Origin of the sequence: Propioniciclava sp. (assembly GCF_036744435.1) — a bacterium.
Taxonomy (GTDB): domain Bacteria; phylum Actinomycetota; class Actinomycetes; order Propionibacteriales; family Propionibacteriaceae; genus Propioniciclava.
In genome coordinates, this window is the sequence record NZ_DAIOIA010000005.1 from 1 (window position 1) to 54982 (window position 54982).

Annotated in this window: 51 protein-coding genes and 1 riboswitch; of the genes, 20 read left to right on the forward strand and 31 right to left on the reverse strand. The window is 70.7% G+C overall.

All coding sequences use genetic code 11. From position 1 onward, the window contains the following. Positions 1 to 94 precede the first annotated feature (94 nt). From V7E09_RS01240 to V7E09_RS01320, 17 genes are all read right to left on the reverse strand, one after another. Positions 95 to 1369, reverse strand: a complete 1275-nt coding sequence (locus tag V7E09_RS01240) for a citrate synthase (RefSeq protein WP_324510233.1) — start codon at positions 1367 to 1369, stop codon at positions 95 to 97. Between the two features lie 82 nt (positions 1370 to 1451). Then, positions 1452 to 2336 carry a ribonuclease HI family protein gene (locus V7E09_RS01245; protein WP_324510234.1) on the reverse strand — a complete coding sequence of 295 codons (885 nt, stop codon included), beginning with the start codon at positions 2334 to 2336 and terminating at the stop codon, positions 1452 to 1454. Positions 2337 to 2361: 25 nt separating this feature from the next. Next, entirely contained in the window at positions 2362 to 3111 is a 750-nt protein-coding gene (locus V7E09_RS01250; protein ID WP_324522922.1) for an IucA/IucC family C-terminal-domain containing protein, read from the reverse strand. Continuing rightward, positions 3104 to 3748: an ABC transporter ATP-binding protein gene (locus V7E09_RS01255; protein WP_324510236.1), complete on the reverse strand. Its 645-nt coding sequence runs from the start codon at positions 3746 to 3748 to the stop codon at positions 3104 to 3106. The genes V7E09_RS01250 and V7E09_RS01255 overlap by 8 nt, the downstream gene beginning before the upstream one ends. Then, complete coding sequence (locus tag V7E09_RS01260) at positions 3745 to 4647, reverse strand: ABC transporter ATP-binding protein (RefSeq protein WP_324510237.1); 903 nt, start codon at positions 4645 to 4647, stop codon at positions 3745 to 3747. Before V7E09_RS01260 ends, V7E09_RS01255 begins: the two co-directional genes overlap by 4 nt. Continuing rightward, positions 4644 to 5489 (reverse strand): ABC transporter permease, encoded by an 846-nt coding sequence (locus tag V7E09_RS01265; RefSeq protein ID WP_324510238.1) that lies wholly within the window; start codon positions 5487 to 5489, stop codon positions 4644 to 4646. Before V7E09_RS01265 ends, V7E09_RS01260 begins: the two co-directional genes overlap by 4 nt. Positions 5490 to 5495: 6 nt before the next feature. Then, on the reverse strand, positions 5496 to 6467 hold the full coding sequence (locus V7E09_RS01270; protein WP_324510239.1) for an ABC transporter permease: 972 nt from the start codon (positions 6465 to 6467) through the stop codon (positions 5496 to 5498). After that, complete coding sequence (locus V7E09_RS01275; RefSeq protein WP_324510240.1) at positions 6449 to 8011, reverse strand: ABC transporter substrate-binding protein; 1563 nt, start codon at positions 8009 to 8011, stop codon at positions 6449 to 6451. The genes V7E09_RS01270 and V7E09_RS01275 overlap by 19 nt, the downstream gene beginning before the upstream one ends. 98 nt (positions 8012 to 8109) lie before the next feature. Beyond that, a riboswitch (cobalamin riboswitch) is annotated at positions 8110 to 8219 on the reverse strand. 63 nt (positions 8220 to 8282) lie between these two features. Next, a complete protein-coding gene (locus tag V7E09_RS01280) occupies positions 8283 to 10643 on the reverse strand; it encodes an ABC transporter permease (RefSeq protein ID WP_324510241.1) in 2361 nt (786 codons plus the stop codon). A gap of 5 nt (positions 10644 to 10648) precedes the next feature. After that, complete coding sequence (locus tag V7E09_RS01285; protein WP_324510242.1) at positions 10649 to 11335, reverse strand: ABC transporter ATP-binding protein; 687 nt, start codon at positions 11333 to 11335, stop codon at positions 10649 to 10651. Positions 11336 to 11488: 153 nt separating this feature from the next. Continuing rightward, complete coding sequence (locus V7E09_RS01290) at positions 11489 to 12166, reverse strand: response regulator transcription factor (RefSeq protein ID WP_324510243.1); 678 nt, start codon at positions 12164 to 12166, stop codon at positions 11489 to 11491. Next, positions 12163 to 13398, reverse strand: a complete 1236-nt coding sequence (locus V7E09_RS01295; RefSeq protein WP_324510244.1) for a sensor histidine kinase — start codon at positions 13396 to 13398, stop codon at positions 12163 to 12165. The genes V7E09_RS01290 and V7E09_RS01295 overlap by 4 nt, the downstream gene beginning before the upstream one ends. Positions 13399 to 13456: 58 nt before the next feature. Further along, positions 13457 to 13708: a hypothetical protein gene (locus V7E09_RS01300; protein ID WP_324522923.1), complete on the reverse strand. Its 252-nt coding sequence runs from the start codon at positions 13706 to 13708 to the stop codon at positions 13457 to 13459. Then, positions 13684 to 14283 carry a metal ABC transporter ATP-binding protein gene (locus V7E09_RS01305; RefSeq protein WP_324522924.1) on the reverse strand — a complete coding sequence of 200 codons (600 nt, stop codon included), beginning with the start codon at positions 14281 to 14283 and terminating at the stop codon, positions 13684 to 13686. The genes V7E09_RS01300 and V7E09_RS01305 overlap by 25 nt, the downstream gene beginning before the upstream one ends. Next, on the reverse strand, positions 14280 to 15128 hold the full coding sequence (locus V7E09_RS01310) for a metal ABC transporter permease (protein WP_324522925.1): 849 nt from the start codon (positions 15126 to 15128) through the stop codon (positions 14280 to 14282). Before V7E09_RS01310 ends, V7E09_RS01305 begins: the two co-directional genes overlap by 4 nt. 24 nt (positions 15129 to 15152) lie before the next feature. After that, positions 15153 to 16139, reverse strand: a complete 987-nt coding sequence (locus V7E09_RS01315; protein WP_324510247.1) for a metal ABC transporter substrate-binding protein — start codon at positions 16137 to 16139, stop codon at positions 15153 to 15155. Between the two features lie 153 nt (positions 16140 to 16292). Then, entirely contained in the window at positions 16293 to 16745 is a 453-nt protein-coding gene (locus V7E09_RS01320) for a MarR family winged helix-turn-helix transcriptional regulator (protein WP_324510248.1), read from the reverse strand. A 58-nt stretch (positions 16746 to 16803) separates the two neighbouring features. On the opposite strand from V7E09_RS01320, the gene V7E09_RS01325 reads away from it, so the two are divergent. Then, positions 16804 to 18600 carry an ABC transporter ATP-binding protein gene (locus V7E09_RS01325; protein WP_324522926.1) on the forward strand — a complete coding sequence of 599 codons (1797 nt, stop codon included), beginning with the start codon at positions 16804 to 16806 and terminating at the stop codon, positions 18598 to 18600. A 40-nt stretch (positions 18601 to 18640) separates the two neighbouring features. Continuing rightward, positions 18641 to 21289 (forward strand): pullulanase-type alpha-1,6-glucosidase, encoded by a 2649-nt coding sequence (pulA, locus tag V7E09_RS01330; protein ID WP_324522927.1) that lies wholly within the window; start codon positions 18641 to 18643, stop codon positions 21287 to 21289. A gap of 66 nt (positions 21290 to 21355) precedes the next feature. On the opposite strand, the gene V7E09_RS01335 is transcribed toward pulA, so the two are convergent. Next, positions 21356 to 22474 carry a GTP pyrophosphokinase gene (locus tag V7E09_RS01335; RefSeq protein ID WP_324510251.1) on the reverse strand — a complete coding sequence of 373 codons (1119 nt, stop codon included), beginning with the start codon at positions 22472 to 22474 and terminating at the stop codon, positions 21356 to 21358. A 78-nt stretch (positions 22475 to 22552) separates the two neighbouring features. Between V7E09_RS01335 and V7E09_RS01340 the strand changes: the two genes are divergently transcribed. Continuing rightward, positions 22553 to 23866: an MFS transporter gene (locus tag V7E09_RS01340; RefSeq protein WP_324510252.1), complete on the forward strand. Its 1314-nt coding sequence runs from the start codon at positions 22553 to 22555 to the stop codon at positions 23864 to 23866. Positions 23867 to 23984: 118 nt separating this feature from the next. Here V7E09_RS01340 and V7E09_RS01345 read toward each other — a convergent pair whose 3' ends face one another. After that, positions 23985 to 25295 (reverse strand): hypothetical protein, encoded by a 1311-nt coding sequence (locus V7E09_RS01345; RefSeq protein ID WP_324510253.1) that lies wholly within the window; start codon positions 25293 to 25295, stop codon positions 23985 to 23987. A gap of 143 nt (positions 25296 to 25438) precedes the next feature. On the opposite strand from V7E09_RS01345, the gene tkt reads away from it, so the two are divergent. Beyond that, positions 25439 to 27511, forward strand: a complete 2073-nt coding sequence (gene tkt, locus V7E09_RS01350) for a transketolase (protein ID WP_442956814.1) — start codon at positions 25439 to 25441, stop codon at positions 27509 to 27511. A 157-nt stretch (positions 27512 to 27668) separates the two neighbouring features. Continuing rightward, positions 27669 to 29432 carry a VanW family protein gene (locus V7E09_RS01355; protein ID WP_324510255.1) on the forward strand — a complete coding sequence of 588 codons (1764 nt, stop codon included), beginning with the start codon at positions 27669 to 27671 and terminating at the stop codon, positions 29430 to 29432. A 63-nt stretch (positions 29433 to 29495) separates the two neighbouring features. Here V7E09_RS01355 and V7E09_RS01360 read toward each other — a convergent pair whose 3' ends face one another. The 6 genes from V7E09_RS01360 to V7E09_RS01385 all read right to left on the reverse strand — a co-directional run bounded on the left by V7E09_RS01360 (position 29496) and on the right by V7E09_RS01385 (position 36362). Next, positions 29496 to 31529, reverse strand: a complete 2034-nt coding sequence (locus V7E09_RS01360; protein WP_324522928.1) for a biotin/lipoyl-binding protein — start codon at positions 31527 to 31529, stop codon at positions 29496 to 29498. Then, positions 31526 to 32350, reverse strand: coding sequence for a hypothetical protein (locus V7E09_RS01365; protein ID WP_324510257.1), 825 nt, complete (start codon positions 32348 to 32350; stop codon positions 31526 to 31528). The genes V7E09_RS01360 and V7E09_RS01365 overlap by 4 nt, the downstream gene beginning before the upstream one ends. 32 nt (positions 32351 to 32382) lie before the next feature. Beyond that, positions 32383 to 33612 (reverse strand): ABC transporter permease, encoded by a 1230-nt coding sequence (locus V7E09_RS01370; protein ID WP_324510258.1) that lies wholly within the window; start codon positions 33610 to 33612, stop codon positions 32383 to 32385. After that, positions 33609 to 34298, reverse strand: coding sequence for an ABC transporter ATP-binding protein (locus V7E09_RS01375; protein ID WP_324510259.1), 690 nt, complete (start codon positions 34296 to 34298; stop codon positions 33609 to 33611). The genes V7E09_RS01370 and V7E09_RS01375 overlap by 4 nt, the downstream gene beginning before the upstream one ends. After that, positions 34295 to 35635, reverse strand: coding sequence for an efflux RND transporter periplasmic adaptor subunit (locus tag V7E09_RS01380; RefSeq protein ID WP_324510260.1), 1341 nt, complete (start codon positions 35633 to 35635; stop codon positions 34295 to 34297). The genes V7E09_RS01375 and V7E09_RS01380 overlap by 4 nt, the downstream gene beginning before the upstream one ends. A 166-nt stretch (positions 35636 to 35801) precedes the next feature. After that, on the reverse strand, positions 35802 to 36362 hold the full coding sequence (locus V7E09_RS01385) for a hypothetical protein (RefSeq protein WP_324510261.1): 561 nt from the start codon (positions 36360 to 36362) through the stop codon (positions 35802 to 35804). A 78-nt stretch (positions 36363 to 36440) separates the two neighbouring features. Here V7E09_RS01385 and fdxA point away from each other — a divergent pair, with 78 nt between their 5' ends. Continuing rightward, positions 36441 to 36761, forward strand: coding sequence for a ferredoxin (gene fdxA / locus V7E09_RS01390; RefSeq protein WP_324510262.1), 321 nt, complete (start codon positions 36441 to 36443; stop codon positions 36759 to 36761). Further along, positions 36758 to 37858, forward strand: a complete 1101-nt coding sequence (gene dapC / locus V7E09_RS01395; RefSeq protein ID WP_324510263.1) for a succinyldiaminopimelate transaminase — start codon at positions 36758 to 36760, stop codon at positions 37856 to 37858. The genes fdxA and dapC overlap by 4 nt, the downstream gene beginning before the upstream one ends. A 53-nt stretch (positions 37859 to 37911) precedes the next feature. On the opposite strand, the gene V7E09_RS01400 is transcribed toward dapC, so the two are convergent. Genes V7E09_RS01400 through V7E09_RS01410 form a run of 3 tightly spaced genes read right to left on the reverse strand, consistent with a single transcriptional unit; the run spans position 37912 to position 41023 of the window. Further along, on the reverse strand, positions 37912 to 38778 hold the full coding sequence (locus V7E09_RS01400; RefSeq protein WP_324510264.1) for a hypothetical protein: 867 nt from the start codon (positions 38776 to 38778) through the stop codon (positions 37912 to 37914). 7 nt (positions 38779 to 38785) lie between these two features. Beyond that, on the reverse strand, positions 38786 to 39724 hold the full coding sequence (gene dapD / locus V7E09_RS01405) for a 2,3,4,5-tetrahydropyridine-2,6-dicarboxylate N-succinyltransferase (RefSeq protein WP_324522929.1): 939 nt from the start codon (positions 39722 to 39724) through the stop codon (positions 38786 to 38788). 21 nt (positions 39725 to 39745) lie between these two features. After that, positions 39746 to 41023: a hypothetical protein gene (locus V7E09_RS01410; RefSeq protein WP_324510266.1), complete on the reverse strand. Its 1278-nt coding sequence runs from the start codon at positions 41021 to 41023 to the stop codon at positions 39746 to 39748. A 63-nt stretch (positions 41024 to 41086) separates the two neighbouring features. Between V7E09_RS01410 and dapE the strand changes: the two genes are divergently transcribed. Genes dapE through V7E09_RS01430 form a run of 4 tightly spaced genes read left to right on the forward strand, consistent with a single transcriptional unit; the run spans position 41087 to position 43507 of the window. Then, positions 41087 to 42142, forward strand: coding sequence for a succinyl-diaminopimelate desuccinylase (gene dapE / locus V7E09_RS01415; RefSeq protein WP_324510267.1), 1056 nt, complete (start codon positions 41087 to 41089; stop codon positions 42140 to 42142). A 30-nt stretch (positions 42143 to 42172) separates the two neighbouring features. Further along, positions 42173 to 42940 carry a TIGR00730 family Rossman fold protein gene (locus tag V7E09_RS01420; RefSeq protein WP_324510268.1) on the forward strand — a complete coding sequence of 256 codons (768 nt, stop codon included), beginning with the start codon at positions 42173 to 42175 and terminating at the stop codon, positions 42938 to 42940. 2 nt (positions 42941 to 42942) lie between these two features. Then, the gene (locus V7E09_RS01425) at positions 42943 to 43368 is read left to right on the forward strand and encodes a DivIVA domain-containing protein (protein WP_324510269.1); all 426 of its coding nucleotides are present in this window, start codon (positions 42943 to 42945) and stop codon (positions 43366 to 43368) included. Further along, entirely contained in the window at positions 43340 to 43507 is a 168-nt protein-coding gene (locus V7E09_RS01430) for a DUF3117 domain-containing protein (protein ID WP_129458471.1), read from the forward strand. Before V7E09_RS01425 ends, V7E09_RS01430 begins: the two co-directional genes overlap by 29 nt. A gap of 68 nt (positions 43508 to 43575) precedes the next feature. Here the strand turns inward: V7E09_RS01430 and V7E09_RS01435 are convergent, their stop codons facing one another. After that, positions 43576 to 44283 carry a FadR/GntR family transcriptional regulator gene (locus V7E09_RS01435; RefSeq protein WP_324510270.1) on the reverse strand — a complete coding sequence of 236 codons (708 nt, stop codon included), beginning with the start codon at positions 44281 to 44283 and terminating at the stop codon, positions 43576 to 43578. A 146-nt stretch (positions 44284 to 44429) separates the two neighbouring features. Between V7E09_RS01435 and manD the strand changes: the two genes are divergently transcribed. From manD to V7E09_RS01455, 4 genes are all read left to right on the forward strand, one after another. After that, on the forward strand, positions 44430 to 45644 hold the full coding sequence (gene manD, locus V7E09_RS01440) for a D-mannonate dehydratase ManD (protein ID WP_324510271.1): 1215 nt from the start codon (positions 44430 to 44432) through the stop codon (positions 45642 to 45644). A gap of 75 nt (positions 45645 to 45719) precedes the next feature. Further along, a complete protein-coding gene (locus tag V7E09_RS01445; RefSeq protein WP_324522930.1) occupies positions 45720 to 46133 on the forward strand; it encodes an alcohol dehydrogenase catalytic domain-containing protein in 414 nt (137 codons plus the stop codon). Between the two features lie 24 nt (positions 46134 to 46157). Next, complete coding sequence (locus V7E09_RS01450; RefSeq protein ID WP_442956815.1) at positions 46158 to 46739, forward strand: zinc-binding dehydrogenase; 582 nt, start codon at positions 46158 to 46160, stop codon at positions 46737 to 46739. 29 nt (positions 46740 to 46768) lie between these two features. Further along, positions 46769 to 48241, forward strand: coding sequence for an MFS transporter (locus V7E09_RS01455; RefSeq protein WP_324510274.1), 1473 nt, complete (start codon positions 46769 to 46771; stop codon positions 48239 to 48241). 71 nt (positions 48242 to 48312) lie between these two features. On the opposite strand, the gene glgA is transcribed toward V7E09_RS01455, so the two are convergent. Continuing rightward, positions 48313 to 49512, reverse strand: coding sequence for a glycogen synthase (glgA, locus tag V7E09_RS01460; RefSeq protein WP_324522931.1), 1200 nt, complete (start codon positions 49510 to 49512; stop codon positions 48313 to 48315). A 164-nt stretch (positions 49513 to 49676) separates the two neighbouring features. On the opposite strand from glgA, the gene glgC reads away from it, so the two are divergent. Further along, entirely contained in the window at positions 49677 to 50903 is a 1227-nt protein-coding gene (gene glgC, locus V7E09_RS01465) for a glucose-1-phosphate adenylyltransferase (protein ID WP_324522932.1), read from the forward strand. A gap of 81 nt (positions 50904 to 50984) precedes the next feature. Here glgC and V7E09_RS01470 read toward each other — a convergent pair whose 3' ends face one another. Further along, on the reverse strand, positions 50985 to 51632 hold the full coding sequence (locus V7E09_RS01470; protein ID WP_324510277.1) for an O-methyltransferase: 648 nt from the start codon (positions 51630 to 51632) through the stop codon (positions 50985 to 50987). A gap of 59 nt (positions 51633 to 51691) precedes the next feature. Here V7E09_RS01470 and dapA point away from each other — a divergent pair, with 59 nt between their 5' ends. From dapA to V7E09_RS01490, 4 genes are all read left to right on the forward strand, one after another. Continuing rightward, positions 51692 to 52573, forward strand: coding sequence for a 4-hydroxy-tetrahydrodipicolinate synthase (dapA, locus tag V7E09_RS01475; RefSeq protein ID WP_324510278.1), 882 nt, complete (start codon positions 51692 to 51694; stop codon positions 52571 to 52573). 25 nt (positions 52574 to 52598) lie between these two features. Continuing rightward, entirely contained in the window at positions 52599 to 53003 is a 405-nt protein-coding gene (locus V7E09_RS01480; protein WP_324510279.1) for a sec-independent translocase, read from the forward strand. Positions 53004 to 53073: 70 nt separating this feature from the next. Next, positions 53074 to 54333, forward strand: coding sequence for a magnesium transporter MgtE N-terminal domain-containing protein (locus V7E09_RS01485; protein WP_324510280.1), 1260 nt, complete (start codon positions 53074 to 53076; stop codon positions 54331 to 54333). Continuing rightward, the gene (locus tag V7E09_RS01490) at positions 54320 to 54892 is read left to right on the forward strand and encodes a DUF1003 domain-containing protein (RefSeq protein ID WP_324510281.1); all 573 of its coding nucleotides are present in this window, start codon (positions 54320 to 54322) and stop codon (positions 54890 to 54892) included. The genes V7E09_RS01485 and V7E09_RS01490 overlap by 14 nt, the downstream gene beginning before the upstream one ends. Positions 54893 to 54982 lie beyond the last annotated feature (90 nt).

Sequence of the window (54982 nt, forward strand, 5' to 3'; positions counted from 1 at the left end):
CCGCCGAGGACTGAGCCTCAACCCGCCGAGGACTGAGGCTGGAGACGCCGAGGACCGAGACGGTGCCCGCCCCGATCCTCGGCGTCCCAGGCCTTTAGCCCCGCTCCTCGCGCGGGATGAAGGTGCGCTCGCGGTATCCGGTGTAGATCTGCTTGGGACGCATGATCTTCTGCTCCGGGTCGGTCATGTTCTCCAGCCACTGGGCGCACCAGCCGGCGGTACGCGGGACCGCGAACAAGACGGTGAACATCTCTGGCGGGAACCGCAGCGCCTCATAGATCAGCCCGGAGTAGAAGTCGACGTTGGGATACAGCCTCCGCGAGACGAAGTACTCGTCTTCCAGGGCGATCTTCTCCAGTTCCAAGGCGATGGACAGCAGCGGATTGACGCCGGTGACCTCGAACACGTCGTCGCAGGAGCGCTTGATGATCTTGGCGCGGGGATCGTAGTTCTTGTAGACGCGATGCCCGAATCCCATCAGCCGGGCGCGGCCCTCCTTGACGCCGGCGATGAACTCCGGGACGCGGTCGATGGTGCCGATCTCGCGCAGCATGCCCAGCACTGCCTCGTTGGCACCGCCGTGGAGCGGCCCGAACAGGGCGCCGATCCCGGCACCGACGGAGGTGAACAGGTCGTTTCCAGCGGACGCGACAGAGCGGACGGCGTTGGTGGAGCAGTTCTGCTCGTGGTCGGCGTGGAGGATGAACAAGACCTCCAGGGCCCGGGAGACGCGCGGGTCGGCGCGGTAGACGCGCTGCTGGCTTTGGAACAGCATGGCGAGGAAGTTGTCGACGTAGCCGAGTTCGTCGTTGGGGTAGACGAAGTGCCGGCCGATGGAGTGCCGGTAGGACCAGGCGGCCATCGTCGGGATCTTGCCGAGCAGCCGGATGATGTTGATCTCGCGGGCCTCGGGGTCGTCGATGCGCCGCGAGCTGGGGTAGAACGTCTGCATCGACGCCACCCCGGACATCAGCTTGGCCATCGGGTGGGCGTCGTAGCGGAAGGCGTCGATCAGGTCGCGGACGTTCTCGTGCACGATGCGGTGGGTGTTGATCTGCTTCTCCCAGGACGCCAACTGGTCGGGGGTCGGGAGTTCGCCGTAGAGCAGCAGGTAGGCGACCTCCAAGTGCGTCGCCCCTGCGGCGAGTTGGTCCACCGGGTAGCCGCGATACTCCAGGATCCCGGCGTCCCCGTCGATGTAGGTGATGGAGCTGCGACAGGACGCCGTGTTCATGAAGCCGGGGTCGTAGGTGGCCAACGGACCGTCGGCCGTGGGGACCTGCTTGAGGTCCGTGGCGCGGATGGTGCCGTCGGTGATCGGCAGCTCGTAGGACACGTCGGGCGTACTCACCTGCAGGTTCTCGGACATGAGCACACACTAAGGAGGTCCCCGCCCGCGTGGGCGGGTGTTCAGCGTGCGGGCGCCCGGCATCGCGCGTGCGGGTGTGCTATCAGCGGGTGGTGGGGGTGGCCTGCTCGAAGCGCAGCCGCCAGGTCTCACCTTGCTTGACCCAGATCGAGGAGCGGGCGCTGACGGCGGACCGGCTCCGGGCGTGCCAGCGCAGCAGCACCACCCAGGGCGCCAGGTCGTCGACGCCGTCGACCTCGACGCTGACGGGTTCGGGCAGGGGCGCCAGGGACGCCAGGGTCCGGCCTTTGCCGGAGGGCACACCGCGGGCGTCGATGCCCGTGAACCGTGGGTGCAGGAGGGCTGCGGCGGCCTCAGGGTCGGCGCGAAGGGCCTCGGAAAGCCACCGCCGCTGCTGGGCCACCACGGGATGCTCGGCGGAATCCTCCGTGTCGGAGAACAGGTCGGGTTCGGGGACGGGACCGGCCGGGGTGGGCTCCGGGGGTGTGGCCGCGGCGTCGATGGACGCACCGCGGAAGCCCGGCCCGGCGTCGACGGGCTGCCGCTTCTGGTAGGCGGTCGCCGCGGCGCGGGCGCGCACGTCGGCGGCCTCGTTGAGTTCGTGTCCGGCGTGTCCCTTGACCCATTCGAACGTGACCCGGCGTCCGGGGAGGGCCGCGTCGATGGCCTGGAGGAGGTCCACGTTCTGCACGGGCTTGCCGTCGGCCTTCTTCCAGCCCTTGCGCTTCCAGCCGGGCATCCACTTGGTGACCGAGTTGATGACGTACTGGGAGTCGCACAGGATGAGGAGGTCGTCCTGCGCGTCGGCGGTCTGCTCCAGCAGGTCGAGGACGGCCTTGAGCTCGCCCATGTTGTTGGTGCCGTGCGGCCACCCTCCGGCGTGCCAGCTCTCGCCGTCGACGAACCATGCCCAGCCCGCGGGTCCGGGATTGGACAGGGAAGAACCGTCGGCGGCAGCGATGATCATGGGCCCTATTGTGCCGGGATCCGGGTCAGGGCAGCAGCGCCTCAGCGTCCATTGCGTCCGTGAAGCGCCGGGTCCTCTCGTCGGCGCTGAGCCGCGAGCAGTAGGAGCAGTAGGCGCCGTCCGGGATCTCGAACCAGCGGCAGCACGTGGCCCGGTCGTAGAACAGCCGCGGCCCGTTGGGCCCCTCCAGGATCCGGAACGAGCCCAGCCGCGCCAGGGCCGCCCGACTCTCCAGCAGCGGAGCGACGGCCTCCAGGACCTGGTCGGCGGGGCGGAGGCGAGAGACCGCCCGGGCCGCCATGCCGATGGCCGCAGCGATGTTGCCGAAGGCCTGCGCCTGCGACAGCCGCGACGTCTCGCGCAGGTGCGCCGCCAGGGGCAGGAGGTGGCCCTCCAGCAGGCCGGCAGCGAACTCCTCCACTGACGGCGTGGGGCGCAGGGCCCCCGTCAGATGCATCCCGACGGGGCTGCCCTCGCGCACCTGCACCGTCGCCTGCTCGGCCGCAGCGTCGAGGGGGAGACCGGTCAGGATCCAGGTCCCGACGACCGCCGAGCACAGCCGGTGAGAATAGCGCTGGAAGAACAAGGACGCGGCATGCCGCTCCACCGTGATGGATCGGACGCGCGCGTGGTCGGCCACCAGGTCGGCGACCGCCTGCCGGTCGGCCAGGAGGTCCGCGGCGGGGATCCAGCGTCCCCCCACGCTGAGGTTCGCCGTGGGCATCAGTCGATGCAGGGCGGTCTCTGCCTCGGCGAGGTCGAGGGGGTCAGTCATCGTGCTCCTTGGTGAGTGCGCCGTGACGCAGGGTGAGGATGGTGGAGGCCAGGACGCCCAGAACGGCGGCGTCGTGGCTGACGAGAACGACCGCGGTGCGCTCGCTCGCCAGGTCGTGCAGGATGCGGATGATGCCCGCGCCCACGGAGGCGTCCAGGGCGCTGGTGGGTTCGTCTGCCAGGAGAAGCTCCGGTGGCCGGGCCCGGACGCGGGCGATGGCCACCCGTTGGCATTGGCCGCCGGAGAGCTGGGTGGGGAGCGTCCGGGGGTCGACGTCACCCAGCCCGACCTCGGCCAGCGCCTCGACGACGCGGGCGCGTCGCTCGGCACGCGGGACGCCGATGAGGACTTCCCCGACGCTGCGTCCGATGGGCCAGCGCGGATTGAGGCTGCCGGCGGCGTCTTGGAAGATCATGGCCACGGTGCCGGGCCGGGGGCGCGGACGCCCCGCCCAGGCGATGCTGCCCTGGGTGGGGCTGAGGAAGCCCGCGAGCAGGTTCAGCAGCGTCGACTTGCCGCTGCCCGACCCGCCGCGCACCCCGATGATCTGGCCCGGCGTGACGTCGAGGCGGACGTCGCGCAGCAGGGGTTTGCCGCCCGGGTAGTGGAAGCCGACCCCGTCCAGGCGCACGGTCATGCGAGCACCACCGGGCAGGCCAGACCCTCGGCGAGGGCGGGCGTCGTGGTGTGGCACGGAGGCAGGGCGCGAGTGCAGCGGGGAGCGAACGGGCAGCCGGGGGCGTCATCGCGCAGGTCCGGTGGGAAGCCGTCGAGCGGGGTCGGCAGGCCATGGCCAGGGCGCGGGATCGCCGCCAGCAGGCCGACGGTGTAAGGGTGCCGGGGGACGCGCAGGACGTCGCGCCCCGCCTCGACCACCCTCCCGCCGTACATCACCAGGACGCGGTCGGCGTGCCGGGACACGAGGGCGAGGTCGTGGCTGATCAGGAGCACCGAGGCCGCGCTGGTGCGCAGCCGCTCCATGATCGCGTCGGCGAGGTCGGCGTCCAGCGCCGCGGTCGGCTCGTCGGCGACCAGCAGTTGCGGCGCCCAGGCACCCGCCGCCGCTATCTCGGCTCGCTGCAGCATCCCGCCCGACCACTCGTGCGGGAACTGCCGCATCCGCTCCGCGGCCTCCTCGATCCCGACGGCCTCCAGCGACGCGGTGACCTGTCCCGGAGCGGGGGAGGCGTGCTTGACCCGCCACGCCTCGCCGACGTTCGAGCCGATGCGCCACAGCGGGTCCATGGCCGCGAACGGGTCTTGGCTGACGTAGCCGACCTCACGTCCCCGGACGTCGCGCCAGTCGCCGGGGGAGGCGCCGGAGAGGTCCCGTCCGCCCAGCCGGACCGAACCGGTGACGGTGCTCCCGGCGGGCAGGACGCCCAGCAGCGTCTTGGCCAGCGTCGACTTGCCGCAGCCGGACTCTCCGACGACGGCGACGAGTTCGCCCTCAGCCACGCTCATGGACACATCGCGCACGGCGTGCGTGCCGTCGGGATAGGTCACATTCAGGGAGTCGAGGCTCACGGTCGTCATGAACGGTCGCCCCCGTTCGCGGCGTCGCTGATCGCTTCACCGATCAGGTTGGCGGCCAGGGTGAGGGCGATGATGGTCACCGTCGGGACGATGAACAGCCACGGGGCGTTCGTCAGGTAGGCGCGAGACTCGCCGAGCATCGCGCCGAGTTCGGCCGCGGGCGGCATGGGGCCCAGGCCGAGAAACGACAACCCGGCCAGCCGGACGATGACGCCGCCCAGGTCGAGGGTCGCGACGATCAGCATGCGCGGCGCGACCGCCCCGGCCAGGTGGGTGGTGAGGATGCGCATCCGGCCGACGCCGGCCAGTCGCGCCGCCCGCACGTAGGGGCGTCCGGCGACCGTGAGGGCGTAGGCGCGGGCGAGCCGGGCGTTGCCGGCCCATGAGGAGATGATCAGCGCGATCAGCAGGTGCGTGAATCCTGGGCCGAGCAGCCCGACGATGGCCAGCGCCAGGATGAGTCCGGGGACCGCAAGGACGACGTCGACCAGGCGCATCAGGGGCGCATCGAGGGCGGGAAACGTCGCAGCGCTCACCCCGACGACGATGCTGATCGTCAAGGAGCCGACCAGGACGAGGGCTGCCGCGAGCGTGGAGCGGACCGCCGCCTCGACGGTGCGGGCGAGGACGTCGCGCCCCAGTTGGTCGGCTCCCAGCCAGTGGGTAGGACTGGGCGGTGCGAGCTTGGCGGAGAGGTCCTGGTCGACCGAGCCCGGCAGGCCCAGGAACGGGCTCACGAGGAGCACCAGGGCGATCACCACGGCCAGCGTGAGGCCGGTGCGTCCCAGCGGGGAGGACAGCCCGCGACGCAGGACGCCCGTTCGGGCGGGGGAGGAAGGCATGAGGGTCTATCGCCGCTCTCGAAGTCGTGGGTCGATCGCGACCGTGACGAGGTCGGCCGCCAGGCTCGCCAGCACGTAGGTCAGCGTGGCCATGACGGTGTACGCCTGGACGACGGGGAGGTCGCGGGCCAGGACGGAGGACACCACGTAGGCGCCCACCCCGGGCCAGGTGAAGACGGTCTCGATGATGGCGGCACCGCCCAGCAAGCCGCCCGCGGAGACCGCCACGATGCCGATCAGGGGCGCGGACGCGTTGGGGACGGCGTGACGCAGCAGGATGCGCCGGGGCTGTGCCCCCCGCGCGGTGAGGACGGCCGCGTTCCCAGAATGTAGCCCCGCCACCAGGCCACCCCGCCACACCCGTGACCAGGCGTCGAACATGCCGAAGCACAGGCACGCGGCGGGGAGCCACACCTGGTTCCACTCCCCGTTCAGGACGACGCTCTTCCAGCCCAGCGGCACGACGACGTAGGAAATCAGGAGCAACCCGACCAGGAAGGACGGCGTGGACGCCGATCCGATGGCCAGCAGCCGCGAGGCTTGATCGGGCCAGCCGCCCTCCCAGCGGGCGGCGATCAGCCCGACCGGGAGAGCGCAGCACAAGGCGAGCAGAAGGGCGGTCAGCGCCAGCCTGATCGTGGGCGCCAGCCTGCTGACGAGTTCCCCCGTCACGGGCAGCCCGGACTGCCAGGAATACCCCAGGTCGCCGGTCAGTGCGCGCCCCAGCCACGACAGATATTGCAGCGGCAGCGGCTGGTCCAGGCCGAAGGCGTCACGCAGTTCGGCCACCTGGTCCGGGGTCGGCTCGCTGACGCCCCGGGCGAGCAGGGTGAGGCGGGCGGGGTCGCCGTCCATGAGGGGAACGAGCGCCCAGATGAACAGGCTTGCCCCCAACACGACGAGCACGGCGGTGAGGGTGCGGCCCACGAGGAGCCGCACCCACCACCGGCCCGGCCCGATCAGGGCGCGGTGTTCCATCGCAGGTGGGCGCGGACGTTGGAGACCCGGTAGTCCTTCCACGTGGGGGACGCGATCACGAGGAACCGCTTGTAGGTGGCGGCGATCACGTACGCCTTCTCGTCGGCGATGATGTGCTGCGCCTCCTTCAGCAGGTCGTTGCGGGCGGACTCGTCGAACGTCACCTTGAGCTGCGCGCCCAGGGCATCGACGGCCGGATCGGAGAGCCCTTGCGCGTTGGCCGAGCCGCCGGTGGTCCAGCGGGAAAGGAACGGCTGCAGCGGGTCGGCCGTGCCGGACAGCGATCCGTTGAGGCCGATCGAGGCGTCCCAGGCGGACATGTCCTTCTTCACGGCCGCGGAGTCCTCGGCGTTGTTGATCTGCAGGTCGAACCCGGCCTTCTTGACCTGGGCCTGCATCGCGGTGGCCAGCGCCAGCGTCTCCGGGCCCTGGGCCTGGGTGACGAACCGCACGACGAGGCGCGAGCCGTCCTTGCTGCGGATGCCGTCGGCGCCCGTCGTCCAGCCTGCCTGATCCAGGAGTGCCTGGGCGGCAGGAACGTCGGTGCTCTGGTTGGCGACCGCGTAGGGCATCGAGGCGGGGTACAGGCCGGTGGCCACGTCGAAGACGCCGTTGGCGACCTGATCGGCGAGCGCGGCGTAGTCGATGGAGCGGGCGAACGCCTGCCGGACGGCGACGTCGTTGAAAGGCGCCGCCGAGAGGTTCATGTCGATGAGCAGGGCTTGGAGGGCCTGCTCGGAGGCGAGGAAGGTGGCGTCACTGCTGCCGTGGAGGGCGAGCTTCGCGTCGGGGGAGGGGTAGAACGCGAGGTCGGCTTGGCCGCTCTGGACGCCGGCGATGCGCGCCTGCTCGTCGGCGACGACCTTCACGGTGACGTTGGCCAGGGCGGGACGTCCGGCCCAGTAGCCGTCGTAGCGGGCGGTCTCCAGGTTTTCAGGCGTCCACGCCGTGATGGCGTAGGGGCCGGTGAAGGCGCCCTGCCCGACGATCTTCGTCGAGTCGCCGGCGGCGGCCTCGATGGCGGCCACGTCGTACACCTGGAAGGCGTTGTCGCGGGACGCGAGCGCCGCGGGCACCATCGCGTTCGGCTTGGGCGTGGTCAGCGTGAGGTGGAGGTCGTCCACCGCGGTGAAGACCGACCCTTCCTCGAGGTACACCCGGGTGGCCTTCGCCTTCGCGACCTGGCGGTTGAGCGCGGCAACGGCGGCCGTGGCGTCCAACGGTTTGCCGTTTTGGAAAGTGAGGTTCGGACGCAACGCGATCGTCCAGTGGGTGTCGTCGGTGCGGGTGACGGACGCGGCGAGCCACGGCTGGATGACGCCCTGCTCGTCGACCTGGAGGAGGTTCTCGGCGATCCCCCAGTCGAAGAGCCAGTTCGTTCCCGACTCGCTCGGATCAAGGCTGGCGATCTTGTAGGAGTTGAAGATCGTCAGGCGGTCGACGGGGGCTGTGCTCGTCGCGGGCGGCGTGCCGGTGGCGCAGCCGGTGAGCGCGAGGGCGAGGAGGAGGCCGATGGTGGCAACCATGCGGCGAAGGAGCGACATCTGGTGAGTCCCTTTCGCTGGCTGGACGCGAGCGAAGAGCTGCCGAGACGGCGCCCCATGCGGATGACGCGTCCACGAGATGAGCTGGTGAACCACGAGGGGAGTGTCTGACTCACCCGGCGTCGACGACGCTGGGCTCACAGTGGCGCGACCGTGCCGGACTCTCACCGGCTTCCTCGTCCCCGAAGCGTTCGCAGGCTATCAGCCCAGCACGGGGCACGGCCCCGCGTTCCTGCGAACGCGGGGCCGTGGCTCTCCGAGGGCGGGTGAGCTACTCCTGCGCCAACGCGGCGGCGGGCGAGACGGAGGCCGCTCGTCCGGCGGGCAGCACCGACGCGACCCAGGCAAGACCCAGGCTGAGGCCGACGAGCAGGAGGAGTTGGGCGACGGGCACGCTGATCAGCACCGGGGTCTGCTCACCGAGCAGAGCCTGGATCCCGGCGATGCCGTACCCGATTCCCAGCAGCACTCCGGCCACCCCGGCGACTCCGCCCAACAGCAGGGCCTCGCCCCCGAGGAGGCGTCGCACGGCCGAGGCGTCGAGTCCGAGGGCCCGCAGCAGCGCCGTCTCGCGGCGTCGCTCCAGCACGGACAGCCCCAGCGTGTTACCGACCCCGACCAGGGAGATCAGCACCGAGACGGCCAACAGGCCCAGCACGACGATCAGCACCGTCGAGAACGCCTGCGCGATGGAGTCCCGCTCCATGTGAGACGACATCAGTGACAGTTCGGGGTTGTCGCCGAGTGCGGCGCCGATGTCGCCCAGCACCGTGGTGGGGTCGGCCTGGGAGGTCAGCTTGACCAGGAGCACCTGCTCCGCGTCGGGCGCCAGCGTGGCGATCACCTCGGGCCGCACTGCGGACAGCGACGCCTGGGGCACGATGCGGGCGCGCATCCGCAGGGACGCTCCACCCGCCGAGACGGTGACCGGTGATCCGTGACTGATCGTCGAGGAGCCCAGGGTGATCTCGTCCGGGGCCAGGTTCTGAGCCGATGACCAGCCGAAGGTAGCGGCGGTGGCGTCGGTCAATCCCAGCACCGTCGACTCGCTCTTGCGGCCGTTCGCCTCCACCTCGACCGAGGCGATCTGGGTCTGGGCGGTGGCCTGCACGCCGTTCACGGCGCCGACGCGCTGGGCGATCTGTGGGGTGACCGGACCGTAGACCATGATCTCGGCGGGGTAGCGCCGCACGATGGTGTCCTCGATCGTCGCGCTCGCGATGGCCGCGCCGGTCAGCACCATGGAGACCAACGTGGTGCCGATCAGCAACGCCCCCGCTGTGGTGGCGGCGCGCCGGGGCGTGCGCCGGGTGTTCTCCCCGGCGAGTTGCCCCACGATGTGGGCCCGGAAAGGTCGGCCGAGGGCTGCGGCCGCGGCGGGAATCCACCAGGGGCCCAGCAGCAGGACTCCGGCGAAGTTCAGCACACCCCCGGCCAGGCCGATCACCAGATCATGCTGCAGCGCGGCGGTCACCAGCGCGCCGACGCCGAGGACGAACAGGGCCAGTCCGGCCACGGTGCGAACCCATCCGATGGGGCGTCCGTTGGACGAGGTCAGGTCGGGACGCAGCGCCGCCAGCGGGGGGACGCGCGTCGCGGCCAGAGCCGGAAGGGCGGCCGCGCCGACGGTCACCGCGATGCCTGCCAGCCACGGGGTGATGAGGGCGACCGCGTCCGGGGTGACGCTGTTCAGGTCGAACAGGTCGGGCGCAAACCGGGGCAGGAGGGAGACGAGGCCCCACCCTGCGCCCAGGCCCACCACGCCCGCGATGGCGGCCGTGATGACGGCTTCGCCGAGCACCTGCCGAAACGTCTGTGCACGGGAGGCACCCAGGCACCGCAGGAGCGCCAGACGGCGGGTGTTCTGCGCGACCAGGATCGAGAACGTGTTGCTGATGACGAGGGCAGCCACGAAGAAGGCGATGACACCGAAAGTGAGGAGGATGCCGGTGGTGATGGCCGTGTTGCCGGTGAAGGCTTCGATCTTTTTGGCCGTCCAAGCGGCGGCCTCCGCCACGGTCGCCTTGTCCCCCGACAGGGCGGGGAGCGCCTTGATCGTGGCGGCGAGCGCAGCACCGTCGGGCCCGGAGACCATCACGAAGGCGTACGTGTTGTCGGCGAGCCGCAGCGCGGTCTTGTCCGGTGCGAGGACGGCGGGCTGACTCGGGTAGGCGGAGGCGTCGGATCCGGGCTTCACGATGCCGACGATGGTGTCGGTGGAATCGGGCCACGGGGCCCGGTCGCCGACCTTGAGGTGGCCGGCTTGGGCCATGGCCTCGTTGATGACGATCTCGGAGTCGCCGGTGGGGAGGCGGCCTTGGAGAACAGTCGTCGAACCACCCTGGGGCAGCGTCAGGATCTGGACGTAGTAGGCGGGGGAGCCCGCGGAACGGCCCGACTCGACGAGCGGCCGGGTTCCGGTCACGCCGGGAAGTGCGTTGATCTGGGCAACCGTCTCGGGGGTGATGGCGGCGGCGTTCACGACGACGGAGGCGTCCTTGACGCGGCCGGCGACCTGGTCGGCATAGGAGCGGGACAGCGACGAGCCGAGGATCAAGGTGGCGCAGGTGAAGGCGACACCCAAAACGATGGCGAGGGCGGAGGAGAGAAGACGGCGTGGTTCGCGCAGCACCGTTCTCACCGCTCGTCGGCGACGATGCGGCCGTCGGCCAGGCGGACGATCCGGTCGCAGGCGCGCGCCGCGGAGGGGTCGTGCGTGACCATGACGACGGTCTGGCCGTACATGTCGACGGCCCGGCGCAGCACACCCAGCACGTCGGCGCTGGCGGCCGAGTCGAGCGAGCCGGTGGGTTCGTCGGCGAAGATCACCGTGGGGCGCATGACGAGCGCGCGGGCGACGGCCACGCGCTGCTGCTGGCCGCCGGAGAGCTCTGAGGGGCGGTGGGTGAGGCGTTCGGTGAGCCCGAGGGTGGAGACCACCTCGTCGAACCATTCCTGGTCGGGGCGGCGGCCCGCGAGCCGCTGCGGCAACACGATGTTCTCGCGGGCGTCCAAGGTGGGAACCAGGTTGAACGACTGGAACACGAACCCGATGTGGTCGCGTCGCACGCGGGTGAGGCGCTTGTCGTCCAGTCCGGTGATCTCGACGTCACCCACCCAGGAGCGCCCGTAGCTGGCCTGGTCGAGTCCAGCCAGGAGGTGGAGGAGCGTCGACTTCCCGCTGCCCGAGGGGCCCATGATCGCGGTGAACTCCCCCGATTCGAGCTGGGTGTTGACGGCGTCCAGTGCGGTCACGGCGGTCTCGCCGGAGCCGTACACCTTCGTGAGTGCCTCGGCGCGGACGGCGGGTGGTGCGATGGGCATAGGGGATGCTCCTCCTTGTTGGGCTACCCACCCAGCCTGTCGGAGGCGCCAGCGCGCGTCATCGGCCTGCCGCCGCGTCCAGGCTGCATCCTGCGCAGGGGTGCCCCTCGCCCTCCGGGCGCACCCGGTCAACCCACGGGATGAGGACCTACGTCAGGCCTGCGGCGAGACCAGTCCGGCGTCGTAGGCCAAGACGACCAGGCCGACCCGATCCCGGACGGTCAGCTTGGCGAGGATGTGGCCGATGTGGGTCTTCACCGTCGCCTCGGCGAGGTACAACGAGGAGGCGATCTCGCCGTTGGTCATGCCCTGGGCGACCAAGGTGAGGACCTCCCGCTCCCGTTCGGTGAGCTCCTCGATCCGAGTGACGGCGCGGGTGGCGGCGCCCGCCCCCGGCAGCAGCGGGACGAAACGCTCCAGCAGCCGACGGGTGGCGGTCGGGGCGACGACCGCTTCGCCGCTGTGCACCGCCCGGATGCCAGCCAGCAGTTCGGCGGGGCCCGCGTCCTTGAGGAGGAAGCCCGACGCCCCCGCCTGCAAGGCGGCGAACACGTACTCGTCGAGGTCGAAGGTGGTGAGCACCAGGACCTTCGCGGAGGCTCCCGCCTCCACGATGCGTCGGGTGGCCTCCACCCCGTCCATGATCGGCATGCGGATGTCCATCAGCACGACATCGCAGCCCGCCGGACCGGTGGCGGCACGCACGGCGTCCGCGCCGTTGCCGACCTCGCTGATCACGGTCATGTCGGATTGGGCGTCCAGCACCATGCGGAATCCCAGGCGCACCAACTCCTGGTCGTCGGCCAGGATCAGGCGGATGGGTTCGGTCATGCTGCGGCTCCAGGGCTGGTCGGGATGAAGGCCTCGATCACGAAGCCTCCGGTGATGTGGTTACGTGCCGCCATCGTGCCACCAAAGGCGGCGACACGCTCGCGCATCCCGACCAGGCCGTGCCCCAGCCCGTCGGTGACGCCCGCCCCCTTGCCGTTATCGCGGATCTGCAGCGACACTCCGGCAGGGGAGTGGTGGATCCGGACGCGGACGGCGGCGTCCGGGCCCGCATGTTTGACGGCGTTGGTGAGCGCTTCCTGGACGATCCGCACGATGGCCAGTTCCATGGCGGGGCTGAGCAGCCTGCGCAGCGACACGTCGCCGGTCACCTCGAGGCGGACGTCGCGGCCGGCGTCCGCCAGGCCTTGGACGATCCCCTGCAGGTCGCCCAGGTTGGCCGCCGGGGCCAGTTCGGGTGCCTGCCCGTCGCGCAGGACGCCGACGAGCCGCCGGGTCTCCGCCAGCGATTCCTGGGCGGTCGCGCGAATCGTGGTCAGCGCCCGCTCGGCCGTGGCCAGACGCTTCTCAGGATCGCCGTCCATGCCTGCGGCGTACGCCCCGCCGTCGGCTTGGACGACGATCACCGCCAGGCTGTGGGCGACGACGTCGTGCATTTCCCGCGCGAGCCGCTGGCGCTCCTGGGCGGCGGTCAGCACCACGGCCTGCTGGTACTGCTGCTGTTGGGCCAGCAGGGCGTGGAGGGAAGCGTCTCGGGCGACGGTGCGCGACCGGACTGCGCTCCCGATCGCCCAGGAGGCGGCCACCAGGGAGGCGAGGGCCGTGAACGAGGCGGCCACGGCGAACATGTCGCTCGTCGCCGGATACCAGGAGACCTGCGACCAGGAGACCGCGGCGAGCAAGGCGGCGGTGAACCCGACGATGAGCCAGGTGTTGCGCCAGCGTTCGTGACCGTAGGCGGCGACCGTGTAAAGCATGACCGGCACGGCGACGTTGGTGAGCGAGGGACCCGCGACCACGGCGACCTGCAGCAGATGAGCGGGGATGATGGCCAGCGCCACCAGGTCGGGGTACTTCAGGCGCCACAGCAACGGAACGGCGACGCCCGCGACCAGGACGAGGAACCAGGCGCCACCGCGCACGCTGCCCTGGTCGATGGCGAGGAACATGACGAGCGCGCTGAGCATTGCGTCCGTCGGTCGCGGGATCCAGAACTTCGAGTCGCGCCAGACCGGCCTGATCGGCCGCTCGGGCGCGGAGAGGGATGTGGTCACCCGTTCAGCCTAAGCAGCCCGCCGGGGGCGGGCATCAGTCCCCGGGATGGGCTGCGTCTCATCCCGGGGACAGGCCTGCGGCGTCTCCCTGCTGGCGTGCGGTGAGGTCTGGAGCGTCCGCGGGCGGGCGCGCCGGGTCGTCGAGGACCCCGGGACCCGGCTGATGGGGGGAACCCCAGCCGTAGGCGGCCTCCAGGTGCGGGCGGGTCAGGACCTGCTCCGGGGGGCCGGCGGCCTGGACGCGCCCGGCGGTGAGCAGCACCCAGTCGGCAGCCCGCGCCTCGCTCAGGTTGTGGGTGGTGAGCACCACCCGTGTCCATGGTCGCGTTCGGTGTGGATGATCGCGTCGATGGTGCGCATCGAGACCAGATCGAGGCCGGTCAGCGGTTCGTCCAGCAGCAGCACCTCATGGCGCTGCACGATGCCCTGGGCCACGTAGACCCGCTGCCGCTGCCCACCGGAGAGCTCGTCCAGGTGCCGGCCGCTCAGGCTCGTCACCCCCAGCCGCTCCATCGCCTCCTGGACCCGGACCCGATCGGTAGCTCGGGGACGCCGGAACCAGCCCAGTTCGGGGTACAGACCCATCGCGACGGCCTCGCGGACCGTGATCGGGGTGCCGGTCGGGAATGCCGGGGACTGCATGACGTAGGAGGTGGAGCCGCGGCGGCCGGGGCGTCCGCCCAGGACGCTCAGCGTCCCCGCCAGCGGGGCGATGACCCCCGCCAGGGCATGTAGCAACGTCGACTTGCCCGAGCCGTTCGGCCCGATGATCGCGGTGACGCCCTGATGGGGGATCGTGAAGTCGGACGCCCCGAGCGCGATCTGGTGACCGTACCCCAGCGTCAGGCCCGAGGCTCGGGCGAACTCTGCCGTTGGCCCGCTCATGCGTGGGCCGCTGTCGCGGTCGAGGGCTTCATCGCGGCGCGGATGCGGGTCGCCGCGAGGGTGAGGAAGAAGACGGCGATCGACACCAGGGCCATCGCCGCCGACCCGGCCGTGCCCCAGTGGTAGCTGAGCGTCAACCCGATCCAGACGGCGATGGCGGCCAGTGCCACCGACAGGGCGAACATCCGGGGAACGGTGCGGGCCAGCAGCGCAGCGGTGGCCGGCGGTCCCACGAGCAGGCCGAACACCAGGAGTGTGCCGACCGCCTGGAAGCTGCCGATCACCGCGGTGGCGATCAGCACCAGGAGCGCGGCATGGGTGAAGCGAGGGTTCATGCCCAGTGTCTGAGCCTTCGCCGAGGAGAACGCCAGCGCCAGCAGCGGCCGGTACAGGGCCAGCGATCCGACGACCACCGCCGTACCGAGGACCGCCATGGAGACCAGCGTCGGCTCGTCGACGCCGAAGATGTCGCCGAACAGGATCGAGGTGAGTGACCCCGTGTAGGAGCGCGACTTGCTGATCACCGCGACACCGAGCGCCATCATGCCGACGAACAGCAGCCCGATGGCGGTGTCCTCCTTCAGGGAGGTCTGGCGGTGAATCAGCTCGATGCCTCCCACCATGACCAGCGCCGCCACGGCGGCTCCCAGGTAGGGGCTGAAGCCGACGATGACCCCGGCGGCGATCCCGGGGAGCACGCCGTGCACGAAGGCATCACCGAAGAAGCTCATGCCGCGCAGGACGAGCCACACCCCGACGATCGAGCACGTGGCGGCGGCCACCAGGCCGCCGACCAGTGCGCGTTGTTGGAAGCCCAGCAGGAAGGGCTCGATCCACCAGTCCACCGTGATCCTCGTCGCGTCGAGACGTCACGCCAGCGCGTCGGCGATGCGGCGCGCGTCGGTGAGCATCATCCCTTGATAGGTCTCGGCCCCCGAGCCTGCGGGGCCGACTGATCCCTCGTAGAGCTCGATCACCCGCAGGTCGCCACCCGCCTCCCTGGCCACGGCCTCGACCAGTCGCGGGTTGACGGTGTTGTTGGAGAAGATCGCCCGGACGCCGCTGCTCGTGACGACATCGACCAGCGCGGCGAGTTCGGCCGAGCTGGGCTCGGCGTCGGTGCCGCCCCCGGGGATGACGACGCCCGCGACGGTGAAGCCGTAGGCCTGGGCGAAGTAGTTGTACGCCTCGTGGTCGGTGAGCAGGACGCGGTGCTGTTGTGGGACGACGGACAGAATCTGCCGGACCTCCGCGTCGGTGCCCATGATCGACTCCTTCACCTGGGAGCCGCAGGCGGCGAACTGGGGGTCGCCGGTCACCTCGGTCAGCTTGGCGCCGATCAGCCCCGCGCCGGTGGCGACGCGGGCGGCGTCCATGTGCACGTGCGGGTCAGCCGATCCGTGGTCGTGCGCGTCGTGGGTCGCATGGTCGTGCCCGTCGCCCTCGACGTGGTCGTGGGTGGCCGAGCCGAAGGGGATCGGATCCAGCTGGGGGGCCATGTCGAACAAGGTGGCGCCGTCCCGCGCGGCGTTGGACAACGTGGTGGTCAGGCCGCCTTCCAGGCCGAGCCCGTTGGTGACGACGAGCCTGGCCTTGACCAGGGTGGCGACCTCGGCGGAGGACGTGGAGAACTCGTGCGGGTCATCCCCGGGCCCCATCAGGGTCGCGGAGGTGGCGTGGGCGCACCCGGTGATGTCGGCCAGCACGGATCCCCAGTGGGTGGTGGTGGCGACGGCGAGGGCCGGTGGGGCGGAGGTTGCGGGATCGGGGGTGGGCGCGGGACCGGTGGAGCAGGCCGTGACGATCAGGGCCAGGGAGGCGAGGAGGCCGGGCAGGGCCACGCGGGAAGCACGCACGGGAGAGCTCCATTCGATAGTGAGAATGGTTCTCAACATAACCGGGGAAGAGAACTCCCGCAAAGGCAGACGGGATCGGTTGCCCCCGTCCGTCGTCCAAGGCGCCTCCCGGGCGGTGAGGTCGTGGGGTGCCCTGAGGTCTGGGTGGGTCGCTCAGCGAGGCGGGGGGCTCTCGTGCACCGAGTCCAGCCGAGGGGCGACCAGGCTGAGGGTGGCGGCCAGCGCGCTCCGCTCATCGTCAGGCAGGCCCCCCAGGATGAGCTCGGCCCCCTGATTGCGGGCCAGGGTCACCTGGTCCAGCAGGGCACGCCCCTCGTCGGTGAGGGTGAGCAGCGTCGCCCGCCCGTCCGACGGGTCCGGGGTGCGCGCCACCCAGTCGCCCGCGACCAGGGTGTCGATCACCTCGGTGGCAGACCCGCGAGCGACCCGCAGGCGTCCCGCGATCTGTGAGGGGCGTGCTGGTTCCAGGCGGGCGATCGCTCGCAGCGCGTGTGCCTGATGGGGGTTGACCGGGAGCCCTTCCAGGGCGTCGGCGTGAGCGGAGCGCAGGCGGCGGGCGGTGCGCAGGATGAGATCGGCGAGCTCGGGTGAGCTGGGAATAGGCACGACGCCTCCGCGGTTGTTAGTGAGGTAACCTCAGTATATCGACAGAAAGGGGAACCGCATGGAGATGGGACCCCCAGAACTCCGCGGACCAGCCCGCATCGACCCGGCCGACCGCGCCCAGCTCGCCGAATCACCGGTCGGCTGGGACCGCGTCGTCCGCCTCTTCCGCCCCCACCTCGGCTCGCTGACCATCGTGATCCTCACCGTGGTCGCCGCCTCGCTGGTGGGCCTCGCGCAGCCCTTCCTGCTGCGCGCCATCATCGACGACGCGCTGCCGCACGGCGACACCAGGCTGCTGGCGTGGACCGTGCTCGGCATGATCGGCGTCGCCGTGGCCACCGCCGTCCTCGGCGTCGTGCAGACCTGGCTGGCCACCACCATGGGCCAAAAGGTCATGAGCCGACTGCGCTCCGACGTCTTCGCCCACCTGCAACGCCAGTCGATGGCGTTCTTCAAGCGCACCCGCGGCGGCGAGATCCAGTCCCGCCTCATCAACGACATCGCCGGGCTGCAGTCCGTCATCACCACCACCGCCACGTCGGTGGCCTCCAACATCACCACCGCCGTCGGCACCGCCGCGGCCATGATCATCCTCGATTGGCGCCTCAGCCTGCTCAGCCTCATCGTGCTGCCGCCCGCCGTCATCCTGACGCGGCGGGTCGCCCTCATCCGCCGCGACATCACCGCGCAACGCCAGGCCACCCTGGCCGACCTCCACTCCCAGGTCGACGAGGCCCTCAGCGTCAACGGGGCCATGCTGACCAAGACGCTGGGCGCTGGGCAGGCGCGCGTCGACTCCTTCGACCGCACCTCCGCGACGCTGGTCGACCTGGAGATCCGCAGCCAGCTCGCCGGCAAGTGGCGCATGGCCACCATGCAGATCATCTTCGCCGTCATTCCTGCGCTCATCTACCTCGCCGCCGGGTTCCCCGCGCTGACCGGCACCATCACCATCGGCACCCTGGTCGCGTTCACCGCGCTGCAGGCGCAGATCTTTCGACCCATCCTCGGGCTGCTCAGCATGGGAGCCCAGTGGATCGCGTCCATGGCCCTGCTGAGCCGCATCTTCGGCTACCTCGACCTGCCCATCGAGGTGCCCGAGCCCGCCCGGCCCACACCGCTGCCCACGGCGTCGGTCCGCGGCGAGGTCGTCTTCGACGACGTGTCCTACCGCTACCCCGACGGAGAGAGCGACGTTCTCTCCCACATCGACCTCACCCTCGCGCCCGGCCGCTCGGTTGCGGTGGTGGGGGAGACCGGATCGGGCAAGTCGACGCTGGCCGCCCTCCTGGTGCGGCTCGCCGACCCGACCCAGGGACGCATCACGGTCGACGGCATCGACCTGCGCGACCTGTCCGCGCAGGATCTGGCCCACGTGATCGGCGTCGTCAGCCAGGAGACCTACCTGGCGCACGCGAGCGTCCGCGACAACCTCCTCCAGGCCAAGCCGGACGCCGACGACGCCGAACTGTGGCGCGCCCTGGAGGTCGCCCAGGTGAGTCACACCATCGCCGCCCTGCCCGACGGGCTCGACACCCTCGTCGGGGCTCGCGGTCACCGGTTCTCCGGCGGCGAGCGGCAGCGCGTCGCCGTCGCGCGCACCCTGCTGGCCGACCCCCGCGTCCTGGTCCTGGATGAGGCCACCAGCGCGCTGGACACCGAGACGGAACGCGAGTTCCAGGCTGCTCTGGACGCCCTCGCGCGAGGCCGCACCACGCTCACCATCGCGCATCGGCTCAGCACGGTCCGCGACGCCGACGAGATCGTCGTCCTGGATCAGGGCCGCATCATCGAGCGCGGCACCCACGAGGACCTGATGGCCGTCGGCGGCCGGTACGCGGCGCTGGCCGCGTGACCCCGGCGTCGATACGGAACCGGGTGCGTAGGCTGGTGTCGTGCTGGCACCCGACCTCGATCGCCTCCCCGCGGTCTGGGTGAGCCCCGGCCTCCTCCTGGTGCCGCGAGCCCCTTCTGGCGCCACGGCCTGGATGCTGCACGCCGCGGCCGAGGGGGGCATCGACGTGCGGCGCCGCGAACCCGTCCCGTGGACGCAGGTGCCGCTCGCCCCGCTCCCCGACGGCGTCCCCATGGCCGTGCGGGAGGCGTATCCCCACGTGTCCGACGCCCTCGCGTTGACCGTCCCCGACGGTCTCGACCTGCAGGCAGCCGTCCGGGGGCAGATCCTCCTCATCGGACGGGCCGACTCCGGCGCCGCGGTCGCGGCCCTCGGGGTTCAGACGGCCCCGCTGCTGGACGCGCTCTACCCCGGGGCGGCGTCGGCGCCGCTGGGCGTCCGCTGGCGCCGCGGGACCCCGACGCTGCGGCTGTGGGCGCCGACCGCCCGCGCGGTCGAGGCGCTGGTGTGGGGCGGGGACACCGAGGACGCGCCCGTCGAACGTCACCCGCTCACCGTCGACCCGGACGGAATCTGGCAGGTGACCGGCACCCCGGCGTGGGCCGATCGCCGCTACCTGTACAGCGTCACCGTGTACGTGCCCGCCTTCGACCGGGTCGTGGAGAACCGGGTCACCGACCCGTACGCCGTCGCCCTCACCACCGACTCACGCCACGGGGTCCTGACCGACCTCACCGACCCGCGCTGGGCCGAGCCCCGCTGGCTGGCCGCCCACAGCCCGCCCCTGCGTCACCGCGTCGACCAGGTCGCCTACGAACTCCACGTCCGCGATCACAGCCGCGACGACGCCAGCGTCCCGGCCGACCTGCGCGGCACCTATGCCGCCTTCGGCGTCGAGAGCGACGGCCGCGCCCATCTGCGGCGTCTCGCCGAGGCGGGCCTCACCAGCGTGCAGCTCCTTCCCGTGCTCGACTTCGCCTCCGTCGTCGAGGACCGCACCGCCCAGCGCCACCCCGACATCGTCGAGCTGTCCGCGGCCAGCCCCGCCGGGGCCCTCCAGCAGGAGCGGGCCGCGCACCAGGCCGGGACGCCCTTCAACTGGGGCTACGACCCCTGGCACTGGTTCGCGCCCGAGGGCAGCTACGCCACCGCCGGGAACCAGGACGGCGGAGCCCGCGTCGCGGAACTGCGCGGCGCCGTCGGGGCGCTGCACGAACTCGGCCTGCGGGTCGTCCTCGACGTCGTGTTCAACCACACGTTCGCGGCCGGGCAGGAGCCCAGCTCGGTGCTCGACAAGATCGTCCCCGGCTACTACTACCGGCGCGAACTCGACGGCACCATCGCCACCTCCCCGGCAGGCCCCGCCGTCGCCACCGAGACTGCGATGGCGTCCAGGATCGTGGTCGACGCCTGCGTCCACTGGGCGCGGCACTACCGCGTCGACGGGTTCCGGTTCGACCTGATGGGCCACCACAGCGTCGAGGTGATGCGTGACGTCCGGGCGGCCCTGGACGCCCTGACCCTCGATGGCGACGGGGTCGACGGTCCGGCCGTCACCCTGCACGGCGAAGGCTGGGACTTCGGTGAGGTCGTCGGGAACGCCCGGTTCGTGCAGGCCACCCAGGGGCAACTCGACGGCACCGGGATCGCCACGTTCTCCGACCGGCTGCGCGACGCCGTCCGGGGTGCCGCCCCGTTCGACGCCGATCCCGGCAGGCAGGGATTCGTCAGCGGGCTCGCCGGGGCGCCCAACGGCGCCGCCCACAACGGCACTTCGGCCGCCCAGCACGATCGGCTCCTGGCCCTCACCGACGTCATCCAGGTCGGTCTGGCCGGGACGCTGCGCACCGTCGCCTTCCGCTCGGCCCGGACGCGGCGGCCGGTCACCGGCGCGCAGGTGGAGTTCTGGCCCGGCGTGTCGGCCGGCTATGCCGCCGAGCCCGATGAGGCGCTCAACTACGTGGACGCCCACGACAACGAGACGCTGTATGACGCCCTGGCGGCCGCGCTGCCGGTCGCCACCGACCCCGGACAGCGGGCCCGCGCGACCCTGGTCGCCCTCGCGCTGGCGACGCTCGGCCAGAACCCGGTGCTGTGGCATGCGGGAGTCGACCTGCTGCGCAGCAAGTCGTTGGATCGCAACAGCTACGACTCCGGGGATTGGTTCAATCGGCTCGACTACACGGGCCGCGACAACGGCTTCGGGCGGGGGCTGCCGCCGGCCCGAGACAACGAAACCCACTGGCGGTGGGTGGCGCCGCTGCTCGCCAACCCGGCGTTGCGTCCGGACGCGGGGTTGGTCGGTGCCACCCATGCGCGCGCCCTCGACCTGCTGCGGCTGCGGTCCTCCAGCAGGCTGTTTCGCCTCGGCAGCGCCGCCCAGATCGAGGCCAAGCTGACTTTTCCCGCCTCGGGCACCTGGGCGCAGCGCCCCGGGGTGGTGGTCATGTTCCTCGACGATGAGCGCGGCACGCGGGTCGACTCCCGGCTCGCGGGGGTTCTGGTCGTCGCGAACGCGCTGCCCTGGCCTGCCGAGCAGCCGCTTCCCGCCGAGGTCGGCACGTCGTGGACGCTGCACCCGGTGCAGGCGCATGGCGCCGACGACGTGGTGCGCCGGGCGCGCGTCGAGGACGGCATCGCCCGTGTGCCCTCCCGCACGGTGGCGGTCTTCGTTCGTCTCCGCCCGTAGGGGGCGCCCCCCGAGACGGGGTGTGTCCCAGGTTGCTCTGTCGCGGGGGTCGGTGGACCTGGCCGGTCAGTCGCGGGAGCGCGGCACCTTGTTGCGGATCAGACGCCAGCGCCACCGCAACTGGTCGAGTCGGGCCTCCATGGACGGGTCGGAGCCCGTGTGCTGGGTGGCGTGGAGGTAACGCTCGCCGTAGGACGCCAGCAGTTCGTCGTCGAGGGCGCGCACCCTCGTGACGGTGGTGCTCTCGCGGCGCAGGTTGCGGGCCACCAGCCCGGCAGGCAGCCGGTCGAGTCGGCGCTTGATCTGATCGAGGGGATCCCCGATGGAGCGCAGCAACTCCACCGCGAACCGCAGCCCCTGCTCCGAGGGCTCCTCGGCGTCCGGGTAGCGGGCTGCGATCCAGGCACGCACCGCCGCGATGTCGATCTCGTCGGGCGTCATGACGGGAACCGGGGTCTGCACCAGGGCGGCTGCGGGCAGGTTCGCGTCACCGGCGGGGGAGTCCTCCACAGCGGTGGACGCCGCTGCCTGGCCGGGCAGGTCCCGGAGTCGGTCGGCGATGTTGAGGAAGGAGTCGTCCAACCGCTGGCGCAGCGTGTGCGCCTCCAGGAAGAGCGCGTCGATCTCCGCGCGCCCCTGCGGGGAGAGTTCCTCGTACTGCTTGCTCTTGTAGCGCAGTTCGTGCTCGTACTCGGCCCACGCGTGCGCCGCGACCGTGCGGACCTGGATCTCCAGGCCGTTGAAGGCATGGAAGTAGTGGTCGAGGTCCCCGCCCCGCCGGATCCACTGGGAGTCGAACCGCTCGCCGGTCGCGATGAAATGCCAGCAGTCGTACCCCTTCTTGTCGGGGTCGCGCTCGTCGCCGGGATTGCGATCCTCGGTGAGGGAGAACCGGTCGCGGATCGCAGCCATCGCACGCTCCCGCTCGGCCGAGGTGTAGACGATGACGCGGGCCGCCACCAGGTCGGTGACTTCAGTGCGCGGGTCGTCGTAGCCCTTGGAGCGACACTTGCGCAGGAACGAGCCGATCGACTTCGACCGCGCCGTGATCAGGTGGGCATTGATGGGCTCCTCCGCCATCAGCCGCCGCAGGTACTCCTCCAACTCGATCGCCGCACCCGGGAGCCAGTCCCACTCCTGGGCGAGCTGCTCGTCGAAGCCGTGCGGTGGCGAAGCGGTCGTCATGGCGTCCATTGTTCCTCGTCGTGCCGTGCCTCGGACGTCCTGCGTCGCGACGCCGCGTGGGGCATAGTCTGCGCGGACATGGAGGAGAAGCTGACCCGGGCGCAACGCCTGGATCGCCTGCCGTTCACGCGGCAGCACACCCGACTGCTGGTCGGATCGGGGATCGGGTGGGCGCTGGACGCCATGGATGTGGGCCTGATCTCGTTCGTCATGGCTGCCTTGGCGGTCTCCTGGAAGCTCGATGCGACGACGCTCAGCGTCATCGGCTCGATCGGCTTCGTCGGCATGGCGCTCGGTGCCAGCCTGGGCGGCCTGCTCGCTGACCGGTTCGGCCGCCGCCAGGTCTTCGCGCTCACCCTGCTCGTGTACGGCATCGCCACCGGGACCTCGGCCCTGGTCGGCTCGGTAGCCGCGTTGATCGTGCTGCGCTTCCTCGTCGGGCTGGGCCTCGGCGCGGAACTGCCGGTCGCGTCGACCCTGGTCAGCGAGTACGCGCCCCGGCGTATCCGCGGCCGGGTCGTGGTGGCGTTGGAGGCCTTCTGGGCGCTCGGCTGGATCGGCGCCGCACTGCTGGGGTATCTGCTGGTCCCGGCGAGCGAGAACGGCTGGCGGTGGGCGCTGGCCGTGGGCATCGTCCCGACCTTGTATGCGCTGGTCGTCCGCTACGGGCTGCCCGAGTCGGTGCGGTTCTCCGAGAGCAAGGGTCGCTTCGACGAGGCGGAGGCGTCGGTGCGCCGCTTCGAGGATGCGGCAGGCGTCGCGCCTGTGCCCAGTCCCAACGTGGCTCCGGTGCAGTCCCGGGGGACCGTCTCGATCTGGAGCCCCGAGTTGCGGGGGCGCACCGCCGCCTTGTGGATCGTCTGGTTCTGCATCAACCTGTCCTACTACGGCGCCTTCATCTGGATCCCGAGTCTGCTGGTGGCGCGCGGCTTCCCGCTGGTGAAGAGCTTCGAGTTCACGCTCATCATCACCCTCGCGCAGATCCCCGGCTACGCGGTGGCCGCGTGGCTGATCGAGAAGTGGGGGCGGCGGCCCACCCTGGCGACGTTCCTGGCCGGCTCGGCGCTGGCCGCCGTCGGCTTCGGACTGGCCACCACCGAGTGGTCGATCCTGCTGACGGGTTGCCTGCTGTCGTTCTTCAACCTAGGCGCCTGGGGTGCCCTGTACGCCGTGGGGCCTGAGCTGTACCCCACGACGATCCGCGGCACCGGTGCGGGAGCTGCGGCGGCCTTCGGGCGGATCGCGTCGATCATCGCGCCCCTGCTGGTCCCGATCATGCTGGGGGCGGGCGGTTCGGTGCTGGTGTTCGGGGTGTTCGGGGCCGCCTTCGCGCTCGCCGCGATCGCGGCCACCCGGCTGCCGGAACTGCGCGGCACGGCGCTGGACTCCTGATCGCGCCGGACCTCGGGTCCAGCACGGGGAAGGCCCTCTCTCCACCGCCGGGGAGAGGGCCAGGTCCGGGCGTTCGCAGCGGGTCGAACGCCCGGGGGCAGGCGTCAGCGCCGCGCGATCACCCGTGGGAGTGGTCGTGCTGGGCCGCCTCTTCCTCGGCGGTCATGCCGTTGACCACGGCCACCTCGGTCGGCGTGGCTCCCAGCTTCAGCGTGCGAGCGACGCTGCGCTCCTCGAGATCGATGACCGTCACGGACTGGGCCGCGGCGTCCGTCACGTAGGCGGTGTGTCCCGCCACCGTGATCGAGGGGCCGGCGTCTTGCCAGTCGTCCTTCTCGGTCCAGGCGCCGATCGCAGGAATGGACGCCTCCACGGTCGCCGTCTCGGGGTTGATCACCTGCACGGCGCCGTCGGCGGTGAGCACGAGCGCCTCGCCCTCGGGTCCGCGGGCCAGCGAGCGGAACCAGTACGAGGAGCCCAGTTCCACCAGCTTCAACGTGGCGGTGCGGGTGTCCACGAGGGCGACGCGGGTCGGGCGTTCCTTCGTGGCGTTCGCGTCGGACTTGTAGTCGGTCAGGACGATGGGGGACAGGGGGGATCCCGACGAGTTCCCGGTGCGGGCGTAGGCGTCGGGGGCCTCGACCTTGTGGAAGGCGCCGTCGCGCCACACCACGGGACCGTTGGTGCACCCCACGACGACGGTGTCGCCGGAGTCGGTGGACTGGGCGGTGGCTTCCCCGTGGACGCCGGGGCAGTCGTCGGTCTGCGCCACCACGTGCCCGTTGCGACGAACCTGGACGGTGGAGCGGGACTCCTCGGTGCCCTGGGTCAGCAGCACGCCGTCGTCGACCAGGGGAACGGCGACCCCGTGGTGCGGCGCGTCGGTCTTCAGGGCCGTGACGGGGGCGTCCGGATCGCCGATCCATGCGGAGTCGACGATCTGGATGTCTCCCGAGCCGTCGGCGAACAAGGCGGTGCGGTCCTGGTGGGCGACGACGTGCCCAGCCTTGGGCGCCGTGTACTCCCGGGCGGTCAGGCCGGGGACGTAGGTGTAGTGGTGGGAGTGGTCCCCGTGGGGACGCGACTGCACTCCGGCGTCGTAGACCAGGAAGCGGTCGCCATCGGTGACGACGACGTGGCGGCCGTCGCCGGCGGCGTTGAGCCGGAGGAAGCCGGGGTGTGTGGTCTCCTGCACCACGTCGCCGGTCTGCGCGTCGATCAGGGTGAGGCCGTTGTCGTGGGAGAACAGCAGGCGGGTCGTCTGGGTGCGCACTTCGTGTGCGTCTCCGCCGACCTGCGAACTGGGCTCGGCCGAGGCCGAGGGCGTGCCTGCGGGGAGGGTCGGTGTGGCGCACGCGGTCAGCAGGAGGGCGGCCGTGGCGAGTCCGACGGCGGGGCGTAGGAAGGCGGGGGATCGGCGTGGAGTCATGGCGACAGTCCAACACAGACTGAGAATCATTATCAAATAGAAAGAGCGGTTGCCGACGCCGGGCAACAGGCCGCCCCGTTCGGGGAGGTGCTCTAACCTGACTTCGTACCCTGTCCGCACCCATGTGCAACGAACGAGGAGTGTTGATGACCGCATTCACCTGGACCCAGCAGGACCACCGCGCGGTAGATACCGCGCGGGTGCTCGCCGCCGACGCGGTCGAGAAGGTCGGCAACGGTCACCCCGGGACGGCGATCTCGCTGGCCCCGCTGGCCTACCTGCTGTATCAGAAGGTGATGAACGTCGATCCCGCCGAGCCCCGCTGGCTCGGCCGTGACCGCTTCGTCCTGTCGGCCGGCCACGCGTCGATCCTGCAGTACAACCAGCTCTTCCTGGCCGGCTTCGGCCTGGAACTGTCCGACATCGAGGCGCTGCGCACGTGGGGCTCGAAGACTCCCGGCCACCCCGAGTTCGGGCACACCGCAGGCATCGAGGCCACCACCGGTCCGCTCGGGGCGGGCGTCGCCAACGCCGTCGGGTTCGCCATGTCGGCGCGCCACAGCCGCGAGCTGTACGACCCCACCGCAGCCCCTGGCACCTCGGTCTTCGACCACTACGTGTACGCCATCGCCGGTGACGGCTGCATGCAGGAAGGCGTCTCCGGTGAGGCCTCCTCGCTGGCCGCGACGCAGGAGCTGGGCAACCTGATCCTGTTCTACGACGACAACCGCATCTCGATCGAGGGCGACACCAAGATCGCCTTCTCCGAAGACGTCGAGGCCCGCTACGCCGCCTACGGCTGGCATGTCCAGCACGTCGACTTCACCAACGGGTTCACCACCTACGAAGAGAAGGTCGCTGAGCTCTACGACGCCGTCGAGGCCGCCAAGGCCGTCACGGACCGGCCGTCCTTTATCAAGGTGACCACGGTGATCGGCTGGCCGTTGCCGAACAAGGCCGGTGACCACAGCGTCCACGGCGCGAAGCTCGGCGGCGCCGAGATCAGCGCGCTGAAGCAGGAACTCGGCTTCGCCGATGCCCCCTTCGCCATCGACGACGACATCGTCGCCTACACCCGGGCCAACGCCGCGGAGCGCGCTCAGGCGGCCCACGCCGCGTGGGATCCCCGGTTCGAGGCGTGGCGGGCGGCCAACCCCGAGCGCGCGGCGCTGCTGGACCGCGTCCTGGGCAAGCAGGCCCCGGCCGACCTCATCGGTCAGCTCCCCGTCTTCGAGCCCGGATCGATGGCGACCCGCGCCGCGTCCGGCAAGGTGCTGGGCGCGCTGGCCACCGCCGTGCCCGAGCTGTGGGGCGGCTCGGCTGACCTGGCCGGCTCGAACAACACGACGATGGCCGGGGTGCCCTCGTTCCTGCCCGCCGACCGGTCGAGCGAGACCTTCGCGGGCGCGCCCGGCGGCCGGACCCTGCACTTCGGCATCCGCGAGCACGCCATGGGCAACATCATGAACGCCATCTCCATGGACGGGCTCAGCCGCGTCTACGGTGGCACCTTCCTGGTGTTCTCCGACTACATGCGCACCACGCCGCGCCTGGCCGCGCTGTCGCACGTGCCGACGACGTTCGTGTGGACCCACGACTCCATCGGCGTCGGCGAGGACGGCCCCACCCACCAGCCCGTCGAACACGTCATGAGCCTGCGGCTGATGCCTGGCCTCGACGTCGTGCGCCCCGGCGACGCGAACGAAGTCACGCAGGCGTGGGTGCGGATCCTCAACGACTGGGATCGGCCGGCAGCCCTCATCCTGTCCCGGCAGAACATGACCACCTACGACCGTTCCCCCGGGTCCGGATTCGCGTCGGCTGAGGGCGTGGCCCGCGGCGGCTACATCCTCAAGGAGGCCTCCGCGGCTCCGCAGGTCGTCTTGGTGGGCACCGGTTCCGAGGTGGAGATCGCGGTCGCCGCAGCCGCCAAGCTCGAGGCCGAGGGCGTCCCGGCGCGCGTCGTGTCGCTGCCGTGCGTCGAGTGGTTCCAGGCGGAGACCGAGGACTACCGCGACGAGGTGCTGCCCGCCGGGCTGCCCAAGGTCGTGGTCGAGGCCGGGGTCACGGTCGGCTGGAAGGACCTTCTGGGTGCCAACACGGAGGCCGTCGGCGTCGACCAGTACGGCGCCTCCGCCGCGGGCCCGACGATCTTCGAGAAGTACGGCGTCACCACCGATGCGGTGGTCGCCACGGCCAAGGCTGCGCTGGCCTGAGTCCGTCACCGGTGCCCCGTCCGTCCGCGGGCGGGGCACCGTCGCGTCTGCTCACAGCCTGGTCACAGTGTCCTGGACGCGCGTGAGCGGGCGTGTCCGCGTCTCCGGGCAGCACCTACCATGGAGCGACCGCAGTGACGCCGACGCAGGAGTATCGATGGCCGAAACCAAGAGCGCGCGACCCGAAGGTGGCGGGCGTCCCCGCCGCGGCCTGATCCTGGGTGGGGTGGCGGCCGGTGTCGTGGTGCTTGCCGGTGTCGCCTACGGCGTCGGCTACGCCCTGTCGGGCAACACGCTGGCACCCAAAACGACCATCGCGGGCGTCGACGTGGGCGGCCTGGCCCCGGCCGAGGCGGAAGCGAAGCTCACCGCCGAGCTCGCGCAGCGATCCTCCGATCCCATCACGCTGACCGCGGCCGATCAGAGCACGACCCGGACGCCGCAGGAACTCGGCCTCGCCGTCGACTACGCGGCCTCGGTGCGGGCCGCAGGCGGTGGCAAGTCGTTCGATCCCCGCGTCATCTGGGAGAACCTGACCGGTGGCGGGGAGCAGTCGGCCGTGGTGGGCGTCGACCGGGCGGCCGCCGAGTCGGCGCTCGGGGATCTGAGCAGCGCCACCCACGTCGACCCCGCCAACGCGGAGCTCGCCATCGTCGAGGGCACACCGACCGTGACCGACGCGAGTGCCGGCCGCGCTCTCGACCTGGACGCCACCATCGTCACGCTGCAACGCGACTACCTGACCTCGACCCAGGTCGAGGCGGCCCTGCGCGCCGTCGACCCCGACGTCTCCACCCAGGAGGCCAACGACGCCCGCACGCAGGTCGCCGACCCGGCGCTGTCGGGGCCCATCACCCTCTCCCTCGGCGACAAGACCCTCGAGGTCTCTGCGCAGACCATCGGGTCAGCCCTCACCTTTGAGGCGGCTGACGGCGCGCTGGTGCCCCGCCTCAACTCGGCCACGTTGCTGCAGGCCTCCGAGGCGCGGCTCACCGAACTGGGCATGACCGAGCCCAAGGACGCCAGCTTCACCTTCACCGACGGGCGCCCCACCGTGGTCCCCTCCACGGACGGCAACGGCGTTTCCGCCGACAGCCTGGCCACGGCGGTGTCGGCGACGATGACCAAGACCGCCGACCGGGTGGCCTCGGTGGAGACCGGCCCGCTGCAGGCGTCCTTCACGACGCAGGACGCCGAGAAGCTCGGCATCAAGGAGGTCACCGGCGAGTTCACGACGAGCTTCCCCGCGACGGCGTACCGGGTCAACAACATCGGCAAGTCCGCGGGCCTCGTCAACGGCGTGCTGGTCAAGCCGGGGGAGACCTTCTCGATGAACAAGGTGCTCGGCCCCCGGACGCTCGCCCTGGGCTGGATGGCCGGTGGCGCCATCGACGGCGGCAAGGTCGTCGAGCGGATGGGCGGCGGCATCTCGCAGACGACCACCACGACCTTCAACGCGATCTTCTTCGCGGGTCTCGAAGACGTGTACCACAAACCGCATTCGCTGTACTTCAGCCGCTACCCGATGGGGCGTGAGGCGACCTTGGACTACGTCTCGGTCGACATGAAGTTCAAGAACAACAGCCAGTACGGCGTCCTGCTGCAGGCCTACACCAACAACCCGAAGGTGGGCGGCCAGGGCACCGTGACGGTGAAGGTGTGGTCCACCAAGACCTACGACGAGGTCAAGGCCTCCGACCCGGTGCAGAGCGAGTTCCGCTCGCCGGGGGCCGCGATCCAAAGCGATGCCGCAGTGTGCAGCCCGCAGAGCTCCATGCAGGGCTTCCGCGTCGACTACAACCGGTTGTTCTATCAGGGTGGTCAGCTCGTCAAGACCGAGCCGTTCACCTGGACGTACAACACGTTGCAGGCTGTGACATGCACCAACCCGGCCGCCCGGGCCGACCGCATCGAGCGCTAGCCGCGGGTCGCGTCGCGCCCGGCCTGCGCGCAGAGGAGAGTGCGCGCGGCCGGGCGCGAGGCGTCAGCGGGGTGGGGTGCCGCCGGGCATCTGCCCTCCAGCGGACCCGGACAGCCCGCTCAACCCGCTGGTCTGGGAACCTCCGGTGCGCGTGCTCGAGGTGGACGACGAGGTCGGGAGGGCGACGCCCAGGTCGGCCAGTTTCACCTTTTGCCCGACGCTGAGGCCGTCCGTGATCTGGAGGTGCGTCGCACCCCTGATGCCCAAGGTGACGTCCTTCGTGGTCGTCGACCCGCCGTCGATGACGGTGACGGTGCCCCGCGTGGTGCTCGTCAGCGTCACCGCCGAGACGGGCACCAGCGTCGCTTGGGACGCCTCGGCGACGGTGATGACGACGCCCGCGGTGGTCCCGCTGGCCAGGCTTCCATCGGGGGAGGCGACCGTGATGCTCACCGGCCAGGTGGCCGTCCCCGAGGTGGAGGAGGCCAGCAGCCCGACCCGGGACACGACCCCGACGCTGTGACTGCCGGTCGCGGACGTGACGGCCACCTCTTGACCGGCCTTGACCGAGGCAATCGTTGCTTGGGCGATGTCCACGGAGATGGCCTTGGCGTCCAGCGTCCGCACGGTGGCGACGTCGTCGGTCGAGGCCTGCTCGCCGGCCACGAACGGGAACGCGGTCAGCGTTCCGCTCGCCGGGGCGAGCATGGTCGCCTGCTCCAGGGCCAGGGCGGCGTTCGTGCGCGCCAACTGCGCTTCCTCCACCGAGACTTCGGCCTGCGCGACCGTGGTCTGCGTCCGGGCGCCCGAGGCGCTCCCGGTGCTGCCGCCCGTCTGAGCCGACCCGTTCGACGATGACGCGGCGGTGCCTGCGGGACTCGTGGCGGAGGCCTGCTGGGTTGCGCTGCTGGTTCCGGTCGTCGCACCGCCCGTGGCCGCGCCGCCCGATCCGGCGGTAACGGAGGAGGCGTGGCCCGAGGCGGCGTCGTCTGCCCAGGCGACGAGCGCGTCCACGGCGGCGCTGAGGAGCTCCCGCGAGGATGACACCGCGTCCTCCATGCCGGCCAGGCCCTCGAGTGCCGATACGCAGGATGCGGATCCCGCCCCCTGCGAGCCGGTGGAGGTGGGGGAGGCGCTGGCCGTGGCCGACGCGACGGCGGCCGGCGTCGTCGTGGCGCTGGGGGTGGCCGTGGCGCTGGCGGTCGTGGTGGGCGTGGGCGTGGTGGCGGTGCCGCTGGGGTCCGGTGAGGCGCTCGCGGATGCCTCCTCGCTGGCCGAGGGGCTGGGGCTGGCGGAGGCGCTAGGACCAGCCGAGGTGCTGCTGGGCGTGGCCGACGCGGTGGCGGTTCCGGTCGATGTGGCGGTCGCCGACGGAGTCGCCGAGGTGCTGGCCGACGGGGTTGCCGAGACGCTGGCCGACGCAGAGGCGGTCGGGCTAGGCGTCGCGGCGTCGTCTGCGGGGACCGAGCACGTCGTGGTGGTGGACGCGAGCGCCGCGCCGAAGTTGCTCCACGCGGTCTCATAGGAGGCCTGCGCGGTGGCGAGCTTCTCCTTGGCCTTCGCCAGGCCCGCGACGTCCAGCGTGCCGCTGCTGGGGCTCGCGCCGGCAGCGGAGTCGGCGCCCGTGGTGGCGCTCGTCGAGGAGGGAGACCCCGAGGAGGACGCGGCCGACCCGCTGGATGCGGTCCCGGCTGCGGACCCCGACGAGGTGCTCGACCCGGTGCTCGCGGTCGTCGTGGAGGAGTCCTGCGCTTGGGTCAGCGATTCCTTCGCCTCCGCGAGGGTGAGGTCGGCCTCATCGAGGGCGGACTGCAGCGCCGTGGTGTCGAGCGTGGCGAGCACCTGCCCCGCGGTGACCTGATCCCCGACCGCGACCTGCACTGCCGTCACGGTGGCCGCGGTGGGGAACGAGACAGAGGCCGTCCCCTGGTCGCTGACGGTCCCGGTGGCGGACACGGTCTGGGTCAGATCGCCGGAGGTCACCGCGCCGGTGACGAGTTGGCTGGCGGCGCTCGGCTGGGCCCACAGCCATACCCCGCCGCTGGCCAGCACCAGGGCGGCGAGCCCTGTCACGGCGAATCGCGTGCGGCGGTTCACCGGCGGCCCCCGCTCGTGGTGCACGAGCCGTCGGTCGCCTCGCTGAGCCGGATCGACGTCGCGGCGACGGCCCCCGTGGAGTCGGTCTCGCCTTGGGCGAGGGCGCACAACCCGACCTTCGCGTCGGACGCGCTGGCGTCCTGGGTCACGGTGACGGTCGCGTCGGCGGCCAGCGTCACCGTCAGCGGGCTGGTGGTGCCGTCGCGCTCGGTTTGGGTGAGCGTCACGGTCGAGCCATCGACGGCGGTCACCGTCCCGTTGATCATCGTTCCGGAGCCGCCTGCGGGGCCGGCGGAGGCGTCTGCGGAAGGCGCACCGGACGGCATCGCGGGGCGATCGCCGCTTTGGCCGTCGGCCGGTGGGGTCGCGCCCGCGGGCGGGGTTGCTCCAGCGGACGGCTGCCCGCCCCCGCCACCGGTGAAGCCCTGACCGCATGCACCGTCGACCGGCTGGGTCACGGTGAGCCGGGTGACCGTCACGGTCGCATTGCCGTCGGCTTGCTCACCCATGCCGGACACGCACAGGCCCGTCGTGATGCTGGCGGCCGACCCGGAGACCTGCTGGGTGAACGTGGTGGCGTCGGACCAGGTGACGGCCGTCTGCCCTGAGGTTCCCTGGACTTGGAAGGTGGTTCCGGAGACCTGCGCGATCAGTCCGGAGGTGCCGGGCTCACGCTGCTGTCCGCCGCCTGACGGGCTGCCGGACGCCGGGACGCCAGCAGCCGAGGACGCGGTGGTTGAGGCCGTCGAGCAGCCGGTGAGCAGGGCGAGTCCCGCGGTGACTGCCAGCACGGCGGCCACGGGGCGGTGAAGCTTGGGCATGTCTGATTCCTTGTCGAAGTCGGGGTTGAGAGTCACTCGCGACGCAGGGCGTCGATGGGGGCCAGCCGGGCGGCGCGGCTGGCCGGGTACACCCCGGCGATCAGGCCGACGCCGACGGCGATGACCAACGATCCGGCGATCGCCCACCAGGCCAGGACGACCGGCTGATCGAGCACCAGCGGCAGCACCGCGGCACCGATGGCAGCGATGCCGAGCCCCACCAGCCCGCCGGTCAGGCCCAGGACGGCGGCCTCCATGAGGAACTGGTTGCGGATGACCGCCTGCTTGGCGCCCAGGGCCTTGCGCAGGCCGATCTCCCGGACGCGTTCGGAGACGCTCACCAGCATGATGTTCATGACGCCGATGCCGCCCACCAGCAGCGAGATCGCCGCGACGCCGCCCAGCAGCATGGTCATGGTGCGGTCGGTGGCGGTCGCGGCGGACACGATCGACTCCTGGGTGGTGATGCTGAAGTCCGCCGTGTCGGAGGCCGTGAGGCCGTGCCGGGTCGTCAATGCGGCGGTGGCCTCCTGGTAGGCGGCGCTCAGGTGCGACTCGTCGCTGGCCTTCAGGTAGATCGTCGAGACGGTGGACGCCGATGTGCCCACGGTGGTGGCGGCGGTCGTCCACGGCATGAGCACCGTGTCGTCCTCGCTCGTGGTGGACGACGTCGAACCGGTGGCGGCCAGCACACCGACGACGGTGAAGTCGGCGCCGTTGATGGTCACGGTCTGGCCCATCGCCATCTGCGAGACGCCGAACAGTTCCTCTGCGGTGGAGGAACCGAGCACGATCGAGCGGGCCCGATCCGTCACGTCGGCGTCGGTCAGGAACCGGCCGATCGTCACTGTCCGGTTGCGCACGTTCGTCCAGCTCGGGGTCGCGGCGACGACCTGCGAGGTCCAGGTGGTGTCCCCGGCCGCCAGCGATTGGCTGGTGGAGGCGACCGGTGCGACGGCGGCGATGCTGGGGGCGACCTCCGCGGTGGAGAGCGCTTCGGCGTCCGCCCTGGTCAACGTGGTGGCGCTCCCGAACCCTCCTCGGACGCCGCCGGAGGTCGAGGATCCGGGGGACACGATGAGCAGGTTGCTGCCCAGCGCGCTGATCTGATCCTTGACCTGCTGTTGGGCGCCTAGTCCCAGGCCGACCGTGAGGGTGACCGAGGCGATGCCGATCATGATCCCGAGGATGGTCAGCAGGGAGCGGGTGCGGTTGAGCCGGACGGCCTCCAGCGCGATCAGCATGGTCTGGCGCAGGTTCACCGGGCACCCGCCCCAGCGGCGTCGGTGAGGCGGCCGTCGCGGACGTGCAGGACGCGCTGGGCGCGTTCGGCGACTTCCGCCTCGTGCGTGATGAGCACGATGGTGCGTCCGGACTCGTGGAGTTCGTCGAACAGGCCCAGGACGTCCGCGGTGGAGCGCGAGTCCAGGTTGCCGGTCGGCTCGTCGGCCAGGATCAGCGCCGGTTCGGAGGCGAGGGCGCGGGCGACGGCGACGCGCTGCTGCTGGCCGCCGGACAGCTCTCCGGGGCGGTGCTCGGCGCGCTCGGCCAACCCGACCCGTTCCAGGGCCGCGTGCGCGCGCTCGCGGCGCTGCGCGGCGGGCACCCCGGCGTACAGCAGGGGCAGTTCGACGTTGCGCCAGGCCGGGAGGGCGGGCAGCAGGTTGAACTGCTGGAACACGAACCCGATGCTGCGGTTGCGGATGTCGGCGAGCTGGTCGTCGTCCAGGTCGGCGACGTCGTCTCCGGCGAGCAGATAGGTGCCGGTGGTCAGGACGTCGAGGCAGCCGAGGATGTTCATCAGGGTCGACTTTCCTGATCCGGACGGCCCCATGATGGCGACGTACTCACCAGGATCCACGTTCAGGGTGATCCCCGCGAGGGCCTGGACGGCCAGGGTCCCGTTGCTGTAGGTCTTCGTCACGTCGTGCAGTTCCAGGACGCTCACCGGTTCGGCCCCATCCCACTGCCCGACATGCCGCCTTGCCCCGACGGGGGCTGGAAGCCTCCCGACCCGCCGTAGCCGCCTTGCATGCTGGGGGCGCCCTCGTCAGAGCTCTGGGTGCCGGTTCCGGTGCTGGTGTTGCTGCGACCGCTCGCGGTGGTGACCTGGATCTGGTCCCCTTCGGCGAGCCCCTGCGTGATGATCACCGAACCATCGACGGTGGCGCCTGTGGTGACGGTGGTCGGGGTGGCGACGCCGTCGACCAGTTTGCTGACGGTGGTGGCCCCGTTGGTCTGGGTGAGGGCTGTCGCGGAGACGGCGATCACGTCGGTGTATTGGGCGGTGACGATCTGCGCGGTCACGCTGGACCCTGCGAACAGGCCGTCCTGGGTGCCGGTGACGTCGATGGTGACGGGGAAGGACGCCGTGGAGGAGGTGCTGTCCGCGCTGGCGTTGACCGCGACGGACGACACCGTTCCGTAGATCGCCTTCTCGACTCCGGAGACGGTGATCTCGGCCTGGAGGCCCCTCTTCACCGAGGCGATGTCGCTGCTGGAGACCGAGGTGGACACCGTGTAGGTGCCTTGGCTGATCACCACGATGGCCGCGCTGGAGGTGCTGGAGGAGGTGCTCGTCCCCGTTCCGCCGGCTGCCGCGGAACCGCTGGATCCGGATCCCCCGGCCGCGGTCGAACCGCTGCTGGAGGAGGAGCCGGCCTGGTCGCCGGTGGCCACGTTCACCTCGGCGACGACCCCGTCGAAGGGCGCCGTCAGCGTCGCCGAGGCGAGGTTGCTCTCGGCCTGGGTCACCGCGTTGGTCTTCACCTGGACGGTGGCCGTCGCGGACTTGATGGCCGCAGCGCTGCCGTCGCTGTCCTGCAGGTCGGCGAGGGTTTCCTTGGCGGCGGTGAGGTCCGCTCTCGCGGAGGCCAGCGCGATCTGCAACGACGCCGGATCGATCGCGGCGAGGGACTCCCCGGTGGTGACGGTGTCCCCGACCGCGACGTTCACCGCCGTCACGGTGCCGGAGCTGGAGAAGGTCAGGTTCGCGGTGCGGGTCGGTTCCAGGGTGCCGGTCGCGCTGATGGTCTGCTTGAGCGTGGTCGGTTCGAGCGTGAGCGTGCGCGTCGTGGTCGTCGGCCCCTGCGAGCGGCCGAGCAGCCACCAGGTGCCGACGCCCCCGCCGCCCAGCACCAGCGCGGTGACCAGGGCGGCGATGATCCAGCCCCGGCGAGTCGTGGGCCGCCAGCGCCAGCGTCGACGGCCTGTGGGTGGCTCCCCGGCTGCGGGTGCCTCCTCGGCTGCGGGTTCGTCTTCGCTCACGGGTGCGCTGCGGCTCACGGGCGGCCTTCCTCACGACGGTTGGGTGCGCGCATCACCGGGCGAGTTGGTGCGTGCATGACGGTTCGAGTGGTACGTCACCAACGTCGGGCACGCCGCTGTGACCACGATGGGGTCAACCTGTGACGCAGCTATGCGTCCGGCATGGTGGAGGCGTCGCAGCGGGTCAGAGCCGGGTGAAGCCGGCCTCGGTCAGGGCTTCGTCACCGATGCATGCGCCGGGCACTCGCACCTGGACGCTGCGGGCTCCCATCCGGGTCGCCCACCACGCCGCGGCCCGCCACGACGCCAGCGTTCCGCCTGCCACCGTCACCCATTCCCCCTCGGCGCGTGCGTCGGCGTCGGCGAAGGAGGCCGTGGGACCCCACGGCGGGACGGTGGCGGGGGGAGTGAGCCCGGCGAGCAGGTCGGTGATCCGCGCGACCCAGGGCGTGCCCGGGGCCTGGGCGCGTTCGGCGAGGGCGTCGAGGAGGTCGCGCGGCGTCGACTGCGGCCGGCGTCCGCGGGCGAGCGGGACGCGTCGCAGTGCCGCCACCTCGGCGTGGGAGGCGGTGTGGAGCGCGCCGCGCCGATCAATCAGCGTGAGCGTCTCGGGGGTGAGGTCGGTGACGAAGCCGAGCACCTCGGTGGGGGGTCGGTGCGGGCCGGTCACCAGAGCGCTGACGCGCTCGCCGGGCTGCAGCGGTGGGGTGAGGGCAGACACCGTCGAGGTGGCATCGTGTTGCATGGTTCCTCCCGACGCGAGTTGTAGAGTAAACCCGTCTTGTCTGACACGGGCAGTCACCAATCTAGGGGAGCAGTTTTCATGACCTACGTGATCACGTCACCGTGCGTCGACGTCAAGGATCTCGCGTGCGTGGAGGAGTGTCCGGTCGACTGCATCTACGAGGGCAACCGGATGCTGTACATCCAGCCCGACGAGTGCGTGGATTGCGGCGCCTGTGAGCCGGTGTGCCCGGTCGAGGCCATCTACTACGAGGACGACGTCCCCGCCGATCAGTCCGAGTACTACGACATCAACGTGAAGTTCTTCGACACGATCGGTTCGCCGGGCGGTGCCGCCCGTATGGGCAAGATCGACGGCGACCACCCGGCCATCGTCGCGCTCCCGCCGCAGGGCGAGTGAACCCCCCGCTGTCGGCGCGCCTGCCCGACTTCCCCTGGGACACCATCGCCGACGCGAAGGCACGCGCCCAGGCGCACCCCGACGGCCTGTGCGACCTGTCCGTGGGAACACCGGTCGACCCCGTCCCCGACGCCGCCGTGCAGACGCTGGCCGAGGCGGCCCCCGCGTGGGCCGGCTATCCGACGGTGTGGGGCACGGCGGCCCTGCGTGCCGCCATCCGCGGCTACGCGGAATCGCGCTGGCATGCGGTCGCGCTGCGCGACGACCAGGTCCTCCCGGTCGTGGGGACGAAGGAACTCGTCGCCGCGCTGCCGCTCCAACTCGGGATCGGGGCAGGCGACACGGTCGTCATCCCGGCCACCGCCTACCCGACCTACGAGGTGGGTGCCTTGATCGCCGGGGCGACGGTGCTGGCCACCGACGATCCCGCCGAGGCCGCGGCGGCCAGCCCCGCCCTGATCTGGATCAACTCCCCGGCCAACCCTCACGGTGCGATCCTCTCCCCCGACGCGTTGCGGGCGTGGGTGGACGCCGCGCGCTCGACCGGGGCGGCGCTGGCCTCCGACGAGTGCTACGGCGAGTTCGGCTGGGAGGCCGAACCCGTCTCCGTGCTGGATCCGGCGATCAACGGCGGCAGCCTGGAGGGCCTGATCGCCGCCTTCTCCCTGTCCAAGCGCAGCAATCTGGCCGGTTACCGGGCCGGGTTCCTCGTGGGGGACGCGCCGCTGATCGGCGAACTGCTCGCCGTCCGGAAGCACGCCGGGCTCATGGTGTCCGGGCCGGTGCAGGCGGTGATGGCGACGATGCTGGCCGACACCGACCATGTGACGGCCCAGCGGGAGCACTACCTGGCACGGCGGGCGGTGCTCAAACCCGCACTGGAGGCCGCGGGATTCCGGATCGACCACTCCGAGGGGTCGCTCTACTTGTGGGCCACCCGCGATGAGGACTGCCGCGCCACCGTCGACTGGCTGGCCGAGCGGGGGATTCTCGCGGCACCGGGAGACTTCTACGGTGAGGCCGGGCGTCGCCACGTCCGGATCGCCCTGACGGCCACCGATGAGCGGATTGCCGCCGCCGCGTCACGGCTCGTCTGACATCGACGACGCGCCTCCGCTCACCACGGTGAGCGGAGGCGCGATGGTCGCGCTCAGCGACTCGGGGTGGGCTGGGCTGCCTCGGGATAGGTGATCGTGACCCGGGTGTCGTTGGTGGGCTCCCCGGTCCACGAACCGGTGCTGGAGGCGTTCGGTGTCCAGCTTCGGCCGCCCACCTGGACGGTCGCCGCTCCGTAGTAGGCCGTGTTGCCCACCGCGATGTGCGCCGCCGACCAGGCGTCTCGGTTGGTGCGCGTCGCCACGGTCACCACGTTGCCTTCACGGGTCACCGTCGCTGAGGACGGCAGAGTCTTCGACAGGAACGTCGAGAGCCCCGCAGGGTCGGCCGTCGGCGGGTCCTTGACCAGACAGGTGAACGAGGCGGGAGTCTCCCCGGTTAGCGCGCTGGCCAGCCGGCGAGCGTTCTCGACGTGTCGGGTGTACCCGTTGGGGTGGCCGCTGCGCTGGACCGCCTGAGCGACATCGTTCACATCGCCGCTGTCCCACCCGTTGACCTTCACCAGCGCGTCGTAGAACTTCCCGGAGGCGTAGTAGGGATCCTGCACCTGGGCCTCCGATCCCCAGCCCTGCGAGGGACGCTGCTGAAACAGGCCGAGGGAATCGCGATCCCCGTAGTCGAGGTTGCGGATCCCCGACTCCTGGTAGACGGTCGCCAGAGCGATGGTGGACGCCCGCGGCACCAGCCCCCGCTGCGTGGCGACCCCCACGACGATGGTGGCATTGTGCGTTTGCTCAACATCCAGGGGGACCGACAGTTCCTGAACCTGCGCGATGCACTGGTCGGCCAGCGGCAGCGGTTCCTTCTTGTAGGAGTACAGCAGTGTCAGGCCCGCCAGGATCAGCACGGCCGTCAGCGCGGCGATCGCCAGTCCTGTGAAGACGCGTCCCCAGGCACCCATCTGCGGCTCAGTTGGCGTGGAGCGCCGCGTTGAGCTCGACGCTGCGCGCAGCGCGCGGCTTCACCGAGACGGCCCCGCTCTGGGAGTCCCGGTAGAACAGCCAGCCGCTGGTGCCCGACAGGTCGGACGCCTTCACGACGCTGCCGTCGGGGAGGGTGAGTTTCGTTCCGGCCGTGACGTAGAGCCCGGCCTCGACCACGCAGTCGTCGCCTAGCGAGATCCCGATGCCGCTGTTGGCGCCGAGCAGGCAGCGCTCCCCGAGGGATACCTGCTGCTTGCCGCCGCCCGACAGCGTCCCCATGATCGACGCTCCGCCGCCGACGTCGGATCCGTCGCCCACCACGACCCCGGCGGAGATCCGGCCCTCGACCATGGAGGTTCCCAGGGTGCCGGCGTTGAAGTTGACGAAGCCCTCATGCATGACCGTGGTGCCAGGAGCGAGGTGGGCGCCGAGCCGAACCCGGTCGGCGTCGCCGATGCGGACGCCGGAGGGGACGACGTAGTCGACCATCCGCGGGAACTTGTCGATCCCGAACACGGTGACGTGGCCGCGCTCGGCGCGTAGCAGGCAGCGGACCTCCTCGAAGTCGGCCACCGAGCACGGGCCCGCCGAAGTCCACACCACGTTCGGCAGGACGCCGAAGATGCCGTCGAGGTTGAGGGTGCGCGGCTGGGCCAGCCGCGTGCTGAGCAGGTGGAGGCGCAGGTAGGCGTCGGCCGTGTCCAGCGGTGCGGCGTCGAGATCGATCTCGACGAGGACGACGTCGACCCGGACGCGGCGGGTGTGGTCGTCGATGCGCGCGGTCAGCAGCGGTGCGGGGGTGTCGGCGCGCTCGGCCTCGGTCGGGTTCCCCAGCCGTGGCTGCGGGAACCACACGTCGAGGGTGTCGCCGGAATCGGTGATGGTGGCCAGTCCCCAGCCCCAGGCTGTGCGCGCAGACGTCATGCTCTCCAGCCTACCGGGGCCCTACGACCAGACGACGGCAAGCGGTTGCTGCCTGAGGTCCACCGTGTAGCCGCGATCGGCCTCCAGCCGCTGCGTCGCGTCGGTGCTGAGCCCGTTCTGGGTGACGGTCGCGGTGGCGTCCACCGACAGATGGATCCGGCCCGTGACCTGCAGGGTGGCGGGGTCGAGCGCGGGGGAGAAACCCGCCCACGGGTCGTTCGCCAGGGCGAACCGCACCGACCCGGGGGCGACTTCCACGTTGTCGGTCGCGACCCCGAAGGGGCAGTCCGCAGGCCGGGACTCGGTGGCGGCCAGGCACTCATCCAGCCGGCCCTTCACCGTGTCCAGCACCGTCTGGCGTCCCTCGGAACTCAGCGCCGCCGTGACGGTCAAGGCGGCCGGTTCGGAGTCGGGGGCGGTGAGCACGGCCGTGGTGTCACCTTCGGCGATCACGGTGGGGGAGGCGTGCGTGCCGACGGTGTAGCTGCCGGGAAAAACGGGATTGGTGGACTCGGTGACCGGCGCCGCGTTGACCGTCAAGCCGGTGGGAGCGCTCAGGGTCAGATCCGCGGTGCCATCGGCCAGTAGCCAGGAGGTGCGGCCGTCGCCGACGAGGAACAAGGTGGTGCTGACGTCTTGTCCGCCGATCTTGTAGGAGGCGGTGACGCTGGCGCTCGTGTCGCCGGTGAGGACGGGCGATGACACCACGATGTCGGTCAGCGGGGCGTTGTCCTGCGAGACCCGCAGCACCTCGCCGGTCAGCAGCACCTCGTTGGCCGGACGCTCCGCCAGGGTCGCCAACGCTGCCTGCGCGTCGGCGGCGGCGATCGATTGCAGGTACGTCGTGGCGGTGCCGGTGATCGCTCGTTCGCGATTGCTGGCGGTGATGGCGGATACCGCCCAGGCGATCCCCGCGATGAGCAGGATCGCCGCGAGGACGGCGACGGCGATGATCAGCGGCGTGCGGCGGGTCCGCGCGGGGGCGACGTCTGGCTCACGCTCGGCCGGATCGGTCACGACGGAGGCACCGCCGTCCGGCGCCGCGAAGGTGTCCGCGCTACGCGGATCGATGACACGGGTGGGCTCGGGCCCCGCCTCCAGCGCCGCGGTGTCGCCCCCCATCGGCGGCAGCACCGCCGTCTCGTCCTGGGTCGGGTCGAACACCGCCGTCGCATCGGCATGCGGGTCGAACGCGACAGTTCGCTCCTGCGGCGTCGGCGTCCCGGCCTGCGGGGCCTCGTCTGAGGGCAGCGGTTCGGTCGGCTCCCACTCGCTCGGGGTGGCCGGGGAGTGGCTCATGGCGTCCTCCTGTGTCGTGTGCCACCAGCCATGATGCCATGCAGGTCGCCTAGGCTGGCGGTCATGCCCCTGGACCTGCGCGCCGACCTCCCGGACCTTCTCGTCGCCGTGACCGACATCGAGTCGGTGAGCGGAAACGAGCGCGCCCTCGCCGATGCAGTCGAGTCCGCCCTCGCCGTCGCCCCGCACCTGGAGGTGATCCGTCACGGCGACGCCGTCGTGGCCCGGACCTCGCTGGGCCGCGCGTCGAGGGTGGTGATCGCCGGCCATCTCGACACCGTCCCGGTGGCCGGGAACCTGCCGTCGCGACGCGAGGGCGACCGGATCTACGGCCGGGGGACCGCCGACATGAAGGGCGGCGTCGCTGTCGCCTTGGCCGTGGCCGCGGCCACCCCGCATCCCCGCCACGACGTCACCTGGATCTTCTACGACAACGAGGAGGTCGAAGCGGTGCGCAACGGCCTGGGCCGCCTGGCCCGGGATCGTCCCGATCTGCTGGCGGGGGACTTCGCGGTGCTGATGGAGCCGACCGCAGCGCGAATCGAGGGTGGCTGCCAAGGCACGCTGCGGTGCGAGATCACCACGCGAGGGGTGGCCGCGCACTCGGCGCGCAGTTGGCTGGGCCACAACGCCATCCATGACGCATCGGGAGTGCTGGCAACGCTGGCCGCCTACGTTCCCCGCACCGTCGTGGTCGACGGTCTGGAGTACCGCGAGGGGCTCAACGCCGTGCGGATCGAGGGCGGCATCGCGGGCAACGTCGTGCCGGATCGCTGCACGGTGACGGTGAACTTCAGGTTCGCCCCCGATCGCAGCCTGGCCGAGGCCCAGGAGCACGTCGCGGAGGTGTTCGCCGGGCACGACCTGGTGTTCACCGACCTGTCCCCGGCCGCGCGGCCCGGGCTGGATCACCCTGCTGCCGCGGCGTTCGTCGCCGCGGTGGGCGGGGAGCCGCGCGCCAAGTACGGCTGGACGGACGTCGCGCGTTTCGCGGAGTTGGGCGTCCCGGCGGTGAACTTCGGGCCGGCTGACCCGGGCAAGGCGCACGCCGACGACGAGTTCTGCCCCGTGGCGGATCTGCACCAGGTCCACGACGCGCTGGTGCGCTGGCTGGCTTGAGGGCGAGGGACGCCCCGATACTCTGGCGAGGTGAAGAAGAAGCACAGGAAGGACTACCGCCAGCAGGGCCCGGTCATTCGGCGCGGCGATCAGGTGCAGTCCACGACCACCGACCAGCGGCTGCTGCAGGGCGGCCGGGGGAGCGACTGGCTGCACACCGATCCCTGGCGCGTGCTGCGGATCCAGGCCGAGTTCGTCGAGGGCTTCGGTGCGCTGGCCGAGCTGGGGCCGGCGGTCAGCGTCTTCGGATCTGCGCGCACCCCCAAGTCCGACCCCATGTACGAGGCGGCCGTCGAACTCGGAAGCCGGCTCGCCCAGGCCGGGTACGCGACGATCACGGGTGGTGGCCCCGGCATCATGGAGGCGGCCAACAAGGGGGCTGCGGAGGCGGGTGGCGTCTCGGTGGGACTCGGCATCGAGCTCCCGTTCGAGGACTCGCTGAACAAGTGGGTCAGCCTCGGTATCAACTTCCGGTACTTCTTCGTGCGCAAGGTGATGTTCCTGAAGTATGCCCAGGGCTTTGTGGTGATGCCGGGCGGATTCGGCACCCTCGATGAGTTGTTCGAGTCGCTGACGCTGGTCCAGACGCGCAAAATGACCCGCTTCCCGATCGTGTTGTTCGGGTCGGCGTACTGGTCGGGGTTGGTGGACTGGCTCAAGGAGCGCATGCTTGCCGACGGCTACATCGGGGAGGCCGATCTGGGCCTGATCCACGTCGTGGACGACGTCGACCACGCCGTCGAGATCATCGTGGAGGACGCGCGCAACGGCGGTCACTCCCGCACGCGGGGTGAGTGAGCATGGAGTGGTTCCTGTGGGGCATGGTCGTGGTGATCCTCGGCCTGGCCTCGCTTGTGGCGGCGGGCCGGCTGGGCGGGATGCCTGCGGTCGCCGTGCACGACTCCCCGGTGCCGGAGCTCCCGGAGCGGCCCCTGACCGGGGATGACCTGCGGGTGCTGCGGTTCGCGGTGGCGCCGCGCGGCTACTCGATGGCGCAGGTCGACGATCTGCTGGATCGCCTCGCGGGGCAGCTCGACGGGCCGGCCCCTGCCGGACGCCGACTGCTGCCACCGACGGAGGGCGTCGGCGGTTCGGACGAGCAGGAACCGGGTATCCGCCGTTCGGTCGGGAGAGATTCGTCCGGGTCTGCGACAATGGACGAGAACGTGAGCTGGCAGCCAGGAAATGAGGGAGAACATGGCAGCAATGAAGCCCCGCACGGGTGAAGGCCCCATCGAGGTGGCCAAGGAGTCGCGCGTGATCGCGATGCGGATCCCCGCGGACGGCGGCGGTCGCCTCGTCATCGAGCTCAATGCGACGGAGGCGGCGGAACTGCTCGAGGCGCTGAAGGGCGTCGTCGGCTGACCCTCTGAGAACACACCACCCCAGCAACGGCCCCGGAGCGCACGCTCCGGGGCCGTTCGCCGTGAGGGTCAGACCTTGCGCCCGAGGGCCCCGACCTCGAGGTGGACCCAGGAGAGCTGGTGCCGGGATGCGGACTCGGCCGCCTCGGGATCCTGGGCGTGAATGGCCTCGGCGATGAGCAGGTGGTCGTTCACGGCGTCCAGTTCGGGCCAGACGGGGTGCAGGCCGTGGACGGCGCGGCCCTGCAGGACGTCGGCGACCATGCCGCGCATCGCGTAGAGCATCTCGTTACCGGACGCCTCCAGCAGCAGCCCGTGGAAGCGGATGTCGGAGTCCAGGTACTCGGGGATGCGTCCCAGCCCGCGCTCGGCCAGCGAGACCAGGATCGCGCCGAGCTCGAGCAGTTCGGCGGCCTGACCGTCGGTGCGGTGCGAGGCGGCGAGGCGGGCGGCCCGCGGCTCGATCGCCTCGCGGACGTCGGTGAGCGACTCGATCTGCGCGAGTCGGTCCTCCCCGGCGAGGCGCCAGGCAATGATCTCGGGGCTGAGCACGTGCCAGGCGTGACGCGGTTGAATCGTCACGCCCGCCCGGCGGCGGGTCTCGACCATCCCTAGGGCGGCGAGCGTCTTGACCGCGTCGCGAGCGACGGTGCGGGAGACGCCGTGGGCCTCCTCGATGTCGGACAGCGTCAGCCGTTGCCCGGGTTCGTAGCGGCCAGAGACGATGGCGAACCCGAGGTCGTTGACGACCGCATCGTAGATGGCCGCTGCCGGCACGTCTGGCTCCTTTGTCGAGATGTCTGGGCGACAGCCTACGCGTTGACGCTGGTACTACGTTTCACTTATAGTGCTACCAATAGCGCTCAACGGTGACGCTGGCGGCATAGCCACCAGGGTGACCCTGACCAGGAGAGAGGACTCCGGTGGCCGACCGAATCGAACGTGTAGAGGTGCTGGTAGCCAGCCCCACCCGCAACTATGTGACCCTGCGGGTGACCACGGCGGACGGGATCGTGGGACTGGGGGACGCGACCGTGAACGGCCGCGAGCTCTCGGTCGCTTCCTACCTGCGCGATCACGTCGCGCCCTTGCTGATCGGGGTGGACCCGAACCGCATCGAGGACACCTGGCAGTACCTCTACCGGGGCGTCTACTGGCGTCGCGGCCCCGTGACGATGGCCGCCATCGGCGCCGTCGACATGGCCCTGTGGGACATCCTCGGCAAGCGGACCAACCAGCCCGTCTACCAACTGCTCGGCGGCCGCGTCCGCGACGGCATTCCGTACTACAGCCACGCCTTCGGCTGGGACATCCCCGCCCTGCTCGACTCGGTGCGCGAGCACCAGGAACGCGGCGAGACGTTCATCCGAGTCCAGTCCGGCGTCCCCGGCCTCGACAAGGTCTACGGCGTCTCCAAGGACCCCAACTACGAGCCCGCCGGCCGCGGCGCGCGCCCCAGCGAGGAGCACTTCGATCCCGGCGCCTACATGCGGCACCTGCCCAAGGTGCTGACTGCGGTCCGCGAACTGGTGGGTCCCGACGTCAAGCTGCTCCACGACGCCCACCACCGGCTCACCCCCATCCAGGGCGCCCGGCTGGCCAAGTCGGTGGAGGAATTCGATCTGTTCTGGCTCGAAGACGTGACCCCCGCCGAGGACCAGGAGGCCTTCCGGATCGTGCGCAACGCCTCCACCACGCCGCTTGCGGTGGGCGAGGTGTTCAACAGCATCTGGGACTGCCAGCGCCTCATCGAGGAGCGCCTCATCGACTACATCCGCACCGCGGTCGTCCACGCCGGTGGCATCAGCCACTCGCGCAAGATCTTCGCCCTCGCCGAGGTGCACGGCGTCAAGGCGGGCCCGCACGGCCCCTCCGACGTCTCCCCGATCGCGCTGGCCGCGTCCATTCACATGGCGGCGGCCACCCACAACTGGGGCGTGCAGGAGTACATGGGCTATCCGGCGCTGGTGCATGAGGCGTTCCCGCACGCCTGGTCTGCGAGCGACGGCATGCTCCAGCCCGGCGACGCGCCCGGTCTCGGCGTCGACATCGACGAGGACATTTTGTCCACCTCGCCGTACGTGCCCGCCTACCTGCCGACCGCTCGCACCCTCGATGGTGCCGTGCTCGATTGGTGATCGTCCCTCGGCGCGGCCCGCGGGCCGCGCCGAGGCCCTCCTGAGTGAGAAATCCCCTCCGAAGAAAGAAGCGCCATGAAGGCCTTGAAGATTCTGGGACCCGAGGAACTCGTCGTCGAGGACCTCCCCCTGTCCGAACCCGCCGACGACGAGGTTCGCGTCCGCATGCAGTACGGCGGCATCTGCGGCTCCGACCTCCACTACTACTTCCTGGGCCGCAACGGGGCCTTCGAGGTCACCGAGCCCTTCACCCCCGGGCACGAGATGTCCGGGGTCGTCGACCTGGATCCGTCGGGGACGTGGGCTCCCGGCACGCCCGTCACGATTGCCCCCGCCACCTTCGGCACGCCGCAGCGCGGCATCGAGGACCGCCGCCACCTGTGGCCCGGCGGCACCTACCTGGGCAGCGCCTCCACCCATCCGCACACCCAAGGCGGCATGCAGGAGTACCGCACCGTCAAGAACTTCATGATCCGGGCCCTGCCCTAGGGACTGTCGGTCCAAGACGCCGCCCTGGCCGAACCGCTCGCGGTCGCCCTCCACGCCATCGCGATCGCCGGCGGCGTGCAGGACCAGCGGGTCCTCGTCGCGGGCTGCGGGCCCATCGGCCTGTGCGTCGTCGCCGGCGCACTCGCCGGGGGAGCGGAGCGGGTCGACGTCACCGATGTGCTGTCGGGGCCGCTCGGCCGCGCTACCGCGCTGGGGGCCAGCACCGCCTACGTCGCCGGAACTGACGCGGTCCCCGCCGAGGAATACGACGTCGTCTTCGAGTGCTCGGGGGCGGCCCCCTCGATCACCACCGCGATGAAGGCGGTCCGCAAGGCGGGCACCGTCACGCAGGTCGGGATGCTCCCCGACGAGAACATCGGCGTCAACCTCGCCTCCTTCGTCAGCAAGGAGGTCACCTACAAGGCGACCTTCCGGTTCGACGACGAGATCGACGCCGCCATCACGACGCTGGCGCAGAACCCCGCCATCGCGTCGATCATCACCACCCATGTCATTCCCGCGCAGCGAGCCGTGGACGCCTTTGCCGTCGCCAAGGACTCGCAGGTCTCGGGCAAGGTCGTCGTGTCGCTGTGGCTCGACGAGTGATCCAACCCTTCACGAGAAAGACAACCGCAATGGCACGCAATGAGGCATTGGCCGCGGACCCGGCTCAGCAGCGCACCGTAGGTGATCTCGCCCGCGCAGCCGTGTCCGGCTGGCTGGGCACCGCCCTGGAGTTCATGGACTTCCAGCTCTACTCGCTGGCGGCTGCGCTGGTCTTCCAGACCATCTTCTTCCCCACCGACGCCCCCGGCATGGCCATCATCTTGGCGATGGCCACCTACGGCGTGGGCTACATCAGCCGCCCGCTGGGCGCCTGGTACTTCGGGCACCTCGGCGACAAGATCGGCCGTCGGAAGGTGTTGTTCTACACGATCTTGCTGATGGGCGCCTCCACCACGCTGATCGGCGCACTGCCCACCTACCATCAGGTCGGCGTCCTGGCGCCCATCCTGCTGGTCGTGCTCCGTCTGGCCCAGGGCTTCGGCGCGGGCGCGGAGATCGCGGGCGCCTCCGTCATGCTGACCGAGTACGCGCCGCGCCGCCGCCGGGGCCTCGTCGGCTCCCTGGTCGCGCTGGGCACCAACTCCGGGACGCTGGGCGCCTCCGCCATTTGGGGCGTCCTGGTCGCCACCCTGTCCCACGACGACATCGTCGCCTGGGGCTGGCGCATCCCGTTCCTGGCCTCGGTGCTCATCATGATCTTCGCGGTGTGGGTCCGGTTCAACCTCAAGGAGTCCCCGGTCTTCGAGGCCCGCGCCGATGTGGTCGACGGCGTTGCCGTGTCCAACGAGGAACTCAGCGAGGTCGTCGCCGCTCAGGGCAGCAACGTGCTGGCCGAGGGGCTGTCGGAGCGCAAGGGTCGCGCGTTCTTCGAGTCGTTCTTCCTGCGGTTCGGCCAGGCCGGCAACTCCGGCATGGTGCAGACCTACCTGATCTCCTACATCACCGCGACGCTGCTGCTCGCGCCGAGCGTCGGCACCAGCGTCGTGATCGCCTCCTCGCTCGTCGGCTTCATCACCGTCCCGCTGGTCGGTTTCCTGTCCGACAAGGTCGGCCGCAAGCTGATGTACATCGTGATGACGTCCATCTCGCTGGTCTTGGTGTTCCCGATGATCTGGATGATCGCGACCGCGCAGGTCAACGCGGTGTTCGCGGGCTACATCATCATGCACCAGACCTCCGTGCTGGCCCTGGCCTCCCTGGAGAACCTGACCATGGCCGAGATCTTCGGTGCCCGTCACCGCTACACGCAGATGGCGCTGGCCAAGGAGATCGCCGCGATCATCGCCACGGGTGTTGGACCGGTCGTGGCCGCGGCCCTCGTCGTGGGCACCGGCGGCTCGTGGTGGCCGATCGCGATCATGATCGCGATCTTCACCGCCCTGTCCCTGGGGGCTGCGATCGTGATGCCGGAGGTCGCCGGACGCGACCTCACCCTGCTCACCGACAGCAAGCCCGGTGAGGCCATCATCGGGCCGTTCGCCCGCCGCGAGCGGATCAAGCTCGGCCTTCCCGTCGACGACGAGGCGCTCCTGGTGAAGTGACGGCGGTCGCAGACCGCACGACGAGGGCCCCGGAACTCCAGTTCCGGGGCCCTCGGCTCGTGCGGGTGTGCTCAGGTGGCGCTGCGGGCGCCGTGGCGGGTGATCGCGGCGCGATACACCTCGACGGTCTCGGCGGCGATCTGAGCCCAGCTGAACTCGTCGATGCACCGCTGCCGACCCGCCACCCCCATCGCGGCAGCGCGGGCGGGGTCGCGGGTGAGTTCGTTGATGCGGGTCGCGAACTGGGCCTCGAAGTCGGCGACGTAGGCGGCGTCGGTGGCCCGCTCGGGGTCGTAGGGAACCAGCAGGCCGGTGACGCCGTCGGCGACCACCTCGGGGATACCGCCGACCGCGGAGGCCACCACGGCGGTCTCACACGCCATGGCTTCGAGGTTGACGATGCCGAGCGGCTCGTAGATCGACGGGCAGGCGAACACCGTCGCAGCAGTGTTGACCTGCCTGACGTCGGCGCGCGGCAGCATCTCCTCCACCCAGAACACCCGACCGGGGCGTTCGGCCTGCAGGCGGGCGAACTCGGCATGGAACTCCGCGGCGATCTCGGGGGTGTCGGGGGCGCCCGCCAGCAGAAGCAAGGTGGTGTCGGGGTCCAGCGCGCGTGCGGCCCGCACCAGGTGGATGAGCCCCTTCTGCCGGGTGATGCGGCCCACGAACACCACGATCGGCTGGTCCTGGGGAACGCCGAGGCGGTCCAGGACGCCGGTGTCGTGATCGGGACGGAACTCGTCGGTGTCGATCCCGTTCTTCACGACGTGGATCTTCTCCCGGTCCACGAACGGGTAGGCGCGCGTGATGTTGCCGATCATCGCCTCCGAGACGGCGATGACGGCATCGGCCTCGGCGAACGCCGTCTTCTCGATCCAGCTCGAGACGCGATACCCGCCGCCGAGCTGCTCGACCTTCCACGGCCGGTCCGGCTCGAGGCTGTGCGCGGTGACCACCAGCGGTACGTCCTGGAGGCGGCCACCGACGATGCCTGCGAACTGTGCGTACCAGGTGTGGGCGTGGATGACGTCCACCGGGGGAATCGCGGCGGCCATGGCGACGTCCGTGCCCAGCGTCCGCAGGGCCGCGTTGGCGCCCGCGGGAAACGTCTCAGGGTGAGCGGTCGCGCCTTCTCGCGGCTCGCCCATCGCCTGCACGTCGACGAGGTCGGTGATAGCCGCGAGCTGCGGGACCAGCTGCGCAACGTGGACGCCCGCGCCCCCGTAGATCGTGGGCGGGTACTCGCGGGTGAGGATCGAAACGCGCATGTGCACGATGGTGGCATACGTGCGGCGTCCGGGGGCGCCGAAGCGGTCCGCGAAGACCCGGATGTGACGTGCAGGTGGACGCGGAGGCAACGGTCCTGAGACGAAATGGGACAGTCGGCCTCCGCGTTCCCCATGGGGGGCCCGCGTGGCCTAGGTTTAGCACCATGAGCGATCGACCGAATGTCCTGTCGATTGTCCTGGCAGGTGGAGAAGGCAAGCGTCTGATGCCGCTCACCGCCGACCGGGCCAAGCCGGCCGTGCCCTTTGGGGGCACCTACCGCCTCATCGACTTCGTGCTGTCCAATCTGGCGAACTCGGGGCTGACCAAAATTGCCGTTCTGACGCAGTACAAGTCCCACTCCCTCGACAAGCACCTCGCGCAGACGTGGCGCATGTCGACGCTGCTGGGCAGCTACGTCACGTCGGTGCCCGCGCAACAGCGCACGGGCAAGCAGTGGTTCAGCGGGAGCGCGGACGCCATCTTCCAGTCGATGAACCTGATCAACGACGAGGATCCCGACTACGTGGTGGTGTTCGGGGCGGACAACATCTACCGGATGGACGTCGCCGACATGCTGCGCGCCCACATCGATTCGGGGGCCGAGGCCACGATCGCAGGCATCCGCGTACCGCGTGCGGAGGCGTCAGCCTTCGGGATCATCGATGCGGGTGGGGACACCGTCATCGACGCCTTCCTGGAGAAGCCCAGCAACCCGCCGGGGCTGGTCGACAGCCCGCAGGAGTCCTACGCGTCGATGGGCAACTACATCTTCACGCGCAAGGCGTTCGTGGAGGCGCTGCGGGCCGACGCCGAGGACGAGGGCTCCATGCACGACATGGGCGGGAACATCATCCCGTCGTTCGTGGACAAGCAACAGGCTCACGTGTACGACTTCACTCGGCAGTCGGTGCCCGGCGCCACGGAGAAGGACCGCAACTACTGGCGGGACGTGGGCACGATCGACGCCTATCACGCCGCCCACATGGATCTCGTCAACGTGGTGCCGGAGTTCAACCTGTACAACCGCCGGTGGCCCATCTTCACCTCCCAGCCGCAGGCGCCGGGGGCGAAGTTCACGCTGCGCGGCACCGCCGAGGACTCCATCGTCTCTTCGGGCTGCATCATTTCCGGCGGAGACGTCGACCGGTCTGTGCTCTCGCCCAACGTGGTCGTCGACAAGTGGGCCAAGGTCGAGGAGTCGATCATCCTGACCGGGGCCCGGGTCGGTCGCAACGCGGTCGTCCGACGCGCGATCCTGGACAAGAACGTGGTGGTCGAGGACGGTGCCGAGGTCGGCGTCGATCTGGACCACGATCGAGCCCGCGGCTTCCACGTCTCCGAGGCGGGCATCACGGTTCTGAGCAAGGGTGACCGCGTCCACGCCGAGTGAACCTGGTCCGCGTCCGATGACGCACGACGCCGCCCCACGCAGCAGCGCGGGGCGGCGTCGGCCGTTACGGGGAGGGGACCCTCAGGCGCGGCGGCCCACCAGCAGCCCGTCGCCCACAGGCAGCAGCACCGGGGAGAGGTCGTCGGAGTCGGCCACCGCCGCGAGCGCCTCGCGCATGATGACGGTGTCGTCGTCTTCGTTGCTCGCGTCCGCGACCCGGCCGCCGGACAGGGCGTGGTAGATGACCAGCAGCCCGCCGGGGCGCAACAGCCGCAGCGCCTCCTCCACATACTCGACGGCCTCCAGCGGGTCGGCGTCGACGAAGACGAGGTCGTAGGCGCCGTCGCTGAGCTTGGGCAGCACCTGCAGGGCTGCCCCGGCGATGAGGCGGGCGCGGCGGGCGGGAATGCCGGCGTCGGTCAGGATGCGGCGTGCTGCGGCCTGGTGCTCCGGCTCGGTGTCGATGGAGGTGAGCGTGCCGTCGGCCATGCCGGCGAGCAGCGCCAGGGAGGCGACGCCGGCGCCCGTGCCGACCTCGACGACCGTGCGGGCGTCGATGCTGCTGGCCAAGAAGGTCAGCAGGGTCGCGGTGCCGGGGGAGATGGCCCCGATCCCGAGGCTCTGCGCGGCGGTGCGGGCCGTGGCTGCCGCTGCGGACTCGGGCACGAACGCTTCGGCGTACGCCGAAGCGGCGGTGTGGGGGATGCTGGGCGTCGGCGCTGCGTTCACGAGGCCACACTAGCGCTCGGCGGCCGGAGGGCCCCCTGGATGTGCCTAGACTGTCCCCTATGGCCCCGCAACCTTTCGGGCGACTCATCACGGCCATGGTGACGCCCTTCACGTCCGACGGCTCGCTCGACCTCGATGAGTCCCGCCGCCTCGCCGCCTACCTCGTCGACGAACAGGGCAACGATGCCTTGGTGATCAACGGTACGACGGGTGAGTCGCCGACCACCGACGACGATGAGAAGAAGGCCCTCCTGAAGGCGGTTGTGGCCGAGGTCGGGGACCGCGCCCAGGTGATCGCGGGCGTCGGCACCAACGAGACCGCCGCCACCATCAAGCGCTGCCGCGATGCCGTGGAGGCCGGTGCGAACGGCGTGCTGGTGGTGACGCCCTACTACTCCAAGCCGCCGTCGGACGCCTTGCTGGAGCACTTCGTCATGGTCGCCGATTCCACCGACCTGCCGGTGATGCTGTACGACATCCCGAGCCGTTCGGGCATTCCGATCCCCGAGGAGGTGCTGATCGAGCTGGATCGGCATCCCACGATCGTCGCCGTGAAGGACGCGAAGGGCGACCTGGTCAGCTCCGCGCGCGTCATGGCGTCCACCGACCTGGCCTACTATTCCGGCGACGACGCTGTCACGCTCCCGCTGCTTTCGGTGGGCGCCGTCGGGCTGGTCGGCACGTCGACGCACTTCACCGGCGCCGCGACGAAGGAGTGGCTGACGCTGTGGGATGAGGGCGCCACCCGTGAGGCGCTGGATCTGTACCGCCGGCTGCTCCCCGTCTACACCGGCGTGTTCGCGACCCAGGGGTGCATGCTCGTCAAGGCGGCGCTGGCCGCCCGCGGGTTCACCACGCAGACCCTGCGTCGACCGTTGAAGCCGGCGAGTTCGTCCCAGGCCCGCACCTTCATCCAGGTTCTGGAAGCCGCCGGGTTGTGAGCGGGCGCCGCGGGTAGGGGCGGTCGTGGACTTCAACATGGTGGAGATCGTCCTGCTGGGCGGTCTGGCGATCATCATCTTCGGGCCTGAGAAGCTGCCCGAGCTGGCCCGCAAGGCGGCCCGGGTCCTGGCCTACCTGCGCAAGATCAGCGAGGACGCCCGCGGACAGCTCCGTGAGGAACTGGGGCCTGAGTTCGACAACTTCTCCCTGGCGGATCTGAACCCGAAGACCCTGGTGGCCAAACACCTGCTCTCGGGGGAGGAGGTCGCCGACTTCCGCGAGATGCGCGATGACGCCCTGGCCACGGGCCAACTCGTCAAGGACGCCGTGGGGGAGGCCTCCGGTTCGACGTCCGGCGTGCCGTCCGGCGCGGGCGCCCCGGTTGCGGCGGCCCCGCGGAGCGTCCCGTTCGACCCCGAGGCCACCTGAGCTGGCGCGGTTTCCCCCTCGGTGTTGACCCGTTCAACTGGCGTTGGTGACCGTGCGCTAGCCTTCGCCCGTGAGTGGATCCGCCTCCTCGATCTTCGTGTCGCGCATCAGGGGCCTGCCGATTCTGGACGCCAGCGGCGACCAGGTGGGCAAGGTGCGCGATGTCGTCGTGCAGAATCGATCGAATGCTCGACCTCCCCGGGTGAAAGGCCTGGTGGTTGAGCTGTTGAGGCTGAGACGCGTGTTCTTGCCGATGGAGCGCGTCCACTCCATCGACGCGCAGCAGGTGATCATCTCCGGCGTGGTGAACACGGTCGTGTTCCAGCGTCGCGACCTGGAGCGCCTGGTGGATGCCGACCTGTTCGACAAGCGGGTCGACCGCCCCGGGGAGAAGCCGGCCACCATCTTCGATGTGGCGATCCAGCAGACTCGCAATCATGCGTGGGAGGTCAGCGAGGTCGCGCTGAAGGAGAGCACGGGGCGTCCGTTCAGCCGCGGCCACGTGGTGGTGGTCGACTGGAACGAGGTTCCCGACTACTTCGCGGACTCCCCGCAGGGCACCGACCAGGTCGTGGCCCAGTTGGCCGAGATGAAGCCGGCCGACGTCGCCCGGGAACTGCACGAGATGAGCCCGGAGCGTCGCGCCGAGGTGGTCTCCGCCCTGGAGGACGACGTCCTCGCCGAGGCGCTGGAGGAACTGCCCGAGAGCGAGCAGGTGAGCCTCATCCGCTCACTCGACACCGAGCGCGCCGCGGACGTGCTGGAGGAGATGGACCCGGACGACGCCGCCGACCTGATCGCGGAGCTCACCCCCGAGCTCGCCGAGACGATCCTGCAGCAGATGGAGCCCGAGGACGCCGAGGATGTCCGGACGCTGCTCAACTACGATGCCGCGACGGCGGGCGGTCTGATGACGCCGGAACCGGTGATCCTGGGCCCCGACGAGACGGTCGCGGACTGCCTGGCGAAGCTCCGGCAGGAGGAGGTGACGCCCGCGCTGTCGGCGCTGGCGTTCTTGTGCCGGCCGCCACTGGATACGCCGACGGGCCGCTACGTGGGGGCGGTTCACATCCAGCGGCTGCTGCGGGAGCCGCCTTCGACGCTGGCGGCGAACCTGGTCGACGCGTCGATCACGCCGCTGCGACCTGACAACAGCGTCGCTCAGGTGAGTCGCTATTTCGCGACCTACGACCTGGTGTGCGCGCCTGTCGTCGATGAGAAGGGCCGCCTGCTGGGGGCGGTCACCGTCGACGATGTGCTGGACCACATCCTGCCCGCCGACTGGCGCGGGCTTCAGCTAGCGGAGGGGGCTGATGATGGCAGCCGGTGATCGACTCAACACTCCGGGGCGCAACCGCTCCTGGCTGCCGCGGATGCGGCTGCCCGATGATGCCTTCGGCAGCTTCGCCGAGACGTTCGCCCGATTCATGGGCACGGCCCAGTTCATCTTGTGGATGACCGTCTTCATCATCGCCTGGATCGTGGTCAATCGGTTCAACTCCGACATCTTGGGCGACCCGTTCCCGTTCATCTTCTTGACCCTGCTGCTGTCGCTGCAGGCCTCCTACTCGGCGCCGCTGATCCTGCTCGCGCAGAATCGGTCGGAGGCCCGCGAGCGGGTCAGCATGGAACACGACCGCCAGGTCGCCTCCCAGAGCCGGGCCGACATGGACTTCCTGGCGCGGGAGATCGCCGCGTTGCGGATCCGGATCAACGACATGCCCACCCGGGATTTCCTGCGCAGCGAACTGCGCGACCTGGTGGAGGAGCTGGAGCGCGAGGACGAGGAGCGGGACGCGAACCCGCCGGAGGAGTCGCACGACGAGCCGGCGTCGTCGCAGGTCGGCCCCGCGACGGACGACATCGAGTCCGGTCCGCGGGGTTCCTGAGACGGCACGCGACGGGAGGGTGCCGGTGCGGCTGCCCTAGACTGGGGGCATGTCTGCCGTCAGCCTCAACGAAGCCGTGTGGGACGCCCT

Excerpts from the sequence above, each read along its gene's own strand:
- V7E09_RS01240 (WP_324510233.1), bottom strand. The coding sequence starts at position 1,369 with ATGTCCGAGAACCTGCAGGTGAGTACGCCCGACGTGTCCTACGAGCTG.
- V7E09_RS01245 (WP_324510234.1), bottom strand. The coding sequence starts at position 2,336 with ATGATCATCGCTGCCGCCGACGGTTCTTCCCTGTCCAATCCCGGACCC.
- V7E09_RS01250 (WP_324522922.1), bottom strand. The coding sequence starts at position 3,111 with ATGACTGACCCCCTCGACCTCGCCGAGGCAGAGACCGCCCTGCATCGA.
- V7E09_RS01255 (WP_324510236.1), bottom strand. The coding sequence starts at position 3,748 with ATGACCGTGCGCCTGGACGGGGTCGGCTTCCACTACCCGGGCGGCAAA.
- V7E09_RS01260 (WP_324510237.1), bottom strand. The coding sequence starts at position 4,647 with ATGACGACCGTGAGCCTCGACTCCCTGAATGTGACCTATCCCGACGGC.
- V7E09_RS01265 (WP_324510238.1), bottom strand. The coding sequence starts at position 5,489 with ATGCCTTCCTCCCCCGCCCGAACGGGCGTCCTGCGTCGCGGGCTGTCC.
- V7E09_RS01270 (WP_324510239.1), bottom strand. The coding sequence starts at position 6,467 with ATGGAACACCGCGCCCTGATCGGGCCGGGCCGGTGGTGGGTGCGGCTC.
- V7E09_RS01275 (WP_324510240.1), bottom strand. The coding sequence starts at position 8,011 with ATGTCGCTCCTTCGCCGCATGGTTGCCACCATCGGCCTCCTCCTCGCC.
- V7E09_RS01285 (WP_324510242.1), bottom strand. The coding sequence starts at position 11,335 with ATGCCCATCGCACCACCCGCCGTCCGCGCCGAGGCACTCACGAAGGTG.
- V7E09_RS01290 (WP_324510243.1), bottom strand. The coding sequence starts at position 12,166 with ATGACCGAACCCATCCGCCTGATCCTGGCCGACGACCAGGAGTTGGTG.
- V7E09_RS01305 (WP_324522924.1), bottom strand. The coding sequence starts at position 14,283 with ATGAGCGGGCCAACGGCAGAGTTCGCCCGAGCCTCGGGCCTGACGCTG.
- V7E09_RS01325 (WP_324522926.1), top strand. The coding sequence starts at position 16,804 with ATGGAGATGGGACCCCCAGAACTCCGCGGACCAGCCCGCATCGACCCG.
- V7E09_RS01335 (WP_324510251.1), bottom strand. The coding sequence starts at position 22,474 with ATGACGACCGCTTCGCCACCGCACGGCTTCGACGAGCAGCTCGCCCAG.
- V7E09_RS01340 (WP_324510252.1), top strand. The coding sequence starts at position 22,553 with ATGGAGGAGAAGCTGACCCGGGCGCAACGCCTGGATCGCCTGCCGTTC.
- V7E09_RS01345 (WP_324510253.1), bottom strand. The coding sequence starts at position 25,295 with ATGACTCCACGCCGATCCCCCGCCTTCCTACGCCCCGCCGTCGGACTC.
- V7E09_RS01355 (WP_324510255.1), top strand. The coding sequence starts at position 27,669 with ATGGCCGAAACCAAGAGCGCGCGACCCGAAGGTGGCGGGCGTCCCCGC.
- V7E09_RS01365 (WP_324510257.1), bottom strand. The coding sequence starts at position 32,350 with ATGCCCAAGCTTCACCGCCCCGTGGCCGCCGTGCTGGCAGTCACCGCG.
- V7E09_RS01385 (WP_324510261.1), bottom strand. The coding sequence starts at position 36,362 with ATGCAACACGATGCCACCTCGACGGTGTCTGCCCTCACCCCACCGCTG.
- fdxA (WP_324510262.1), top strand. The coding sequence starts at position 36,441 with ATGACCTACGTGATCACGTCACCGTGCGTCGACGTCAAGGATCTCGCG.
- V7E09_RS01400 (WP_324510264.1), bottom strand. The coding sequence starts at position 38,778 with ATGGGTGCCTGGGGACGCGTCTTCACAGGACTGGCGATCGCCGCGCTG.
- dapD (WP_324522929.1), bottom strand. The coding sequence starts at position 39,724 with ATGACGTCTGCGCGCACAGCCTGGGGCTGGGGACTGGCCACCATCACC.
- V7E09_RS01410 (WP_324510266.1), bottom strand. The coding sequence starts at position 41,023 with ATGAGCCACTCCCCGGCCACCCCGAGCGAGTGGGAGCCGACCGAACCG.
- dapE (WP_324510267.1), top strand. The coding sequence starts at position 41,087 with ATGCCCCTGGACCTGCGCGCCGACCTCCCGGACCTTCTCGTCGCCGTG.
- V7E09_RS01425 (WP_324510269.1), top strand. The coding sequence starts at position 42,943 with ATGGAGTGGTTCCTGTGGGGCATGGTCGTGGTGATCCTCGGCCTGGCC.
- V7E09_RS01430 (WP_129458471.1), top strand. The coding sequence starts at position 43,340 with ATGGCAGCAATGAAGCCCCGCACGGGTGAAGGCCCCATCGAGGTGGCC.
- V7E09_RS01445 (WP_324522930.1), top strand. The coding sequence starts at position 45,720 with ATGAAGGCCTTGAAGATTCTGGGACCCGAGGAACTCGTCGTCGAGGAC.
- V7E09_RS01455 (WP_324510274.1), top strand. The coding sequence starts at position 46,769 with ATGGCACGCAATGAGGCATTGGCCGCGGACCCGGCTCAGCAGCGCACC.
- glgA (WP_324522931.1), bottom strand. The coding sequence starts at position 49,512 with ATGCGCGTTTCGATCCTCACCCGCGAGTACCCGCCCACGATCTACGGG.
- glgC (WP_324522932.1), top strand. The coding sequence starts at position 49,677 with ATGAGCGATCGACCGAATGTCCTGTCGATTGTCCTGGCAGGTGGAGAA.
- dapA (WP_324510278.1), top strand. The coding sequence starts at position 51,692 with ATGGCCCCGCAACCTTTCGGGCGACTCATCACGGCCATGGTGACGCCC.
- V7E09_RS01490 (WP_324510281.1), top strand. The coding sequence starts at position 54,320 with ATGGCAGCCGGTGATCGACTCAACACTCCGGGGCGCAACCGCTCCTGG.